General features: G+C 68.8%; 35 protein-coding genes and 3 pseudogenes. 10 read left to right on the top strand and 28 right to left on the bottom strand.

Annotated features, from left to right (window positions below; genetic code table 11):
- Positions 1–156 precede the first annotated feature (156 nt).
- Both ABT300_RS44510 and ABT300_RS16785 read right to left on the bottom strand, forming a co-directional pair.
- A pseudogene (locus tag ABT300_RS44510) lies at positions 157–1,524 on the bottom strand (ABC transporter substrate-binding protein).
- A gap of 137 nt (positions 1,525–1,661) precedes the next feature.
- Positions 1,662–2,777, bottom strand: a complete 1,116-nt coding sequence (locus ABT300_RS16785) for an enolase C-terminal domain-like protein (RefSeq protein WP_351675940.1) — start codon at positions 2,775–2,777, stop codon at positions 1,662–1,664.
- A 127-nt stretch (positions 2,778–2,904) separates the two neighbouring features.
- Between ABT300_RS16785 and ABT300_RS16780 the strand changes: the two genes are divergently transcribed.
- Complete coding sequence (locus tag ABT300_RS16780) at positions 2,905–3,669, top strand: FadR/GntR family transcriptional regulator (RefSeq protein WP_123761361.1); 765 nt, start codon at positions 2,905–2,907, stop codon at positions 3,667–3,669.
- Positions 3,670–3,896: 227 nt separating this feature from the next.
- Positions 3,897–7,055: a DUF1349 domain-containing protein gene (locus ABT300_RS16775; RefSeq protein ID WP_351675936.1), complete on the top strand. Its 3,159-nt coding sequence runs from the start codon at positions 3,897–3,899 to the stop codon at positions 7,053–7,055.
- Positions 7,056–7,542: 487 nt separating this feature from the next.
- Here ABT300_RS16775 and ABT300_RS16770 read toward each other — a convergent pair whose 3' ends face one another.
- The 6 genes from ABT300_RS16770 to ABT300_RS16745 all read right to left on the bottom strand — a co-directional run bounded on the left by ABT300_RS16770 (position 7,543) and on the right by ABT300_RS16745 (position 12,092).
- Positions 7,543–7,857: a hypothetical protein gene (locus tag ABT300_RS16770; RefSeq protein ID WP_351675933.1), complete on the bottom strand. Its 315-nt coding sequence runs from the start codon at positions 7,855–7,857 to the stop codon at positions 7,543–7,545.
- A 191-nt stretch (positions 7,858–8,048) separates the two neighbouring features.
- The gene (locus tag ABT300_RS16765) at positions 8,049–9,434 is read right to left on the bottom strand and encodes an aldehyde dehydrogenase family protein (RefSeq protein WP_351675930.1); all 1,386 of its coding nucleotides are present in this window, start codon (positions 9,432–9,434) and stop codon (positions 8,049–8,051) included.
- Positions 9,431–9,865 carry a cupin domain-containing protein gene (locus tag ABT300_RS16760; RefSeq protein WP_351675927.1) on the bottom strand — a complete coding sequence of 145 codons (435 nt, stop codon included), beginning with the start codon at positions 9,863–9,865 and terminating at the stop codon, positions 9,431–9,433. The genes ABT300_RS16765 and ABT300_RS16760 overlap by 4 nt, the downstream gene beginning before the upstream one ends.
- A 21-nt stretch (positions 9,866–9,886) precedes the next feature.
- Positions 9,887–10,189, bottom strand: coding sequence for a putative quinol monooxygenase (locus ABT300_RS16755; RefSeq protein ID WP_351675925.1), 303 nt, complete (start codon positions 10,187–10,189; stop codon positions 9,887–9,889).
- On the bottom strand, positions 10,186–11,256 hold the full coding sequence (locus tag ABT300_RS16750; protein WP_351675923.1) for an Ldh family oxidoreductase: 1,071 nt from the start codon (positions 11,254–11,256) through the stop codon (positions 10,186–10,188). The genes ABT300_RS16755 and ABT300_RS16750 overlap by 4 nt, the downstream gene beginning before the upstream one ends.
- Positions 11,257–11,363: 107 nt before the next feature.
- The gene (locus ABT300_RS16745) at positions 11,364–12,092 is read right to left on the bottom strand and encodes a GntR family transcriptional regulator (protein WP_133928815.1); all 729 of its coding nucleotides are present in this window, start codon (positions 12,090–12,092) and stop codon (positions 11,364–11,366) included.
- A gap of 80 nt (positions 12,093–12,172) precedes the next feature.
- Here ABT300_RS16745 and ABT300_RS16740 point away from each other — a divergent pair.
- A pseudogene (locus tag ABT300_RS16740) lies at positions 12,173–12,562 on the top strand (MBL fold metallo-hydrolase); the annotation flags it as partial.
- An 86-nt stretch (positions 12,563–12,648) separates the two neighbouring features.
- Here the strand turns inward: ABT300_RS16740 and ABT300_RS16735 are convergent.
- Together ABT300_RS16735 and ABT300_RS16730 are read right to left on the bottom strand one after the other, a co-directional pair.
- A pseudogene (locus tag ABT300_RS16735) lies at positions 12,649–12,878 on the bottom strand (helix-turn-helix domain-containing protein); the annotation flags it as partial.
- Positions 12,879–12,928: 50 nt separating this feature from the next.
- Positions 12,929–13,147, bottom strand: a complete 219-nt coding sequence (locus ABT300_RS16730; protein ID WP_351675921.1) for a hypothetical protein — start codon at positions 13,145–13,147, stop codon at positions 12,929–12,931.
- A 368-nt stretch (positions 13,148–13,515) separates the two neighbouring features.
- Here ABT300_RS16730 and ABT300_RS16725 point away from each other — a divergent pair, with 368 nt between their 5' ends.
- The gene (locus ABT300_RS16725; protein WP_351675919.1) at positions 13,516–14,697 is read left to right on the top strand and encodes a hypothetical protein; all 1,182 of its coding nucleotides are present in this window, start codon (positions 13,516–13,518) and stop codon (positions 14,695–14,697) included.
- A gap of 601 nt (positions 14,698–15,298) precedes the next feature.
- On the opposite strand, the gene ABT300_RS16720 is transcribed toward ABT300_RS16725, so the two are convergent.
- From ABT300_RS16720 to ABT300_RS16710, 3 genes are read right to left on the bottom strand one after another with little or no spacing between them, the layout of a single operon-like run.
- Positions 15,299–16,066: a hypothetical protein gene (locus ABT300_RS16720; protein WP_351675917.1), complete on the bottom strand. Its 768-nt coding sequence runs from the start codon at positions 16,064–16,066 to the stop codon at positions 15,299–15,301.
- A gap of 3 nt (positions 16,067–16,069) precedes the next feature.
- Positions 16,070–18,160 carry a hypothetical protein gene (locus tag ABT300_RS16715; RefSeq protein ID WP_351675915.1) on the bottom strand — a complete coding sequence of 697 codons (2,091 nt, stop codon included), beginning with the start codon at positions 18,158–18,160 and terminating at the stop codon, positions 16,070–16,072.
- Positions 18,157–18,600: a hypothetical protein gene (locus ABT300_RS16710; RefSeq protein WP_351675913.1), complete on the bottom strand. Its 444-nt coding sequence runs from the start codon at positions 18,598–18,600 to the stop codon at positions 18,157–18,159. The genes ABT300_RS16715 and ABT300_RS16710 overlap by 4 nt, the downstream gene beginning before the upstream one ends.
- A 518-nt stretch (positions 18,601–19,118) precedes the next feature.
- Between ABT300_RS16710 and ABT300_RS16705 the strand changes: the two genes are divergently transcribed.
- Positions 19,119–21,026 carry an AAA family ATPase gene (locus ABT300_RS16705; RefSeq protein WP_351675911.1) on the top strand — a complete coding sequence of 636 codons (1,908 nt, stop codon included), beginning with the start codon at positions 19,119–19,121 and terminating at the stop codon, positions 21,024–21,026.
- Between the two features lie 278 nt (positions 21,027–21,304).
- Positions 21,305–22,315 (top strand): hypothetical protein, encoded by a 1,011-nt coding sequence (locus ABT300_RS16700; protein WP_133928807.1) that lies wholly within the window; start codon positions 21,305–21,307, stop codon positions 22,313–22,315.
- Positions 22,316–22,407: 92 nt separating this feature from the next.
- Here the strand turns inward: ABT300_RS16700 and ABT300_RS16695 are convergent, their stop codons facing one another.
- From ABT300_RS16695 to ABT300_RS16635, 13 genes are all read right to left on the bottom strand, one after another.
- Positions 22,408–24,951: a S8 family peptidase gene (locus tag ABT300_RS16695; RefSeq protein ID WP_351675908.1), complete on the bottom strand. Its 2,544-nt coding sequence runs from the start codon at positions 24,949–24,951 to the stop codon at positions 22,408–22,410.
- A 97-nt stretch (positions 24,952–25,048) separates the two neighbouring features.
- Positions 25,049–26,035, bottom strand: a complete 987-nt coding sequence (locus ABT300_RS16690; RefSeq protein ID WP_351675906.1) for an AAA family ATPase — start codon at positions 26,033–26,035, stop codon at positions 25,049–25,051.
- A gap of 115 nt (positions 26,036–26,150) precedes the next feature.
- Positions 26,151–26,699, bottom strand: coding sequence for an SLOG family protein (locus ABT300_RS16685; RefSeq protein ID WP_351675904.1), 549 nt, complete (start codon positions 26,697–26,699; stop codon positions 26,151–26,153).
- Positions 26,686–27,408: a hypothetical protein gene (locus tag ABT300_RS16680; RefSeq protein ID WP_351675902.1), complete on the bottom strand. Its 723-nt coding sequence runs from the start codon at positions 27,406–27,408 to the stop codon at positions 26,686–26,688. Before ABT300_RS16680 ends, ABT300_RS16685 begins: the two co-directional genes overlap by 14 nt.
- A 12-nt stretch (positions 27,409–27,420) precedes the next feature.
- The gene (locus ABT300_RS16675; protein ID WP_133928803.1) at positions 27,421–27,879 is read right to left on the bottom strand and encodes a hypothetical protein; all 459 of its coding nucleotides are present in this window, start codon (positions 27,877–27,879) and stop codon (positions 27,421–27,423) included.
- A 509-nt stretch (positions 27,880–28,388) separates the two neighbouring features.
- Positions 28,389–31,583 (bottom strand): RICIN domain-containing protein, encoded by a 3,195-nt coding sequence (locus tag ABT300_RS16670; RefSeq protein WP_351675899.1) that lies wholly within the window; start codon positions 31,581–31,583, stop codon positions 28,389–28,391.
- Between the two features lie 87 nt (positions 31,584–31,670).
- A complete protein-coding gene (locus tag ABT300_RS16665) occupies positions 31,671–33,434 on the bottom strand; it encodes an amylo-alpha-1,6-glucosidase (protein ID WP_351675897.1) in 1,764 nt (587 codons plus the stop codon).
- A gap of 134 nt (positions 33,435–33,568) precedes the next feature.
- Positions 33,569–34,411 carry a carbohydrate ABC transporter permease gene (locus ABT300_RS16660; RefSeq protein WP_351675895.1) on the bottom strand — a complete coding sequence of 281 codons (843 nt, stop codon included), beginning with the start codon at positions 34,409–34,411 and terminating at the stop codon, positions 33,569–33,571.
- Entirely contained in the window at positions 34,408–35,391 is a 984-nt protein-coding gene (locus ABT300_RS16655; protein WP_351675893.1) for a carbohydrate ABC transporter permease, read from the bottom strand. The genes ABT300_RS16660 and ABT300_RS16655 overlap by 4 nt, the downstream gene beginning before the upstream one ends.
- A gap of 19 nt (positions 35,392–35,410) precedes the next feature.
- A complete protein-coding gene (locus ABT300_RS16650) occupies positions 35,411–36,655 on the bottom strand; it encodes a sugar ABC transporter substrate-binding protein (protein WP_351675891.1) in 1,245 nt (414 codons plus the stop codon).
- 271 nt (positions 36,656–36,926) lie between these two features.
- A complete protein-coding gene (locus ABT300_RS16645; protein WP_351675889.1) occupies positions 36,927–37,997 on the bottom strand; it encodes a LacI family DNA-binding transcriptional regulator in 1,071 nt (356 codons plus the stop codon).
- Positions 37,998–38,553: 556 nt separating this feature from the next.
- Positions 38,554–40,185: an IclR family transcriptional regulator domain-containing protein gene (locus ABT300_RS16640; protein ID WP_351675887.1), complete on the bottom strand. Its 1,632-nt coding sequence runs from the start codon at positions 40,183–40,185 to the stop codon at positions 38,554–38,556.
- 196 nt (positions 40,186–40,381) lie between these two features.
- Positions 40,382–41,695 (bottom strand): M6 family metalloprotease domain-containing protein, encoded by a 1,314-nt coding sequence (locus tag ABT300_RS16635; protein ID WP_351675885.1) that lies wholly within the window; start codon positions 41,693–41,695, stop codon positions 40,382–40,384.
- Positions 41,696–42,091: 396 nt separating this feature from the next.
- On the opposite strand from ABT300_RS16635, the gene ABT300_RS16630 reads away from it, so the two are divergent.
- Both ABT300_RS16630 and ABT300_RS16625 read left to right on the top strand, forming a co-directional pair.
- Entirely contained in the window at positions 42,092–42,766 is a 675-nt protein-coding gene (locus ABT300_RS16630) for a TetR/AcrR family transcriptional regulator (protein ID WP_351675883.1), read from the top strand.
- Between the two features lie 155 nt (positions 42,767–42,921).
- A complete protein-coding gene (locus ABT300_RS16625; RefSeq protein WP_351675881.1) occupies positions 42,922–44,469 on the top strand; it encodes an MFS transporter in 1,548 nt (515 codons plus the stop codon).
- Positions 44,470–44,563: 94 nt separating this feature from the next.
- Here the strand turns inward: ABT300_RS16625 and ABT300_RS16620 are convergent, their stop codons facing one another.
- On the bottom strand, positions 44,564–45,079 hold the full coding sequence (locus tag ABT300_RS16620; protein WP_351675949.1) for a MarR family winged helix-turn-helix transcriptional regulator: 516 nt from the start codon (positions 45,077–45,079) through the stop codon (positions 44,564–44,566).
- A 146-nt stretch (positions 45,080–45,225) separates the two neighbouring features.
- Here ABT300_RS16620 and ABT300_RS16615 point away from each other — a divergent pair, with 146 nt between their 5' ends.
- The gene (locus tag ABT300_RS16615) at positions 45,226–46,035 is read left to right on the top strand and encodes a dioxygenase family protein (protein WP_351675879.1); all 810 of its coding nucleotides are present in this window, start codon (positions 45,226–45,228) and stop codon (positions 46,033–46,035) included.
- Positions 46,036–46,105: 70 nt separating this feature from the next.
- On the opposite strand, the gene ABT300_RS16610 is transcribed toward ABT300_RS16615, so the two are convergent.
- A complete protein-coding gene (locus ABT300_RS16610) occupies positions 46,106–46,645 on the bottom strand; it encodes a GNAT family N-acetyltransferase (protein WP_351675877.1) in 540 nt (179 codons plus the stop codon).
- A 188-nt stretch (positions 46,646–46,833) separates the two neighbouring features.
- Between ABT300_RS16610 and ABT300_RS16605 the strand changes: the two genes are divergently transcribed.
- Complete coding sequence (locus ABT300_RS16605; protein ID WP_266721121.1) at positions 46,834–47,832, top strand: sigma-70 family RNA polymerase sigma factor; 999 nt, start codon at positions 46,834–46,836, stop codon at positions 47,830–47,832.
- The last annotated feature ends 148 nt before the right edge of the window (positions 47,833–47,980 follow it).

Genomic DNA, 47,980 nt, shown 5'->3' with positions numbered 1-47,980 from the left:
CCCCACAAAAAACACCCCCCCCCCCCAACACGTTTTTTTTTTTTGGTTGACTGTTTTACAGCGGTGTGCTCCCCCCTCCGGGGGGGGGGGGCCCGCGCGGCCGCCGCGGCGGCCGCTCCGCTCCGTTGCGAGGTGGGTGGTCATCGGTCCGCTTCGCTAGTTGACGGTGTATCCGAGGGACTTGGCCTTGTCGGTGATGGCCGTCTGCCAGGTGCCCAGGGTGTCGGTGAGGGTCTTGCCCGAGTTCAGGGCCGGGACCACGGTGGAGGAGTAGATCGCTTCCTGGCTGTACTGGGTGGCGGACCAGCCGGGCCAGATGAGTTCCGCCGCCTCCTGGAAGACCGGGCTGACGTCCTGGGCGAAGTAGCCGGTCTTCTTCTGGCCGGCGAGCCAGGCGACGGCTGCCTCCTTGTACGCGGGGTAGGTGCCCGCGGTGGCCTGGTACTCGTTGGAGGTCGTCATCCAGGTGACCAGGTCGGCGGACGCCTTGAGGTTCTTGCTGTGGGAGGAGACGAACCACAGCCCGCCGCCGACATTGCCGGTGTAGTTCTTGGCGTCGCCCTGGAACTTCAGCGGCGACGCGGCGGCGATCTGCCCCTTGGGGATCTTGAAGGTGGAGTTGAAGAGCACCTGCCCGTACCAGGAGGGGCCGGGGAGCAGAAGGACCTTGCTCGCCTCCTTCTTGATGAAGCCGGCGCTGAAGACGGTGTCCTTGGACACCGAGCCCTTGGCGATCAGCCCGTCGAGCAGCTTCGCCATCCGGGTGCACTTGGCGTCCTGTAGGTCGACCTTGACCTTGTTGGCGTTGGTCACGGTGCTGGCGGGGCACTGGCTGGCCTAGAAGTACACCTCGGGGCTCCAGGCGTCCCCGGCGGTTCCGACCAGGTAACCGGGGTGCTCCTTGGCGACCTTCTTGCCGAGGGCCTCGTACTCCTCCCAGGTGGTCGGGACGGAGTAGCCGAACTTGTCCAGGAGCTTCTTGTTGTACCAGAGCACGTTCTGGGCGAGGTCGTTGCGCAGGCAGTAGGTGGCGCCGTTGGCCTTGCAGGGGTTCAGCGCGCCGTCTGCGAAGCCGTCCAGGGTGGACTGCGGGATCAGGCCCTTGTCGACGGGTGCGGCGAAGGGGGTCTTGCCCTGGGTGGTCCAGCTGCCGTCGTTGACGTTGGCGCTGAAGGCGACGTCCGGCCAGCCGCTGCCGCTGCGGTCGAACAGCCGGACCTTGGTCTGCAGGTCGTTGGCGCCGTTGGCGTCCCCGCTGTACGTGACGATCTTGATCTTCACGTCCGGGTGGGCCTTCTGATAGGCCTGCACGCCGGGGACTCGGGCGGCGTCCGCCCAGACCGTGATCGGGCTGCCCGCCTCCTGCTTCACCGGCTTGAAGACCGCAGGGGAGGAGGACGCCCCGGCGGATGTGGGGTCCGCGCTGCCGCAGGCGGCGAGCGCGAGAAGGGAGACGGCGCCCAGGGCCGCTCCGGCAACGCGTCTGACCTGACGGCGGGAGGTGACGGGAACGTCGCTGTTCATGACTGACCTCATGTCTGGGTTCTGCGGAGATCCGCGGGATGTCGGCGCAAGCACCGGAGAGGGGAGGCGTGGAGGGATCAGGTACCGAAGGCGTGGAGGGTCGGGTACGGCGTGATCGTGGGAGAGGGGCGGGCTGATCAGGCCTTCGGCGGCGCGAAAGTTTCCTTGTCGACAAACCGCTGGAGGACGGGAGGGTAGTCCAGGCCGGCGGGCAGCGCCACGCCGGGCCCGGTGGGGGCGTGGACGAGTCCTTGGGCGTCGATGCCGCTCTCGCGGCTGATGGGATTGCCCATGACCAGGGACTCGTAGTAGGTGGTGTTCGAGATGGCCATGCACAGGTGCCGGTTGGGGATCTCCGGTCCGTGCACCTCGGCGCGCAGCCGGTAGGCGTCGGCGAGGTGGGCGGTGCGCATGGCGCCGGTGAAGCCGCCACGCAGTTGGGTGGAGGCTCGGACGCCGAAGGTGGCGGCGCCGGCCTGGATGAAGTCGGCCGAGTTCATGTGGGCCCCGTCGGAGGTCTCGGCCACCAGCAGGGGCACCGCAACCGCGTCGGCGAGGCGCTTGTACGCGGTGATGCTGAACTCCCGGATCGGCTCCTCGTACCAGAGGTAATCCGCGTCGGACAAGGCGTGCCCGAGGTAGATCGCGTCGGGGAGGTCGAATCCTGCGGACCCGTCGAACATCAGGGGAATCGCGTCCCCCACGTGTTCCCGTAGGGCCACCGACAGCCGGGCGTCGCGGCGTGCGTCGCCCCAGGCGTGAAGCTTGATGGCGGGGTATCCGAGTTCCAGGGCCTGGTCGGCGATGTCCAGGTACTCCTCCACCGAGGAGTAGGTGACGGTCGAGGCGTAGGCGGGGATCGAGGTGCGGAAACCGCCCAGCACCTGCCAGGTGGGCCGGTCCGCGAGCCGGCCGGCCAGGTCCCACAGTGCGGTGTCGACGAGGCCGAGCAGATACAGGGGCAGCTCCTCAGTGCGGTCCAGCTCCCATATGCGGTGCCACAGCCATTCCCGCTGCAGCGGGTCCTGGCCCACGAGCTCCTTGCGCAGGAAGCGGTCCAGCAGGTCCGCCAGGATGACGGCGCTGCCCCGACGGGGGGCCATGGCGATGCCCTCGACTCCTTCGTCGGTGCAGATGCGCAGCACGGCAGCCTCGCCGTCCGGCGGGCTGCCCTGCAACCCGTCACGCCAGACGAACGGCGGACTGGCGCCCGGAACCCGGACCGGATAGCTCTCCACGTCGGCAATGCGCACGGTCGTTACCCCTTGCAATGGCAGCTGCTGCTGCGAAATTTTCGTGTAACGTAAGTCGTCATACGAATGCTGTCAAGGTGTTCGGAGCAGTAGACTCTGCGATCGTCCACACCGGCGAGGGGGCCCCATGGCGAAGAGCGGTCGAAACGGCGTCGAGGATCCGGCGGCCCTGAAGCCCTGGCCCAAGCGACCTGCGCGGCTGGCCCACGCGGTGGTGGAGTCCCTTACCGACAGCATCGTCTCGGGTGCCATCCCGTCGGGCTCCACCTTGCCGGTCGAACCCGAACTGTGCGAGACGTTCGGCGTCAGCCGCATCACGATCCGTGAGGCGGTCAAGTCGCTGGAGGCCAAGGGGTTGGTTCGGGCCCGGCAGGGTTCCGGCACCACGGTCACCCAGTCCGAGGAGTGGAATCTCCTGGATCCCGTCGTGCTGGCGGCCACCGTCCAGCACGACGACGAACTCGTCGTGCTGGACCACCTTGTCGGCGTGCGTTCGGTCCTTGAGGCGCAGATGGCGGCCCAGGCCGCCGAACTCGCCACCGATGACGATCTCCGGGAGGTGGAAGGGCTGCTCGACCGCCTCGAAGACGAAATCGCCACTCCCGCCCGGTTCGTCGAGAGCGATGTGCTCTTCCATGACCGGATCATGCAGGCGTCCCGGAACAGGCTGGGCCGTTCCATCATCCGGACCGTGCACACCCAGGCCCGCAGTACGTTCCTGTACACCGGCACTCCCGACGGCCGCGCGTGCGAACAGGCGAACGCCGAGCACAGCCGGATCGTCGAGCGGCTCCTGGCCCGCGACCCCGTGGGTGCAGCGCAGGCCATGACGGCCCACATCGAAGCGGCCTGGAGCCGCCGCCGTGTCCCGCACTCCGGTGGCACCGGCTGAACGCACCCCGCACCTTTGCGTGCCCCGGAACCCGCCCCCGAGCCGTCAGGCCGGGGGCGGGTTTCTTTTGTGCTGCAGATCTATTTCTGCGGCACATATTGACAGCATACGTATGACGACTAACGTTACGTCGCCGTATCACCTCCGCAATCACCGCAGGGCTGTGTCCTCCTGAGGGGGATGACGCAGCCCTGCGCGTGCCCTCTTGCACCACCGGAAGGTCTCAGATGCGCCCAACCCGCTCCCGTCGCACACTGAGTGACCGGCTCAGACCATGTCTGGCCGCACTCGCGCTCCTCACCGCCTCTGCCGGGGCCGTCGTCGCGCAGGCGGTGCCCGCGTCCGCCGCCACGGCCGCGACGCTCCATGTGTCCCCCAACGGCACCGGCACCGCCTGCTCGACCAGCCAGCCGTGCTCCCTCACCCAGGCCCAGACCAACGTCCGGGCCATGAACAACTCCATGACGGGCGACATCGTCGTGGAGGTCGCTGACGGCACGTACCGGCTGACGGCCCCCCTCACCTTCACCTCGGCGGACTCCGGCACCGGCGGTTACTCGGTGATCTGGAAGGCCGCGCTGGGCGCCCGTCCGGTCATCACCGGCGCGCAGCGGGCCACGGGCTGGACGCTGCACGACTCGGCGAAGAACATCTGGCAGGCCGACGTCGGCACCGGGTTCGACACCCGGCAGCTGTACGTCGACGGCGTCCTGGCGACCAGGGCCCGCTCCTCGATCAGCCGCGCCGACCTGACCGCGACCACCAGCGGCTACACCTTCACCAACACCGCGCTGAACTACCTCAACAGCCTTGCGAATCCCGGTCGTGCGGAGATCCACGGCATCGGATCCTTCACCGACCGCTATTCCCCGGTGTCCGGCATCAGCAACGGCACCATCACCATGGATCAGCCGGCCTGGGACGACAACACCTTCGGCTACGACACCCTGACCAAGCCCTTCCGGTCGGCATCGCTCTACATCGAGAACGCCTACGAACTCCTCGACACGGCCGGCGAGTGGTACCTCGACACGAGCTCCGGCACCCTGTACTACAAGCCGCTCGCGGGACAGAGCATGAGCACCGCGGACGTCGAGGTGCCGAAGCTGCAGTCGCTCATCGACGTCGGGGGAAGCTATGCCTCTCCCGCCACGCACATCACGTTCTCGGGGCTCCAGTTCTCGGGCACCAGCTGGCTGGGCCCCAGCAGTGACGGCTACGCCAGCCAGCAGACCGGCGCGTACCTCAAAGGTACGTGGGACCGTCCGTCGGACGCGCTGACCTCCTGCCAGGGCGGCTGTCCGCTCTTCGAAGCGACCCGCCCCCACTGGGACCAGATGCCGGCCGCCGTCCAGGTCTCGGCCGCCGACCACATCACCTTCACCGGCAACCGGTTCACCCAGCTCGGGCAGGTGGGCCTCGGCATCGGCCAGGACGCCAACGCCCACGCCAGCGGGGTCGGCCTCGGTGCCGACACCGTCACCGCCACCGGCAACGTCTTCACCCAGGACGCGGGCGGAGGCATCGTCGTCGGCGGGCTCCAGGCGGACGCGCATCACCCCAGTGACAGCCGGATGACCAACAAGAACATCACCCTGAGCAACAACGTCATTCACGACGTGGCGCTCGACTACCGGGACATGTCGGCCATCCTGGCCACCTACGTCAACGGCGCGACCATCTCGCACAACGAGGTGTACAACCTGCCCTACTCGGGGCTGACCATCGGTTACGGCTGGGGCACCAACGACCCGGGCGGCAGCCAGGACTACGTGAACCGCGGTCTGTACGACTACCAGCCCGTCTACACGACCCCCACCACCGCCGCGAACAACCACATCACCGACAACTACCTCCATGACGTCATGCAGCAGATGAACGACGGCGGCTGCATGTACACCCTCTCGGCGTCACCCGGCAGCACCTTCGAACGCAACTACTGCCACACCAACAACAACTACTACGGCTTCTACCACGACGAGGGATCCAGGAACTTCACGGACACCAACAACGTCTTCCGCAACGTGGGCCGGTGGTCCCAGCAGAACGGCTCCTCCACCAACAACACCGGTGCCCTCACCTTCCAGGACAACTGGTCGACCACGTCCTCGACCAACGTCTTCAACGGACAACGCGGTGATGTGGTGAGCGGCACGGTGGTCGTCTCCGACGGCAACTGGCCCTCCGGCGCCCGCACGGTCATGGACAACGCGGGCATCCAGCCCCAGTACCGGCCCTTGACCACGGACCCTGTCACGGCCCCTTACAGCGGCTATTCCTCCACTCCCGCCCTGACCGGCCAGAGCGGCGGTCGCTTCACCGTCACCGATGCGGGAGCCGACATCTGGGGTGCCGGCGGCCAGCACGACGACGCCTACGGCACCGCCTACCTGGCGAACTCCGCTGTAGCCGGCACCTCGGTGACCGCGCGGGTCGACAACGTCGACAACACCAACGGCTGGGCCAAGGCGGGCGTCGTCCTGCGCAACAGCCTCACCGGCAACGGCTCCTCTCCGGGATACGCGGTCGCCACGGCGACCCCGAGCCACGGCGTGTGCTTCCAGTGGGACTCCACCGCGGACGGCTACCTGGACCAGATGTCGTGCACGTCCTCGACGGTCAAGGCGCCGGTGCGGGTGCGGCTCACCCGCACGGCCACCCAGGTGTCCGCCTTCTATTCCACCGACGGATCCGCCTTCACCCAGATCGGCTCGGCGGTCACCCTGCCGTCCATGGCCGCCACTCAGGACGCCGGTGTCATCCACAGCGCCCACAGCACCACCGTCGGCAGTGCGACCTTCAGCAACCTGCGGATCGTCACCTCCCCGTTCAAGGCCTACGGCTCCATCCCGGCCGCGGTGGGCCAGAGCCAGGGAGTGACCTCCCTGACCAACGCGGGTATCGACACCTGGGCCTCGAGCACGCAACACGACGACGACTACTCCGCGGCCTACCAGTCCGGCGTGGCGGGAACGTCGTCGACCGTCACCGTCCATGTCGACAGCCAGGACAACACCAATATCTGGGGCAAGGCCGGCCTGATGCTGCGCAACGACATCACCGGCACCGGCTCCTCCACGGGATACCTCGTCCTCGCCGCCACGCCGAGCAAGGGCGTCGCCATGTCGTGGGACTCCAACAGTGACAGCTATCTCGACGCCGCCACCACGAAGACCGGCACCGGCACCGTCGCCCCGGTCTGGCTCCGCCTGGTCAGGAGCGGCGACTCGGTCACCGGCTCCTACTCCGCCAACGGGACCAGCTGGACCACGGTGGGTACGGCGACGCTGACCGGTGCCAACAGCACCGAGGACGCGGGCGTGTTCTTCAACGCTCACACCGGAGCACCCGGCACCGCGAAGTTCAGCCAGTTCTTCGTGAGCTGACGAAGCAGTTCCGGTAACGGTCTCCGGGTTGTGGTGGGGGTTTCCGCACCACAACCCGGAGATCCGTCATGCCCGCGCCGAACTCCGCGCAGCAACGAAACCTCAACGCCCGCGGCAACGGAGGCAGAGGGCCGCCGACCACATCGATGCCGACGTGCTCGCGTTGGGGCAGCTGCCGACGCTGGAGCTGTGCCACCGCCACGCGCGAGGGCCGAGGACCGTATCCACGCTGCCCAAGCCACCGGCCTGCGCCGCATCCGCCACTTTGCCAGGCACTGGCCATGGGCAGGCCTGATCACCAAGGCTCTGCAACAGCTCGGCAGCACTGCCAAGTCCCGGCTGAACGGCCACATCCTGGTGAGCAGCTCCACGGCCTTAAGCAGTGGAAACCTGTGCCCATCCGACGCGACAGACGCGCCACCAGCCTGCCCCGTGCAGAAATGTCCGCCCCGAACAACCCGAAAGGCCGTCAGCAAGTTGATGGCCCTCACACGAGATCGAGGCTAGCGCGACTCATGCCATTGCTTCGCGCCGCGGGAAACCTTGCGTGAGTACTGAAGGGGACGACCTCGCGGAGCTCCACTACTGCGCCCAGGCGAGTGCGTTGGCTGCGGCCGAGGAGATAGGCGAAGACCAAGATGGCGATGGTCCCAGCGGCGATCGCTGGGATCATCGGCACAAGGATGTCGATCGGTGAGACCTTCAGGGCCGCTGCCTCACGAGCGGTGGAGCCGCCCAACAGCACGGTGTTGAGTACGCCGTTGGCGGTGGCGGTCACACAGGTCAGGACGACGGGGCTCATGTCGAGACGGAGGTAGACCGGCAGGAGGGCGGAGGTGACAATGATGAGCGTTGTCGAGCCGTCGCCGTCGGCCCACCATCCGCAGGATGGCTCTGACGAGCGAGTCGAGGCGACCGACGTCGATCATGATGCCGAAGAACGTGATGGCGGAGAATAGCAGGACTGCGGTGGGCGCGACGTCCTCGATCGACTCAGGCGGTGACCCAGTAGGTGCGCGTGTTGGTGAACTCGCGGATGCCGGCGGCAGCCAGTTCGCGGCCGTAGCCGCTGCGTTTGGTACCGCCGAAGGGCAGGCGCGGGTCTGAGGCGACGATCGCGTTGACGAAGGCCGCCCCGCTGGTGATCCTGTGGGCGAGGGCGACGCCCCGGCCGGGGTTGGATGTCCAGATACTCAGGCCGAGTCCGTACGCAGTGGCGTTCGCGAGACGTACGGCGTCCTCGTCGTCCCGGGCGACGGTGATCGCGGCGAGCGGGCCGAAGGTCTCCTCGTCGAAGGCGGCTATGCCCGGGCCGGTGTCCGCCAGGACGGTGGGCTGGTAGAAGTAGCCGTCTCGGGGGAGCGCTTTGCCTCCGGTCAGCAGGCGGGCGCCGGCGGCGACGGACTTCTCGACCTGCCGCTGGATCGCCGCCCGCAGGTCATTGCGGGCGAGCGGGCCGACCTGGGTGTCCCGTTCGCGCGGGTCGCCGACCCGCAGGGCTTCGACGCCCGCCACGAACGCGGCGGTGAAGGCGTCCACAACGGAGGCGGCGATGATGAACCGCTTCGCGCACACGCAACTCTGACCAGAGTTGGTGAAACGCGCCTTCACCGCGGCCGCTGCGGCCGCTTCGACGTCGGCGTCGTCCAGGACCACGAAGGCATCCGAACCGCCCAGTTCCAGTACGGACTTCTTCGCCGCGCGCCCTGCCGCCGAGCCGACGGCCGCGCCTGCCCGGTTGCTCCCGGTCAGGGTGACGGCGGCGACGCGGTCGTCCTCGATGAGCCGGGAGGTGACCTCCGGCACGGCGCCGTCGGCGATCACCAGTGTGGTCACCAGATGCTCGGGGAAACCGGCCTCGACGAAGAGGTCCTGCAGGGCGAGCGCGCTGCCGGTGACGTTGGAGGCGTGCTTGAGCAGGATTCCGTTGCCCGCGACCAGGGATGGGACGGCGAAGCGCATGACCTGCCAGATGGGGAAGTTCCACGGCATGACGGCCAGGACCAGACCGATCGGCTCGTGGGCGACCCAGGCTTCGGCTCCGTCGATGTCCACGCGTTCGTCGGCGAGGATTCCCGGGCCGTGCTCGGCGTAGTACTCGGCGGTCAGTGCGGACTTGCTCACTTCGCCCTCTGCCTCGCCGACCGGCTTGCCCATCTCGGTGACGGCCAGATGGGCCAGGGCTTCCTTGTGTTCAGCAAGGACGTGGGCCAAGTGACCGACGCGGGTGGCCCGTTCGGAAGCGGGGACGCGGGCCCAGGCGCGGGCGGCGGCATGAGCACGCTCTACAGCCGCCTCGATCCTTACGGTGTCCCAGGCTTCGTACTCGGCGAGCGGTTGTCCTGTGGCGGGGTTGGTGGTGCGGATGGTGGCGCTCATGAGGTGGGGGCTCCTCCCTTGTCGTGCTGGGAGAGGTGCTCGAAGGTCTCGCCGGTGGCGGTGATGGTGCGGGTGACGTCCCGGCCGCCGTAGACCCAGTAGATCCGCATGACGCCCTCGCCGCGGTTGAAGAACCGGTGCGGGATCCCGGCGGGCACCCAGGTCGCCTGGCCGGCCTCCAGATCGAAGAACTCTCCGTCGATCTCCGCGGTCGCCTCACCTTCGAGGATCAGGACCGACTCCTCGACGTTGTGGCTGTGCAGGGGCAGACCGGTGCCGGGCTGGAACACGGTCTGGCCGGTGGTGATGACGGCTTTCTGTGAGTTCCACTTGCCGACGTAGGGGACGGTGGCCACTCCGCCACCACGGTCGAAGCGTTCGACCTCGTCGGGATGGATGAGCAGGTTCGGCGGGGTGGGCTTGGCGCACATGCGGCGGCTCCGATCGAGAGGTCAGGAGTGGTGGAACAGGCGACGGGAGAGCGTGTTGACCTGGCTGCCGGGGACGATGTACTTCGCCGCGGCCTCCCGCCAGACCTGGAAGTGGGGTGCGGCTCGGTGTGCCTCGACGGCGGCCTCGTCGTCGTAGATCTCGTGGAAGACGAAGTGGTGGTCGTCGGCCAGGTCGCACACGACGTCGAAGTAGCGGCAGCCGGGCTCGTCGGTGAAGGAGCGCTCGGCGTTCGCCTCGATGGCCTCGAGGAAGGCGTCACGGCAGCCGGGGACGACCTGGAGGGACACGGTCAGCGCGATCATGCGGACAGCTCCTGCGGAGTGACGGGACGGGGCAGGGGTACGGCGGTGGCTTCGGCGATGCGGCCGAGGGAGAACCAGGTGTCGTCGGCGAGGGTGATGCCCTCGCTGCGCAGGCGCTCGGCGGTGCGGGCCTCCGGCTCGCCGGGGACGAAGATCTCGGCCGTGCCCGGGGCGGCGGGGGTGGACTTGGTCTCCTCGATCAGGTTCTCCATCCGCTGTTCGAACTCGGCCGGGTCGGCCATCGCCGCGATGTCGATGCAGATCAGCAGGTGGCCGACGCCGCTGCGGCCGCTGGGGCGGTAGGGACCGACGACCGCCGAGCCGAAGGCACTGCCGGTGAGCACGCCTGCCAGCACGTCGAACATGAAGGAGATGGCGTAGCCCTTGTGTCCGGCCATCGGCAGGATCAGGCCCTCGATGGCGCGGCGCGGGTCGGTGGTGGGCACGCCGTCCGCGTCGGCTGCCCAGCCGTCGGGGATGGGCTCGCCGCGTTCCTTGGCGTGGTAGATCTTGCCCCGCGCGACGGCGGTGTTGGCGATGTCCATCACGACGGTGCCGTAGCGGCCGCCCGGGGCGGCGATCGACCACGGGTTGGTGCCGATGCGCTTCTCCCGACCGCCCCAAGGGGCCATTGCCGGACTGGCGTTGGTGGCCAGCAGTGCCACACAGCCCCGCTCGGCGGCCTTGCGGGTGAAGTACGCGGCCGTTCCGAAGTGACCGGAGTTGCGGACCCCGACCGCGCTGATCCCGTGCCGGCGGGCGCGCTCCACACCCCAGGTCACCGCACGGTCGGTGAGCACCTGGCCGAGACCGTGACACCCGTCCACGACCACGACGGCGCCGCTGTCGGTCACGACCTCGGGAGCGGCGACGGCGGTGGTCGCGCCACTTGCGAGACGACCGAGGTACCAGGGCAGGCGCAGCATCCCGTGGGACGGATGGCCCCACAGCTCGGCGGTCATCAAGGTGTCCGCGAGCAGCCGGGCGTCCGCGGGCGGAACGCCGTGGGCTTCGGTGGCGGCGGCGGCGAATCGGAGCAGGTCGGCGGCGCCGACGGTTTGCGGCATGAGACGGCCCCTCGTAACGAGGAATGATGTATCCAGTCCTGTATACAGGATGGCTCATGCGGAAGCCACCAGCACGGTTGACCGCCGGATCGAGACGCGCAGGGGGGCTACTGGCGGTCGACATCCAGGTGGACGTTGGTGCCGAGCGCGAAATCCTGGCCGGTCAGGCTGTCGATGAGCGCCTGGAGGGTCTGCGCGAGATGGTGCCGGGCGGCCGCTTCCGCCGCCTGTGCGTCGCCCTGCACGATCGCCTTCAGCATCGCGCGGTGCTCCTCCAGCGACGTGAGCATGCGGCGCTGGCCGCTGTGCGAGAGATGCCTCAGCCGTACGGTCTCGCTGCGCAGGTCACCGATCGTGCGGGCGAGATAGGGATTGCGGCAGGCGGCGATGACGGCCTGGTCGAAGCCCTCGGTCACCTCGTAGAAATCCTGGTAGGACCGCGTCTGCGCGGCGGCGTCCAGCGCACGGAAGGACTCGTCGAACTCCTCCAGCCGCTCCAGCAGTTCACGGAACGGCACCAGCACGCGCCCATCGGCCGCCCCCGCCGTCGCGACCGATGCGGCCGCACGAGGCTCCAGCAGCATCCGGAACTCGAACAGGGCCCGCACCCCACCCAGCGAGATCGCGGCCACCCGGGCCACCTCGCCCGGCACGAAATCGACCAGCCCTTCCCGGGCCAGTCTCCGGATCGCCTCCCGCACCGGCGTCCGCGAGGCACTCAGTTCCTCGCCCAGCTGGACCTCGCTCAGCTTGGCCCCCGGCCGCAGCCGCAGCGATTCGATGTCACTCTTCAGCCGCTCGTAGACCGCCTCGCTCTTACCGGTTGCCCGAGCCACGGAACTCCTCGTCGATCCTGCCGCACACATCTGTGTATACAGACTAGCGGGGTCATCCCCTCAGGGGTTGACCACTAGCCGGCGCCCCCGTCCTCGTCCACCTGGACGACCGGCTGCTGTGGAAGCACACCCACCCCGACCACAACCCCGGCGGTTACCTCTCCGACAACCAACGCATCCCCGTCGCGGGCACGGAACTGCGGGTGCTGCACACCCCTGGGCACACGCCCGGGGCCATCTGCCTGTACCTGCCCTCGCTCAACACCGTCTTCACGGGCGACACGCTGTTTGCGGGGGGTCCAGGAGCGACCGGTCGGTCGTACTCGGACTTCCCGACCATCATCCGCTCGATCCGGGACCGCCTCCTTGTGCTGCCACCGGCCACGGAAGCGCGCACCGGGCACGGACAGGCCACCACCATCGGCGCGGAAGCGCCCCACCTCGCCGACTGGATTACCCGAGGTCCCTGAGTGGCGGCGCTCAGCGAGGATGCCCTGCCCGTGGGGGCCGTGAGTCTCGGTGATCCGCGCACCGCGCGGGCTAGCACTGGTTGCCGCAGCAGGGCAAAGTCCGCGTCGGCCTCGCGCAGGACTTCCAGCAAGCCCGGCGCGCGTTCGGCGAGCAAGTCATGACCTGGCTGGTGTAGGCGTGGGCGGTGGACTCGCTGGTCCCGAACCCAGCAGCGATATTCACGAGGGTGGTGTGTTCGCGCAGGTACACCAGTGCCACCATCGCGCACTGGGAGGGGCGGAGCTTGCAGCGCCGGCCGCCCTCACGGGTGACGACGCGGCTCTACTTCCCCTCCATGAGGAACTGCCCGCGCTCCCGTACGATGGTCACCATCTCGGCGGGTTACGGCGCCAGCGCGAACGGCTTCTCGCACAGCACCCCGCGCTCAGGAACAGCAGGGTGTGCTCATGGCGGACGCTGTTGGGAGGGGCCACGTGCACGAGGCCGACGGTGGCGAGTTGCTCGAAGCAGACGTATCGGCGCCCGGTGGGCACCCCGTACTTGTCGCCGAACTCCTCAGCCTTTTCCGGTCTGCGCGAGGCCACGGCGACGAGGTAGACGTCCGGGCAATCGGCCCAGCCCGTGGGCGAACTTGCACGCGATCGAGCCGGTTCCCACGATGACCCAGCGGATGGGGTCGGGGCGCGACCCTCCGCATCCTGCTGCCGCCGGTCACGGGTGTGCATCCAACGTGGGTTCGCGCGTTGTGGCGTGTGGATGCCCAACAGGCCCACCAGAGCGGGAAGATGTCGGTGACCTTCATGTGCCGCCGGGAAAATGTGCGGCACCCGCACTGGTCTGCTGGAAACATGGTCGCCTGCGAGCACGACGCCGGTCAGCGGGACCAGGTGATGCCCGTCTCGCCCACCGCGCGCGTCACACATCGCGTGGCACGGAGAACGAGGAGACGCCGATGTCCGAGGCCGCCGACTCACCGAACCTTCATATGGCCACCCCCTCGGTCTATCTCGATCTGTGGGTGTGGATCCGTCTGGCACGCGCGGCGAAAGGAACACCGCAGGAGGCATCCGACACGAACCTGCTCGTAGCCGTTCGAGACGCCTCCGCGGCAGGTGTCCTCTTCCCGCTCTCGGCCACCCACTACATGGAGGTCGGCAAGATCACCGACCCGCGCCAGCGGGCGGAAGTGGCCCGGGTCATGGCCTCCATCTCGCACTGTCGCACCATGCGTTCACGCCGTGTCCTGCTCAGGCATCAGATGCTGCACGCCATGCACGTGAGCTTCGGCCGACCTACGTTCCGGCCCCGCTCGCCGCGAGTGCTCGGCATCGGGGCTGCCTGGGCGCTCGTCGGTGAACGCGCCCCGCTGATCCTCCGTGGCCCCTCCGGCAAGGTCGACATGGACACGGTCCCGGAGCTGCGGGATCTGCTGCGCAAGGCCAACCAGTACGCCGAGTTCCAACTGCTCGCGGGGCCGAGGGACGAGGAGATCGAGAACCTGCGTCGGCTGGGATACCGGCCCGAAGCCATGCGCAAAGTCACCCGGAGCAGACTCGAGTGGGAGGAGATGTATGCCGAGATGCTGGCCGACGACCCGGTCAGCCGGCATGAACTGCGCGTACGAGTTCAGGCACGCGAACTCCTCCACGAGCACTACGAACTGCTCCGGGAACTACTCGACGAGTACCACATCGACCTTCACCGGGAGATCGGACTTGACAAGGCCCGCCCGAGGTCCGGCCGCCCCCGCATGACTGCGTTCGCCGACCGGATGCCGTCGGTGCGCATCGCCGTGGACCTGAAAGCCGAGCTCTTCAGCAATCAGACCAAGACCTGGACGATGAACGCCCTGTACGACGTGGACGCGTTGGGGATCGCGGTGCCGTATTGCCACGTCGTCGTCCCGGACCGCGAAATGGCGAATCTGCTGTCACGGTCCAAGGCCGGTCCGCGCAACGGCACGCGCATCGTCATGCGACTGCGGGACCTGCCCGCCGAACTGGCCGACCTCCAGGCTCAGGTGCACGCCGCCGGCGGTGACCCGTGGGACCGCGACTGGATCGGTCCGGGAGAGGACTTCTGCACCGCCATTGAGGATCTGCGCGCACTCGCGCCGCATCGCCCTGCTGCATGATCGACGGAGTCCCGCGGTTCGGAACCGGAGCAGAAGCGGATGCATCCGGCACGCTGACGGGTATCGGCGGTCAGATCACGGCGGGCCAGTAATGCGTGCAGGTCACGGCGCTGATCGTCGCTCAGCTCGACGCGCAGGCTCCTCGGCATGACGTCCTCCCCGCAGGACGCCTACCCAACGCAACCAACTTCACCGGACTCGCTTAGGCCGACGGCGGCTACACCAGGCAGTCTCGGCGCGAGGTGCCTGGTGTAGCTACGAAGAGGCTCGAGTCCGGTTCGGACCCGGACATGAACTGGTGTCGGACATGTCCCGAAGTCACCGCTCGCCGTCGGATGGTCGGGCCGTGTGAGGAGGCAGGCAGCTGCGGGGCGCTGGGGCGCCGGGTGAGCGGTGACCGTACTCCAGGTAAGGCCTTTCCTCGGGGTGCCGGTCCACACGTGTACGCCGCCAAGCGACATCGAAGGAGAGGGCCCCGTCGCTGGCCTGCACCAGGCGCCACGCATGCCAACTGGTCCGCGGCGACAGCAGCCACCGCAGTACAAGCGTGGTCACAGGCATCTCGTCGTCCCGTAGGCTGGACGAGGAGCCCTAGCGCCGGTCACGCGTCACCCGCCAAGACGGATGGCGCGTGCCCGTTCAGCAACGCCTGTGCCTTCAAGGCGTGTTGAGGGCGTTGGGCGCTCTCCATGCCCGCGGCCAGCAGCGTGTAGAGCATGCGTTTCTGACTGGGCTCGGGGAAGCTGGCCAGGAATTCACGCAGTACCTCAAGCGTCTGATGCTCGACCGTCCGCTCGTGCTCGGGCCGGAACCGGGCGAAGGCCTCCGCCACCTTGCTCGCGTCGCTGAGAACGGTGGAGAGCTTGGACCAGTCGGCGTCGTCCCGCTCGACCCATCGCACCAACAGGGCGACCGGATCGGCGAGTTCGGAGGCGACTGCTTCGGCCGCCTGTCGGCGCAGGATGTCGGCCACGGCCTGCTGTCGCTGCGCGGACAGCAGAGCGCTGACGGCGGCCTGGTCATCGGGCGGCAGATCGAGCGCGAGCGAGGCCCGGAACTCGATGGCCGGATCTGTGGACAACGAGCGCTTGGCTCGCAGGTGTTCCCCGACGACATCCCGCGCGGTGGCGAGATCCGCCGGATCGCATGCTACGGCGACATCGGCCGCCGCCCTCCTGAGGACAGCACGCACAGCCGCTGCGAGCTCTTCGCTCGCGGCCGGATACGGCGGCTCGGTGAGGATAGTGGCCGTGATGCGGGCGGCGAAGCCGATCCCAGGACGCGAACTGCGCAGCCTGACCTCGAAGTCGGTCAGGCCGTGCCGCACTGCCCTGCGCATGCGGCGGCGCGACCAGGCTGAGGTGGCCACGGATCAGGACTCCACAGGCGTGGACTCGTAGTTGAGGCGCGCTACCGACAAGGCTGCGGGCAGCCTGAGGTCCTTGCGCAGCTCGATCACGGCCTCGTCGTTGACCACGCCAGGTTCGCCGAAGATGAGCGCCGAGATCGGCGTGGAGTACAGGTGCTGTACGACGATCTCGTTGAGGATTTCTGTCACAAGCTCGCGCGACACCTCCGTCGTCTGCCGGAAGTGCGCCCACGCGGTCAACAGCTCCCGGCACTCCGCGTCGACCCGGTCGTCGGCCAGCGCCACGTTCCAGCCCTGGACGAGCGCCTCTTTGACGTCCTCCTTCTGCTCCGCGGCCGCCAGCATGACCTGCAGAACGTACGGATCGACGCGGGGGTCCAGTAGTGAGAGGAAGGCCCGGTGGCCGGCCAGGTGCTTCTTCTCGGTGGCCCACTTGATCACGGTGTTCCACACGCGGGGCAGTTGGCCCTCGCGGGCGGCGATGTCGCGCAGCGCCCGCTGTGCCACGAGTACGGCGCCGTCGGAGTCGGGCCGGTCGAGGATGTGCCGCAGGCGGACGAGGGCCTGGCGCGGGTAGTGGTCGGCGAAGTCGCCCTGGCAGACCAGAGCGACAACGGTCGCCACGGCTTCTGAGGTCTCTTGCGCCGAGTCCAGCAGCAGGGAACGGACCTCGGCGCCCAAGGTGTCCGCCTCGGCGGCGACCGTGAGGACGCGAGCGATCAGCTGCAAGTGCTCGGGGCTGCTGTCGCCGTTGTCGATCCAGGCGTGGATCTGCTTGATGACGCGGATGTCGTTCTCCGCGACGGCCAGCTCGACCAGTAGGTCGCCGATGGGGGCGAGTCGATCGGCCCCGGGCCCCTTGGGCGACGTGATGGTGTCGAGCCATGCCAGCAACGGCGGGTGGATGTCGGCGCGTTGCTGCCAAAGGTGGAGCAGGACGGCACGAGCGTAGCCGCGCTGGTGGTCGAGGGTGACGGTCCGCCCAGTGACCTTCGCTCCCAGGGCCTTGAGCCGGGTGGTCAGATCGGGCCCGGTCAGGATCGTCCGAACGCTGGTCTCCCGCGGCTCGTCCAGGAGCATCCTGGATCCGTCCTGGATGGTCAGCGCGTCCTTGTTGTTCAGGAACAAGGTGGAGACGAGCAGAGCGCGGTCCTCCGGCTTGTCCTCCGTCTCGGCGAAGACCTTCTGGACGTCGGACCACCATTCCTGGAAGGCGCTGAGCGCCGCCTTCAGCCCCTCTGTGGAGTTCACGGCGGAGGCGAGCTTGTCGGCCAGGCGCGCGCCATCCGCAGGACGGCTGTCATCGGTCAGCAGATGTGCGGCCTCGCCGACCAGACCTGTCCCGGAGGAAGCCGTGTTCAGCCAGCGCAGCCGGTCCGGCCGGTGATGCACGTACTCCAGGTGCGTCCGTGCCACTCGTTGGGCGCAGGGCTTCGTCGTTGCGCGGACGACGCCCCGGGCCAGGGTCCCGGAGGCGGCTTCGGGCCACCCGTGCTCGTCGGCGATCACGACCAAGTACGAGCCCACATAGAGCAGCTCCTCGGCGTAACTCACCAGCTGCTCCGCGAAGTTGCCCACGTTGCGCCAGGAACTGATCTCCGCGGCCACGTCCAGCAGGTATCCCGTGCCCGGCTCGTCGGGCAGCACGGAGATGTCCGGGGAGCGGGGCTTCTCCCAGTCGGGCCGGATCTCCCGAAGGGCCAACGGCCTGCCGGAAGCGGCCTGTTCCTTCTGGGAGATCTCCCACAGGGCCTTGATCCCGGCGGTGCGTTTGCCGTAGCCGGCCGGTCCGACGACGACGGCCAGCCGGGGCCCACCGCCAGTCAGACGATCGATGGCCTCTCCCGCCGTCCGCACCTCCTCGTCCCGCGAACTCAGTCCCACCCACGCAAGGCGTACGACGTCGAGCTCCGCCTGTGGAATCCCGGTCACCGGCAGCTGCGGCTTGCTCGTCATGGTGACGGAGCCGGCGGCCACGATGATCTTCGAGTTGTGGTTGTTGCCGACGTCCACCCGCAGTTCGGGCGTAGGTATGGGGACCGGTGGAGCGGGAGGCAGGGGCGGAACGGCGTCGGGAGCGCTCTCCTCGCTCACCGGCCTCCCTCCGGCGTCCCGTAGTGGAAGCCGCCCGAGGCGTTGATGGCACCGCCGGCGATGACGACCTGGCTGTTGGTGTTGTGGTGCACGCTCGTCCGCGCGCCTGAACCCTCATCGGCCTCTTGAACCTTGGCAGCCAGCTCCTGAAGATCTTGCGCCGCGTCCGGATGCCGCTGGAGGAAGGCCGCCAACTGGATCAACAGGTCACCGCGCAGCCGCTCCTCCACCGCTCCGCGTTCACTTTCAGGGCTGTCGACGAGCTGCTGCCGTGCCGTGTCGATCAGTCGCAGTACCTGCCCGGCGCCCTGCTCACCGTCGCGACGAAGGATTCGGGCCACCGCACCCCGCACCGAGTCCCAGGTGCTCCTGACCATCTCGGTGACGAGAGCGGCAGCTCCCACACTCGCGACCTGCATGATGTCCAACGCGTCCCCCATGGTCGTTCCCCTGCCCAGTGAGGTGCGCAGGGGTCGGTGGCATATTCGACACATCAGGGTGGATGTCGGCGTGGATATCGGCAATCGAAAGTATTTGCCATATACCGGAATGAGTAATTATCAAGCGCTCGAATCTGGCCGATTCGGATCCCGGGTGCGAGACGCCGGGCCCGGCAATCCTTCGTAAGGCCCAGGATGGGCGGCAGTTCATGCTTCAGCTACGGCGTAACTTGGCCAAAGCGCCACTTTAGGTGATTGTCCGGAACCGAGTAGAAAGCACTGGTGTGAGTGATGTGAATCCGGTATGCGCACGGTGACGGAGAGGCGGGCCGGGCCCCGGCGGTCCGGGACAGGTGAGCAGGCCCTCGCTGGCGGGTCGGGGGATGATGCGCGCAGAGTTCTCGGCCGCATCGGCGGATCTTGGCCTTGAGCTCGACAAGTAGAGCGGAACGGTGTGGTTGATCGCGAATATGGCAAATGGCTCGAAGTGGGCGGGCAGGTAGGGGCAGACTGGTTGCATGCAGCTCACTCAGGTGCGAAGTCGCCTCTTTCGTAACATCGTTGACAGCGGCAATGTCGATATCGCGCCGGATGTCACCGCACTGGTCGGCAAGAACGAGAGCGGAAAGACGGCACTGCTGTCGGCGATCTATCGCTTCCACCCTGTGTATCCGCAGGACTCCTTCACCTTGGGGCAGGACTATCCGCGATGGAGGAAGGTCCCCGACACTCGCTCAGGAGAGATCAAGAACGCCAAGCCGATCACCTGCACGTTCACCCTTGACGATGAAGACCTGAAAGCTGTCACCGACGTGCTTGGCCCCGGTGTGATCAAGGGGCGCTCGTACTCACGATCCATTCCTTACGAGGGAACCCACACGGTCATCCTGCAGGTCGACGAAGCCGTGGCTCTGGACAACCTGTACGCCGACGAAGAAGTGTCCCCGGCATTGCGTAGCGTCCTCGGAACGCGGAGCCTGGCCGCTGCCCTCGAGCAAGCCGACGGCCTGGCCGCCGCGGAAGACTCGGACTACACCGCGGCGGACGTCGATCTCTTCACCAGGGCGGCGCGCCAGCGGCTGGGCGACAGTGCGAGTGCCTGGCAGCGGGCCGTACGCATCCTGCGCGGCCGCGAGCCGAAGTTCTTCTACTTCAGCGACTACCAGAACCTTCCCGGTCGGATCGCCCTGACGGAACTCAATGGCCAAGAAGAGCCTGGCGCCTCAGAGATGCAGACCGCCCGGGCACTTTTGGAACTCGCCAGCACGACTGCCGGAGCGATGTCGGCGGAAGATTTCGAGGAACGCAAAGCCGAGCTCGAAGCGGTAAGCAACGACCTCACGCGACAGGTCTTCGAGTACTGGAAGCAGAACCCGGATTTGTCGGTCGAGATCGACCTGGACAAGACCACAGTCCAGCACCCGAACGGGCAGCATGCCGTCGCCAGCCATCTCGACATCCGCGTCAAGGACCGGCGACACGGGTTCACCAACAACTTCTCCGCCCGCTCGACTGGATTCCAATGGTTCTTCAGTTTCCTTGCTGCCTTCTCCCAGTTCGAGACCTACCCGCACGGCGTGGTCGTCCTGCTGGACGAACCCGGCCTGAGCCTGCACGGCCGCGCTCAGGCAGACTTCCTGCGTTTCATCAACGAGCGCCTCGCCCCCAACGCCCAGGTCATCTACACGACCCACTCACCGTTCATGGTCGAAACGGCTCGGCTCGATCGCGTACGCATTGTCGAAGACCGCGGGCCGGACACCGGGGCTGTTGTTACTCAGGAAGTCCTCGCCGTCACCGACGACTCGCTCTTCCCGCTCCAGGCCGCTCTCGGCTACGACATCGCCCAGAACCTTTTCGTGGGCCCCGACAACCTCCTGGTTGAAGGAACCAGTGACTACACGTACCTCACTCTGGTCAGCGACTTCCTCAAAGAGGCTGGCCGTACGCACCTCGATGAACGCTGGCGTATCTTGCCCGCCGGCGGCGCCACGAACATCCCTGCCTTCGTCGCTCTCATCGGCACCAACCTCCAGGCGACGGTCCTCATCGACAGCACACCGGCCGGAGTCGCCAAGCTCAAGACCCTGACCAACAAAGGCCTGCTGTCCCCCAAACGGCTCTTGCTCACGGACGCCTTCTGCGACGGCGTCAAGGACAGCGACATCGAAGATCTGTTCTCCCCGGGCGACTACCTCAAGCTGTACAACGCTGCCTTCGGTACCAAGCTCAAGGTTGGTGACCTCAACGGCACCGATCGCATCATCGCGCGCCTTACCCGCGCGACCGGGGCCCCGTTCACCGAACATGGTCGACCGGCCGACGCTCTCCTGCGTAAGCGGGACACTTTGCTACCTGGGCTTTCCGAGACGACCTTGAGTCGTTTCGAGCAACTCTTCACCGCTGTCAACAACACGCTCGCCTGACCCAGGATGGGCATTCAGCCAGGCCTTGGAGGACCCGTCATAACCTCCCCGGGGTCTGGCTGGGAGCCGCCTCGTTCAACAACACCGAGACCGTGACATCCCGCGGGGCTGCTGCCGCTCGTCCAGGACCAGGCGCTTGCCGCGCAGGCTTCGCGGCCGCGGTAGGTAACTGCGCCGCCGTCGATGTAGTTGTGCAATCAGGCCAGTCCGCGCAGTCGCGTCTCCAGGCCATGACTAACGCGGTGTGTACGTGGCGTGCCGTTGTCTAGAGTTCTGCTGTGGCATCAAGCGATTACATTCTCAGTCTCGTCCGCACGGCGCTGGACGAGTTCGATGAACGGCCTCTGGAGGTCTCCGTCCGGCGTGCTGTACGCATCGCCAACCTTGCGGGCGACACCAAGTACGCGATGCGCCTTGCCATGGAGCTCAAGCCTCTGACCGGTGATCGCCAGACAAACGCTGAGACATCTCGCATGCTCATGGCGGACCCCTCGGCATGGAGTTCCCTCGAAGGCCCTCATGAAGAGGCCATGCGGCAGTACATCATCGACCGCACGATCAGAGATGACTCGGGCAATGTCACGGACCGCATCGACTCCCACTCACTGACAGAGCTGCAGTTCTGGGAAGAAGAGTTTGAAGAGCTGAGGCAGAGCGGAGAACGACTGGACTACAAGGATGCACTGAGGACCCGGAGCCGTACGAAGCGGATCATGGAGCGGACACGGCATCTGACCTTTGCGCTGCTGTGCTCCTGGGAGCGTCGCTTCGGTTACACCAGCATCAACGAGTCCATCTTCGGCAGGTACCGAGCCAAGGTGGATACCCTCCTGGCCGACGGAGCGACGGAACTGCTCCAGCAGTTCAACGCCGTCTACCGGCGGTTGCAGGAAGCGGCCGAGGCCTCCCCTACCCAGCCCGTGGCGGAAGAATTGTCGCAGGCCATCACAACGTGCCGTCGCATCCTCAAGGCAGTCGTCGACCATGTGCTCCCACCACGGGACCAGCCGTCAGCCTCGGGCCACAGCCTCGATGACGCCCACCACCGAAACCGCCTGTTCGAGTTCACCAAGCAAACGATCGAAAGCAAGTCGACCAACAAGCTGACCGACGTCATGATCGCCGGTCTCTACGACCGGTTCGTAGCCGTGGACACGATGACCAACAAGGGTGTCCATGCGGCAGTGGCTTTCGAGATGGCCAATCTGTGCGCGCTGAACACCTACATCATCTGCGGTGAAATCATCAGCCTGCATGACCTCAGGGCGGAGGCCTCGGATACGAGCTGACTTCGAATCCCATCCGGTGTCGAGCGTTGCTCGGGAAATGGGGAGGGTGAGCATTCGCGGGAGAAATTCTCGGAGCCGCTGGCATGGGCCGCCTACCAGCCGATCTCCGTCTGTATTGGAAGGCTCGTGCCAGTCTCGTTGCGTACTGCCGGTGCGCCGAGGATCGGGATGTCGAGTTGGTTGGCGATCGGCGTGTACAGGTCGGTCTCGACTTTCGGGGTCTCCAGCGACACCAGGAGCGCGTACCGCACCGGGCGGCCAACTCGGTCGGTGCGGTTGTGGTTCTTCCACCAGCCGCCGGAGGGATGGACGGCCAGGACGCCGCAGTCGGCCAGTTCCGCCGCCGAGCCGTGCCAGACATCGGTGTGAAGCGATCCCTGATTACGGTTCTGGGGCCCGACCAGCCAGTTCTCGTCCCCTTCGAAGGCCTTGGCGTGGGCAGGGGCGTCGCTTTCGGCCTCGGCCTGCGCAGTGATGCGCCGCTCGAATCCGTCCACCGACTCGCCGGGCGCCCTGATCGCGAAGCGGAGCCGGTGGGAGGCGTAGCTGTATCTGCCCCGCATCCCGAGGCGTCCCGGGTTCGGCTCGACGAAGTACGACAGTGTCACCCGGAGCGCGACGGTGACGGCGCCCAGCTCCCGCAACTGCTCCAGCGGCCAGGGCAGTTCGTGAAAGTGCAATTCGGCCAGGCGCACGCCGCCACCGCTGGCTCTCTGGAACGGCACCAGTTGGCTCTGCACGATGAGGGTGACGGCGTTGGCGGCGCTCGACAACACCCGTTCCGCGTTCGGCACACCCCAGCCGTAGCGGCGGATGACCTGCTCCATGAGCTTCTTCTTGCCCAGCCTGGGTCGCCCGGTCTTCGTGTACAGACCGTTGCCCATCATCGCGGGGGTCCAGCGGGCCTCGTGCACCAGCAGTCCTCGTACGGCTTCAGGAGACAGGCTGGGGTAAGCGGCGTGGGCCAGAGCAGCGAGATGGGCGGCCTGGGCGGTGGCGGAGCTGGTCGCGTTCGCGGAGGAGACCAGTCGGGAGGCGTCCTTGCCAGTCGTGGTCACGCTGACCACGGCGTGCTGGTCTAGCAAGGTCTCGCCGGGGTCGACCAGAAGGTTGCCGCCCTCCATGACGATGTCGGGCTTGACCACGGGCGTTCCTGTCAGGGCGACCGATGTTCTGCTGAAGGGCGATAGCTGACCGGATGCTGCCAGTGGCCAGAAGCCCGCGAAGGACGGGTCCTCGGGTACACCAGTGAGCTCGGTGAAGGCTCCGACGGTGAGGATGTTGTGGGCCTGTGCGGGTTCCTCGATCCGCGAGAGGTCGCACATCGTCAGGTGATCCAGGCGGCCCTGCGGGGTGCGAATCTGATGTGGTTCCAGGTCCCGGACGTTGCCAGCACTGACCACGATCAGCCGTGAGGCGTCCGGATCGGGAGCGCCGAGCAGCTCGATGCGGTCGTCGTGTGCCACTACGTCCGTTCCTGCGGCGAGTGCGTCGAGGGCGGCGGACCACAGGGTCGGGGTGCCGTCGACACCGTTCTTGCCGTCCCGGGACTGGTCGGTGACCGCCATGGAGAACACGCGGGCCCGCGGTGGGCCCGCACTCAGGGCTTCGATCTCGGCCTTCGCCACGGCGTTCGCCGTCACCTCGGCGTAGGTACGCGGGTGCGCAGGATGATCTGTCACCCCGTCCAGGATCTTTACGGACTCCAGCCCATGCGTCAGTACGACTGGATCCGAGCTCTCCAACGGACCGGCGAGATCTCCATAGAGCGCGATGCCCGCCATCTCAGTGCCGTGTCCGTGCCGGTCTGCCGCGGTGTGCCGTGGCAGAGCACTGTGGGCCCGTCCGTGCAGGGACGTCTTCAGGAGGGGGTGCTCCTGGTTCACTCCTGTGTCCAGGACACAGACCACGGGCGCGTCGGGCGTGGCCGCCTCGATGCGTTCGGCGAGGTTGTTCACCAAGTCGTGCTGGAGGGAGCGGTCTGCGGAGTGCAGTTCCCGGGCGAAGGTGGGCCGGCGGATTTCCACAGGGGTGGCATTGGTCCCCATGAGGGCCTGCAGGTCCTCGCCGGAGGCGTGCACATGGGCGACGAGTCGCTCACCGACGGCCAAAGCCACCTCAGTCACCGGCCATTGGTGCTCCGAGGCCAGCTCCCGCAACGTCTCGACGGGATCCGATTCAACGATCTGCCGGTCGAACCACAGCTCCCACCAGCGGTTCTCCTCCAGCGATGGCAGAGGGGTGTCTTCCTGCCACAGATGCTGGAAGAGAGCGCGCTGGACCTTCTCCATGTTGGCGACCAGAGGCGCCTGCTTGGGGGCGTGGCTGTCGGTGTCCTCGGTGAACTGCTTGATACGGCGGGAAAAATCCCCGACCTTCTCGTAAGGGACCCAGACAAGCGCATCCTGGGGGCGCTGTGCGGTGCCTGGATGAACGCTCATCAGCGACAGGCCCGAGCTGTCGAGGGATTCCAGTTTGAGGCCGTGTCCGGCCGCGGCTTCGATGCGGACAGCGAAGCCGTCTGCTCGGTACGGCTCGGGGATCTCGCCGCGGGCGTCCACGGCCTCATCGCGGGCCCGCTCCAGGCCGCCGACCAGGCGAGACACATGGCCCTGCCGGTCGGCTGAGCGATCCATAAGCTCTGCGCCCCGCGCGGGCCGAGGCTGCTTCGGTCGCAGGGTGCGAGCAGGCCAGGGAACGAGCAGATGCGGAGTATGGGGATTCGAATTCGACTCAGGCATGGTGGAGCGCGTGCCGCTCACTCAGAGCGTCCAGCAACAGGCGATCGTCGATCACGTCAGCACCCCCCAGAATGGCCTTCTTGGCAGCGGACTCGGCAGCCTTCACGAGTTCCGCGTGGCTCAAGCCGACCACGCGCTCGGTTACAGAGGGCCACCGTACTGCGCTGGTATCCATTCCCGCGAGTCTCCTGCGCATCACTTCCACCGCCTGCTCCGGTGTGGGCGTCTCGTAGGGGATCACCAGATCGAAGCGCCTGAACAGAGCCCGGTCCAGGATCTCGTGGTGGTTGGTTGCCGCCACCACGAGGCTCTCCGAGGGGGCCTCGTCCAAGAACAGCAGGAAGGAGTTGAGGATGCGTCGTGCCTCGCCCACGTCATTGCCGGCAGCCCGCTGAGCGCCCAGCGCGTCGAACTCGTCGAACAGGTAGACCGCCCGGGTCTGCGCCACGGCATCGAAGACCAGACGGAGTTTCGATGCCGTCTCGCCCATGAAACGACTGATCAACGCGTCCAGTCGGATGGTGAACAGCGGCAGGGACAACTCGCCGGCCAGTGCGGCCGCAGTCATGCTCTTGCCGGTGCCCGGTGGACCGGAGTGCAGAATCCGATGGACGGGGGTGAACCCGAAGCGCTCCAGCCGAGCCCGCTGCCGTTGCTCGTGCAGGACCCGGTCCAACGAGGACCTCAGCTCCGGGGCGAGGGTCATGTCGTCGAGCCGGACATCCGGGTACCAAGCCGTTAGCAGACTGGACAGCTCACCCCGGGGCTGAACCACAGGCGTCGGACCGACCGCGCCGATGGTCTTCGCGCCCTTTCGTCGCATCGACTCGACGAGCTCTTGCAACTCCACCGCGAACTTGCCGTGTCCCTGACGTGCGGACTTGGCCGCCACCTGGAGGGCGATGCTGTAGAACCGGTCGTCGTCCGCCTCGGCGTGTGCCCGCACGAGGGCTTTGAGATGTTCGGCGCTGGCAGCCATCCGCGTAACACCTCCCCGAGCAACCGGTGCAACCTAGTAAACCTACTCCCACTGACAAGGCATCGTACGAGGATCTCGTCCCACGTACCCACTGAGCGAAACCGCCCGCGCCTTTCTATTCGGTCTCGATGGCATCGTTGTCAGCTTGTGCCGTGAGCCAGGTCCGCCGAGCCACATCGAGTTCGCTACGCACACGATCCCTACGCCGTCGGGGGAACTCGTGCGGCAGCAACCACCGTCCGACACCGGGATCTGGCCCGGTCACATGCCAGGCGGGAATCCCAGCCAGCAGACCGCGCAGGCACATGTCCGAAGTGCCGCCGGTCCCAGGGTCCAGGCGGGTGTGGAAGGCGATGATCAACCGCGGGTGCTCCTGCAACAGCATCCGAGTGTTCCGCTCGGGCCCGGCCGATCGCCACGCTTTTGGCCGTGCCTGTCGCTCGGCCTGCCAGTCCACCGGGTGACAGCGGTGGTGATCGCCGTTGAGTCCGCTCCGCTCGCACCAGAGGTGTGCTGCTTGATCTGCACCCGATGCAGCGCCCTCGATCACTACGAGCCGGTCACCGTAGCGCGCTGCTAGTCGGTCCAACACCGCGGCGACCGTGCCGGGCCAGGCCCACCGCCGGTCGCCGCACACCAGCACGCGGGGATCAGCCAGTTCCACGCGACTCCCCGTCTTCTCCGGCCTCGTCGTCGGCCGGCCCTTCCTCGACCGCTTCGTCGTGCGGCATAAAGGACGAGGAGTCGGTCTTCCGCTCCTGGCATTCTGCAATCGCGAACGCGTTCTCGAGTCCCCTCAATTCTCGCTCGCCGATCAGCGAGGCGATGGGCCCGGTGATGTCGGTGAATACGATACGCGTTCCGGAATTGGAGATCCTTCGCACGAGGTCTCCGAGGGACGTCGGCAGTCGCGAAACGGGGACGCGATCCGCGTAGCTCAGCGGTGAATCCAGCCAGGCGCACGTGTGGAGCATATAATTCAGCGCACACGCCTGACTGGCTGCTTCAGTGGCACGGTCACGAGCCAATGCATCTTTGATCGCCTGGCTCAAGAACTCATCCGTGCTCTTTCCTGACGCCTTGGCCCAGGCGCGGATTCTTCTCTTCACCCCGGGCGCGAACGGGATGCTCATCCGCAGCATTCCGTCCGGCCCTGGGAAGAGGGTGCACAGCACGTCAATGGGAAGGGAGTCCTGGAGTCGCTTCCATACCTTTCTGATGGCAAGCTCCTCGTCTCGCGCCGACACTAGAACGGCGATGCTTTTTCCATCGCGTGACGAGGCCATTGGCATTCCGCTGATCCGTCGCGCGGCCTTCAGCTCGACTCCGCGTACGGTCCGAGTCAGGATGATCTCAATTGCGTGCAGAGGCATGGGGACTCCAGGTCAGTAGAGCGAAATTGGGCCGTCGGGAAGCCAACCTTCCACATATCCAAATACCAGAAGGGCCACGCCTTCGGGTGAGACATCGCGGTGGCGAGTTCTCAGCTCGCTGATTTTCCAACGGGTGTGTGATGGAGACATCGTCAGGAACGAATCTGACTCTTCCGCGCTGATCCTTACGATGAAAACGTGGGAAACCGTGCGCTGGTCGTGCTCCCAGCATTCCGGCTCTCGCGTTTCGTGAACTCCATAGACGGATCCGAAACGCGGGTTCGAGATGCGAAATCGGTCGGCCAGGTACTGAGCGGCCCCGTCCTTGAAATCGGCGTCGCGGGTGAGGAGTGTCTGCGGGACTGTCCAGCCGGCGCAGCATCCGCCGCACAGCATCAGGCGGTCCTGGTCGTCCAGGAGGAGCAGGAGGACTCGGTGGTCGGCGACTGACGGGGCGTGGGAGGTTGCCATGCGGTCAGGCTGCCGCTTAGCTACTCAAGTAGCAATCGCGATGCCGCCCCATGGGTGACAGGTTCACTCGGGCAGTGCCAGATGCGCGATGCGCGCCGTGGCCTGCCTGCCTGCACCGCCAGCGTGCACAGGTTGCACCAAATTCAGGCGTTGCACCGCACCCTGCGCACACGACATGAGCTGCGAAAACGCTGCACAGGCGTTTGGGATTCGGGGCTGCCGCGTTTCGGGGGGTCGCACGCCACCAGGCCTGACCTGCGGCGACGGAATTTCCCACACATCCCACGAAGGCCGGGGCTTGTGGGGTCTCTCGAAGGTTCGGGAGGGGTACAAGCCCGCTGGTCAGACCCGGTGTGACGCGTTCTGCTCCGTTGGCTGAGCAGGCGGCGCGCGTACCGGGGGCCGACCAGGGACAGCCTAGCGGATGTGGTCCGCCGAGCGGCGTCGGTATAGGGGACGGTCCGTGCCGGGGCCTCCCGCCGGGTCGGGCCGGCGGGAGGCGCTGGGGGTCAGGACTTGCCGAGGAGGCGCCAGATCTGGTTCTTCTTGGTGGTCAGCGTGCTGCCGGTGTCGCAGGTCCACTGGTGGATCTTCGCGCCCGGGGCGGTGGAGACGGTGCTGACGTCGACGCACTTGCCGCTGTGCACGGCGACGAGCTGGTAGTCGTGGCTGTTGCCGAGCGCGGTGACCGGCCTGAGCGTGAAGCGCTGGTTGGCGCCGTTGAGGCAGGTCCACTGCTGGACGGCGGCGCCGTCGGCCGTGGAGAGGGCGGAGACGTCCAGGCACTTGCCGCTGGAGTGGTTGACGACGGTGTAGGTGTCGGCGGCCCCGGAGACGGGGTGGAAGTCGAAGATCTGTTCCTGTCCGGCGCCGCAGGTGTTCTGCTGGTACTGGGTGCCGTTGGCGGTGGACTGGCCGGGGTTTTCCAGGCACAGCTGGCTGTGCTGGGCGACCGCCGTGGAGGAGAAGCCGGTGGCGGCGCCGATGTGGAGGCTCTGCGGCGCGAAGGAGATCTCGTCCAGGTGGGGCGCGGAGCTGGAGCGCATCGGCTGGCCGATGTCGCTTCCGCCGCCGGAGTAGACCACGCCGATGGTCGTGCCGTCGTAGTCGTAGAGCTGGGAGGCGGTGAACTTCACCGTGTTGGCGCCCTTGGCCAGGGTCACGGGGACGGTGTGGGCGGCGAACTGGTTCCAGTGCAGGGTGCTGGCGAAGTTGACTCGGGTGGCGGCGCCGCCGTTGACGCTGACGTCGGCGTGCTCGGCGTACAGGTCGGGGTTGTAGTGGTTGGAGGGCAGTTCCTCGGCGTTGGCGTAGCGCATGGTCATGGCGTAGACGCCGGCCGTGGGCGCGTTGACGTTGAGCGTGAGGGAGTTGGCCGGGCCGTTGCCGATGCCGGTGACGACTCCTCCGTCGGCCTGGGTGTAGGTGGTGTCCGTGGCCGCGGTGCCGGTCAGGGCGCCGTTCTCGGCCTGGTAGGTGACGACGTTGCCGGTGGTGACCGGGTCGGCGGCGCTGAACGGGGTGACGGTGAGGTCGTCCAGGGTCAGGGTGCCGCCGGCGCCGGTGACCTGGACCTTGTTGATGCCGGCGGTCAGGTGGACCCGGTTGGCGGCGGTGGACCAGGCGCCGGTCGTCGCGCCGGAGAGGGTCTGGTCGTCGACCGTCCTGCCGTTGACGGTGAGGTCGGCCTGGCCGGTGCCCCGGTAGCGGGCGGACAGGTCCGCGTATCCGTCCTGCGCGGAGTAGACCCAGAACGTCGCCGACTTGCCGGAGGTGAGGTTGACCGCGCCCGCGCCGGACTGGCCCTGGGCGGTGTAGGCGGCGGTGGCGCTGTCGGAGAGGGCGGCCTGCTCGGCCTCGTAGAGCGTGGCGCCCTGGACGGCGGCGTCCTTGTACCGCAGGTCGATCTTGTCGATGATGGCGTCGCCGACGGTCGTCGCGCCGTTGTCGCCGGTGGTGGCGAGGGTGATGGTGTGGCTGCCCGCGGTGAGGTGGACGGTGGCGTCGTCGTGACCCCAGACCACCCACTGGAAGCCGACCGGTATGTCGATCCTGGTCGAGGCGCCGCCGTCGACCCGCGCGTACACGTTCGTCGGGCCCTTGACGTCGGCGTCCTTGGCGTAGCTGTTGCCGAACACCGACAGGTCGTAGTCGCCGGTGGTGGGCACGGAGACGGGGAAGGAGATCACCGTGGTCGAGCCGGTGCGCAGACCGCCGACGTCCTTGGTGCCGGAGGTGGCGAACTTGCCGACGTCGCCGGTGGTGCCCTCGGTGTTGATGTTGTAGCCGCTGCCGCTGAGCGTGGCGTTCTCGGCCTCGTACGTGCCCGTCCACGTGCTGTCGGAGGCGGTGGCGCTGCCGGCGCCGCCCGGGGAGACGATCACCTGGTACGCCGACATGCGGTCGAGGGCGATGGGGACGGTGATCGAGCCGTCGGATCCCACGGCGACATCGGCGTCGGAGAGCCGGGTCGGGGTGGCCGCCGCGCCGATGTAGCCGCTGTAGCGGTCCTGGAACACGCTGACGTGCACGGTGCTGCCGAAGACGGCGGGGTCGATGTTCTTGATGACCGTGTCGGAGTCACCGCTGGTGCCGCCGCCGGCGAGGACGACCCGGGCCTGCTTCTTGGCGGTGTCCAGACTCGCCAGACCCTGGAGGGTGTACGCGGCGTCGGCCCCGGTGCTGGTGACCTTGACGGTGTTGCCGCCCTTCATGGAGCTGTACCAGTTGTACAGCCACCACTGGGCGTTGGGGGTGTTCTGGGCGGCGGCGGAGTCGCCGAGGTTGCCGTTGATGTTCCAGTACGGCAGGTTGCCGTCGACCTTCTCGCCCTCGATGGCCGAGATCCACTGGACCATCTGGCCGGGGTCGGTCAGGTGGTAGCGGTGGGCGTACTCGTTGAGGTTGACGGGGATCGGGGAGGTGATCCCTGCGGCGGTCTCCACCGCCCGGTAGGCGTCGACGGTGCTGCGGACTCCGGCCGGGCTGCCCAGGGTGTGCCAGGTCACCACGTCGGGCAGGCAGTTGTTGGCCTTGCAGTAGGTGAGGAATCCCTTGAGGGAGGAGTCGCTGTAGCCGGCGCTGTTGGGCCCCGCCAGCCGCGCCTGGGGCCAGAGGCCCTTGATGAAGTCGTAGGTCTGGCGCCACTCGGCGTTGAAGTTGGCGAGCGCCGTCGCGTTGGTGCGCATGCCGTTGAACCAGCCGATGTCGGGCTCGTTGTAGGGCACGAAGACGATGTGGCTCGCGTACGGGCTGGCCTTCGCCTGCTCGACCTGGGTCCGCATGGTGTCCTGGTAGGCCGCGTAACTGGCGCGCTCGTAGTTGGCCCGGTACACGTCCGTCATGTAGATGAAGACGTCGCCGCCGCCGCTGTCGACGAAGGGCTTGGCGATCTCCAGGGCGTCCGAGCCGGGATGCTGCTGGCCGTCCTGGTACTTGGTGTTGGTGGTCTGCAGCCCCATCCCCTCGATGAGGTTGTTCGTCGGCACGTCCGGCCCGTACAGGCCGTACAGCGCTCCGGAGGCGCCGCCGCGGAAGGCTCCGGTGGTGGCGCCGAGGTCGACGGTGAGGGTGGGGGTGGCCGCGGAGGCCGGCGTCGCCGTCACGGTGGTGACGCCGGCCACGACGGTCAGCGGGAGCAGCGTCCTGGTGATGCCGTGGAGGAGGCGTCTCTTGGCCGAGCGCCGTTGCCCGAGTCTTGGCATGTGCTTACGTCCCTTCAGGGATGGGGCTGGTTGTCGCTGTGCCGGCCCCCGTGCCGGACGTGTGGGTGGGTGGATGTCGCCCGCGGGTCAGGCGACGGTGGTGACGGCCGCGCCGGCTTGCGCGCCGCGGCGTTCGTGGTCGCGGGCGAGGAGGAGGTAGCTGCTGGCGGTCCAGGTGTAGGCGCGGTCGCGCAGTCCCTCGCCGGTCAGGGCGTCGAAGTTCTCGGCGAAGCCCGAGGTCTCGCACAGGGCGCGGAAGCGGGCGCTGATCTCGTCCGCGAGGCGGATGTGCCCGGCGCGGCGCAGGCCGTCCTCGACGAGGACGGTGGCGGGGGCCCAGATGGGGCCGCGCCAGTAGCCGTCGGGCTCGTAGTGGGGTGAGTCGGGATGTTCGGTGGCCAGGCCGAACGCGGTGAGGTGGGCCTCGATCCGGTCGGCCAGCCGGTCGCGGACCGGTTCCGGCAGGCGGTCGCCGAGGACGATCGGCATCAGGTCGAGCAGGCTGGCGCTGGGGGTGCGGGCTCCGCCGTGGGCCGGGCGGCTCAGGAACCGTTCGCCGTCCCACAGTTCGTCGAGCAGGGCCGTCTGGAGGGCGTCGGCGGTGGCGGCGCGGCGGTGCGCGTCGTCGGAGAAGCCCAGTTCGTCGGCCAGCCGGGACAGTTCGTCGAGTTGGAGGATCAGCAGGGCGGTGAGGTCGGCGGTGACGGCGAGACGTCCGGGGTCGAAGGCGGTGGCGTTGTCCCAGCCGCTGTCGTTGCCGTGCTGGTAGTGCGGCAGGGCGGCGCCGGGGGCGCGCCGCGCGGTGAGCCAGAAGTCGCTCCAGCGGGTCAGCCGGTCGTACGCCTCGGTCAGCTGCGCCCGGGTGAGCGGCTCGGGCAGACGTCGGCGCAGATGGCCGAAGGCCCAGCCGTGGATGGGCGGTTTGACGAAGTTGTAGAGGACCTCGGAGTGGGTGACGGAGTCGGGGAGCGCGCCGCCGTCGTCCTGGTGGTCGAAGGGGAGGGAGAACTGGTCCCAGGCGAGTTCGGGACAACCGGGAGCCAGGGCAAGGGCGTTGAAGCAGTGGTCCCAGCTCCACACCTTGTCCATCCAGTGCTTGGACATCAGCACGGCGGGCCGGGTGACCAGGCCGGCGGGGAGCACGGTCGCCGACCACACCACGTAGGCGGCGAGCTCGGCGGCCGGGGTGGCCTGTGAGCGCCAGGGTGCGACGGTGTCGGCGAAGTCGGCGAACAGCTCCCCGGCCGCACCCCGGACCTCGGCGAACGTCGCCGGGGAGCGGAAGGGCGCTCGTGCGGCGTCGAATTCCTCGACCGCGACCTCCCACGAGCCGTCGGCCCCGGCGGCGACCGTGAGGCCGCGGTCGGCGGCGCCCAGCGCCTGGGAGCCGCTGACGGCGGCGACCGTGCCGGACAGCACGGTGATCCGGTAGCGGCGGCCGGTCTCGTAGGAGGTGAACACGTGCGCGTCGGTCACCGGGTCGCGGTAGAAGTAGGTCCCGCCGAACGGGGTCAGGGCCTGTGCTGCCGCGGTGACGCGCAGGTGCACTCCCTCGCCGCGCACGCGCAGGGTGTCCGGCGACTCGTAGGCGAGGTCCACGCGCCCGGCCTCGGCGGTCCAGCCGAGCAGGCCCGGTGTCGCCTCGACGGAGGTCTCCGCGCGCTCGCCCGTCGCCGCGTCGAGGGGGACGAGGCGCAGGACGGCGTGCATGCCGTTCTGGTGCGAGACGAGGTGCAGGTCCTCGGCGCGCGTCCGCTCCGACAGCACGGGGGAGACGCAGAACCAGGAGCCGTGCGTGCTGAAGGGGATGTCTTGGACGGAGAAGGCCGGGTCGGCCGGTGCGGCGGTCATGGAGGCGGCACTCATTTCTTGTGCGGGGGCGGTCGGCGGTTCGCGTCCGCCGGACGGGGCGACGGCGCTCGCGCGGCGGCTCGTGGGGGGAGCGGGGAGCCGGGCGGTGCGGGGCGGCGCGCGGGGAGCCGGGGTCAGTCCTTGACGGCGCCGGCGGTCACGCCTGCGGCGACGTAGCGCTGGGCCAGGACGAGGATGACCGCGGCCGGCAGAGAGGCCACGACGGCGGTGGCCATGATGGCGTTCCACTGCTGGTTGTTGTTGCCGATGTAGTGGTAGATGCCGAGGGTGATCGGCTCGTGGGCGCCGCCGTTGACGAGGGTGCTCGCGAAGACGAAGTCGGACCAGGACCACAGGAAGGCGAACAGGGACACGGTGACGACGGAGTTGCGGCTCATCGGCAGGACGATCGCCCAGAAGGTGCGCAGCGGTCCGGCTCCGTCCGTCTTCGCGGCCTGCAGCAGTTCGCCGGGGATGCCGGACATGAACGCGGTGAAGATGAGGACGGCGAACGGGACGGCCAGCGTCGAGTCGGCGACGATCAGGCCGGGCACGGACTGGAGCAGGCCGAGCTGCAGGTAGATGGCGTAGAAGCCCATCGCCATGATGATGCCGGGGATCATCTGGGCGGCCAGCAGGACGAAGCCCAGGATTCCGCGGCCGCGCGGGCGTAGTTTGGCCAGCGCGTATCCGGCGGGCGCGGCCAGCGCCACGGTCAGGGCCACCGTCCCGAGGCCGATGACGAGGCTGGTGCCGAGGTAGGGCAGTTGCTGGTCGACGACGGCCCGGTAGCCCTCGAGGGTGGCGTGGGCGGGGAACAGGTCCGGCGGGCTCTTGCGCATGTCCTGGTCGGGGGTGAAGGACACGTTGAGCATCCAGTAGACCGGGAACAGCATGACCGCGGTCAGCAGGACGCCGACGGTCGTCTTCACCCAGGTGCGGCGGCGACGGCCCGGGACCGTCCGTGCGTGCGTCATGACAGTGCCTGCTTTCGCTGGACCCGGACATGGATCAGGCCGAAGACCAGGGCGGCGACGACCAGCAGGTTGCCGACGGCCGCTCCGGGGCCGAAGGCGGGCAGCAGGTTGCCGAAGCCGAGCTGGTAGGACCAGGTGGCGAAGGTGGTGGACGAGTCGGCCGGGCCGCCCTTGGTCATGATCCAGATGATGTCGAAGACCTTGAGCGTGTAGACGAGGCCCAGCAGCAGGGTGATCGCGGACACCGGACGCAGCAGGGGGAAGGTGATGCGCCAGAAGCGCTGCCAGGCGTTGGCTCCGTCGAGCGCGGCCGCCTCGTACAGGCCGGCGGGGATGGACTGCAGACCGCTGTAGAGCACGACCAGGTTGAAGGGGACGCCGATCCAGACGTTCGCGATGATCACCGACACCAGCGACCAGGACGGCGAGGTCAGCCAGTTCACGGAACCGATGCCGACGGCGTGCAGGGCGGCGTTGACGATGCCGGAGTCGCTGTTGAGCATCCACGACCAGGTCGACGCCGACACGATGAGCGGCAGCAGCCACGGCACCAGGAACAGCGCACGCAGGGTGGCGGAGAGCCGGAAGTGCTGGTTGAAGAAGACGGCGAGCCCCAGGCCGATCGCGTACTGGAAGACCAGGCACACGGCCGTGAACATCGCCGTGTGCAGCAGCGCGGGAGCGAACGTCGGGTCGTCGAAGACGGCCCGGTAGTTGGCCAGGCCCGTGAACGGCGCGTCGCCCCGGACGAAGGAGCGCACGGTGTAGTGGCGCAGGCTCAGATCGATGTTGCGGTAGAGCGGATAGGCGTAGAAGAGGACGAGGTAGAGGGTCACCGGGGTCAGGAACGCCCAGGCGGCCCACTGCGGGGAGGCGGGACGGCGCCGGGCGGGGGTGCGGGCCGGGGGCGGGGCGGCGGTCGCCGCCCCGTTCCGGTCGCGTACCGGCGGGCGGTCCGGCGACGCTGTCGTGTGTCTCATGGGTTGACCGGCGTCCTGGTCACTCGGCGGCGGACTGGGCTGCGGTCAGGGCGTCCTTCGGCGACGCGGACCCGCTGAGCGAGGACTGCACGGCCTTCCACAACTGCTCGGAGATCTTGGGGTACTTGGTGCCCAGGTCGTCACTGGTGCGTCCCTTGGCGGCGTGCACCGCGTCGACCCAGGGCTTGAGTCCCGGCTCGGCCGCGACCTGCTGGCCCTGGACCTCGGCGGTGGGAGCCACGTAGGACAGCGTCGTGTCGGTGGCGAGCAGGTTCTGGCTGCTGCTCAGGCAGGACACCAGCTTCTGCGTGGTGGCGTAGCGGCCGGTGTCGTCCTGCACCGGGACGGTGACGAACTCACCGCCCGTAGGAGCCGCGGCGTCGCCCCCGGTGGCGGCGGGCACGGGGATGACGCCGTAGTCGAAGCCGGCCTTCGCGGCGTTGGCGAGCTGCCAGGTGCCGTTCTCCGCGAACGCGTAGTCGCCCGTCGCGAACTCCTGCCAGCTGGTCGTCTGGGTGTTGTTGATCACCGAGTTGGGGGCGTAGCCCTTGTCCAGCCAGTTCTTCCACAGCGACAGCGCGGAGACCGCCTGGTCGGAGTCGAGCGCGGTCAGCTGGGCTCCGGAGCCCCAGTACCAGGGCAGGAACTGGAAGCTGCCCTCCTCCGTGCCGATCGCGGAGAACGTGATGCCCTTCTTGCCCGCTCCCTTGACCTTGGCGAGCGCCGCCGTCAGCGACTTCCAGTCCTTGACGGAGGAGATGTCCACGCCCGCCGTCTTGAGGACCGCCTTGTTGTAGTACAGGGCGAGGGTGTTGGCGCCGATGGGGGCGCCGTAGGTCTTCCCGCCCGACTGGCCGGCCGCGAGCAGGTTGTGGTCGACCTTCGAGACGTCCAGCTTGTTGTCGTCGGTGGAGGTGAGCACGCCCGCTTCCGCCAGGGTGGACACCACCGGGTTGTCGACGATGAGGACGTCCGCGGAGTTGCCCTGCTGCGCCGCGAGCAGCGCCTTGTTGGTGAGGTCGCCGGTGTCGAACGCGGTTCGCTTGATCTTCACGCCGGCCTTGGCGCCGCAGCCGTCCAGCAGCTTCGCCCACGCCGACGTCTTGTCGAACTGGGGGTAGGGGTCCCAGATGGTGAACGTGCCGCCGTCCGAGGCGTTCGTGGACGTGCCGCTCCCTGCGGAGGAGCATGCGGCGGCCCCGGCGGTGACGGCGACGACGGTCAGGACTGCGGCGGCGAGACGCCGTCCGGCGGATCTGTTCATGGCGAGTCCTCCATGGATTTCGGCACGGGTGTGCCCTGGGATCGGCACGGGTGTGCCCGGGGGATCGGCACAGACATGGGTGTGCCGTGGGATCGGCACAGACGTGGGTGTGCCGGGGGAGGGGTGATCGGGGGCCCGCGGTTCGCGGAACCGGGGCGGTGGATTGTGCGGTCGGTCGGTCCGTCAGCCGGCCGTTCGGCGGCCGTCCGGCGGTGTGCGGAGGGCGCCGGGAGGGGGCGCCCCCCGGGGAGGGCTACCCCCCGGGGGAGGGCTAGGGGTGAGTGGAGTCCGCGGGGTCCGCTCCCGGATCGGCGGGAGCGGCTCCGGCGGGGGTGGAGCCGGCGGGCGCGGTGCTGGCCCGCAGCGAGATCGGCGGGGTGAGGAGGTGGTGCCGGGCCGGTGAGTCGGGATGGTCGAGCCGCTCGACGAGCAGGTCGACGGCGAGGCGGCCCATCTGCTCCGCCGGCACGTCGGCGGCGGTGAGCTGCGGGGTCACCGTCTCCGCCCACCGGCCGGCCACGACCCCGGTGACGGAGAAGTCGCGCGGCACATGGCGGCCGGCCTGCGCCAGCCCCCGGTAGAGGCCGCCGAGCGCGGCTTCGTTCAGCGTGACGAGCGCCGTGGTGGCGGGATCGTCGTGCAGGATCCGCTCCAGGCAGGCGAGGCCCGAGGCGGGGTCGTCTCCGCAGCAGTACGTCCTGACGGTGAGGCCGCGTTCCGCGGCGGCCTTGGTGAACCCGTCGAGACCCCGGTGGGCCGATTCGTAGCCGGCCCGCAGCAGTTGCTCGGGCCGGTTGACGAAGGCGACCCTGCGATGGCCCAGGTCCGCGAGGTGGTGCACGCAGGCCGCCGCCAGCGCTGTGTGGTCCAGGCCCACCCACCAGCTGCCCTGCGGGTGCGCGGTGCGGCCGATGGCGACGGAGGGGAAGTCCAGCGCGGTGAGATGGTCGAGCCGGTCGTCCTGCAGCCGGATCTCCATCAGGATCGCGCCGTCGACCCGCCGTTCGCCCAGCAGCCGCTGGAACGAGCGGTCGCTGTCCATGCCGCTGGGCGAGAGCAGCACGTCGTAGTCGTAGGCCGCGGCGGCCTCCGTCACGCTGCCGATGAAGTCGAGCTGCATGCCGGTGTAGTGGTTGCCGGCGGGCGGGAAGACCAGGCCGATGGTGTTGGTCCGGCCGTTGGCCAGGGCTCGCGCACTCGCGTTGGGCTGGTAGCCCAGCTCGTCGATGACCCGCTGGATCTTGTCGCGGGTCTCCTCGGACACGGGGCGCTTCCCGCTGAGGGCGTACGACACGGTGCTCCGCGAGACACCGGCCCGCTTGGCGATCTCACCGATGTTCACGGGACTCCTTGCCGGGTTGATCGAACCGGTTCGACTGTTCCGGGGAACGACCTCGGCCGGGTGGCCGATCGTCGAACCGGTTCGCGTGAAGTGAAGGTAGGAGCAACCCGGACGGGTGTCAACGCTTCGCGCCGGATTTCTCGTAACGTCCCGGAAACGCCCGCGGAGCGTGGACGCCCCATGGACGCCCCGCCCGGACCGGTGGGCCGCGAGCCCGCGTGTCGTCGGGCCGGAGGCGGTGCGCGCGGGCGGAAAAGCCCTGTTCCCGGGTGGTGAAAGGCCCTGTAGGGGAGAGGGCGCGGCGTCGGGGCGGGCCTCTGCGCCGGCCCGGGGACGGCCCCGGGATCGCCCGCGGGGGCCGGCCCAGGGGGCGGCGGAGGGCGGTCGGGGGCGGCGTCAGTCTGGCGGGGGCGGCGCGGGGAGCCGTGCAAGGGGCGGCGTCCGGGGTGTTGTCGGCCCGCGCCGCCGGTGTTAATTTCATCGAACCGGTTCGATTACCTCGCGCGGGCGGCGAGCGGCGAGAGACACCGCCGAGCGGATCGGAAGAGAGGTTCTGTCAGGTCAGAGGGACGTGGGTGAAGCGGGCCGCCGTGTGGAGGTCGGCCTCGATGCGCGAGGCCGCCGACCGCAGGGCCGGGAGGACGTCCCGCACGCACTCCTCGGCCGTGCGGCGGGCGACATGGGTGGCCGCGTTCAGGGCGGCGACGGTGCGGCCCGCACGGTCGTGGATCGGGACGGCGATCGCTCGCACCCCCTGCTCGAGTTCCTCGTCCGCCAGGGCGTACGACGAGGCGGGGTCCCCGGGCGCCGCCAGCAGCACCCGGCCCAGGGACGTCGAGTGGGCGGGCAGCCGCGTGCCGACGCCGACGTCCACGCTCATGACGTGGCTCGCGGCGGCCCGGGCCGTGTACTGGATCTCCTCGCGGGACCCGGTCAGCACCGCCAGCGAGGTCGTCTCCCGGACGTCGTCCGCCAGCGCCGCCATGTGCGGAGCCGCGATCCGGGGCAGCGAGGTGCGGGAGAGCGGAGGGAAGCCGAGGGCGAGGACCCGGGGCGTGAGGGCGAAGGCGCGGGGGCCGGCCGCTGTCACCAGGCCCAGGTGCTGGTAGGTGATCAGCGCCCGGCGGGCCGTCGCCCGCGCGAGTCCCGTCGCCTTCGCGACCTCGGTGAGGGTGAGTTCGGCCCTGCCCTCGCCGAACGCCGTCAGGACGGTCAGCCCCCGGGCGAGGGACTCGATGAACTCGCGGCCCAGTTCCTGCTTGGACGCCCCCGTCCAGACGGCCAGCCCCGCGGGCGGCGGGCCGGACTCCGCGGCCGGCGCCCGGCGCAGCTCGTCCTCCATCGCCGCGACGGCCGTGCGCAGCCGGGGGAGCAGGGCGGCGCGCAGATCCGCCGCCGTGTGCCGGCTCGTGTGGCTGACGACGCTCGCCACGCACGCGATCCGCGCGGTGCGCGGGTCGCGGACCGGGACGGACACGGCGACCAGGCCCGCTTCGATCAGCTGGTCGTCCAGGGCGCAGTCCTCGTCCGCCGCCAGGGCCGTCCTGCGGGCGAAGCCGAAGCCGTCGTCGTCCGAGAGCGAGGGGGGCGGCGGGACGGCCGGGAAGGCCCCGTCGTGCGGGTCCGCCGTGCGGCGGGCGCGCCAGGACCGCCACTCCTCGTCGGTCCACGCGGTGGCGAACAGCGGTCCCGGCGCGGTGCGTTCGGCCGGCAGCAGGTCGCCGATGCGGAAGCTCAGGGACATCGCGCGGCGGCGGGTCGCCTGGTGGATGAAGCGGATGCCGTCGCCGTCGGCGACCGCCAGGGACACGGACTCGTCGAGTTCGTCGGCCAGGGCGTCCGCGGCGGACGACAGCAGCGCCGGCAGGCGCAGGGCGGCCAGATAGGCGTTGCCCAGTTCCATGACGCGGGGGGTCAGCACGGCGTTCCGGCCGTCGAGGCGGACGTATCCCATGCGGGCGAGGGTCGCCACGATCCGGTCGACCGTCGAACGCGCGAGGCCGGTGCCGCGCTCCAGGTCGCTCGGACTCGCCGTGCCGCCCGCGGCGGTCAGTCGCCTCAGCACGTCGACCCCGCGGATCAGCGGCGTGACGGCCTCCGCCGGAGCGGGCGCGGCGGCCTCCGGAGGCGGGCCGGGCGCGGCGGCCCCGGGCGGCGGGGCGGGTGCGGGCGTCCTGGTCGCGGGCATGCGGTGAATTCTCCGATACGGGCGGTACGGGGGTGCGGCGCCGGCACGGGGACCGGCGCCGCGCACTGCGGGGGTCGGCGGGGCGGTGTGCCTGCTGCCCTGCGGCTGCCGCCCTACGATAGCCCGGGGCCCTCCCCGCACCGGCTCGAGCCGCCGCCGCGGGCCTGTCGTCCGAGCCCGGCCGGGTGGGCCGTGCCTACCGGCGGGTCACCCGCACCCGGTATCCGTCCGGGGAGTCCGCCTTCGTGACGTCGATCCGGATGCCCCTCTTCGGGTCCTTGAAGGTCTCGCCCGGGGCGAAGGGGGCGTCGGAGAGCTCGGCGTGGACGTTGGGGCTGCGGGTGCAGCCGCCGCTGTCGGGGCGGGAGTCGTAGACGGTCACCGGGCCCATGCCGGTGTCGACGTCGGCGTCCACCTTGTAGACGAGGACGCCCGGGCGGCACACCGCCTCGTCGTTCCCGCCGCGTGCGCGCATCTCGACGGCGTAGCCGGTGCGGGCGCCGAGCGGGACGAAGACGAGTTTCGGGCCGCCCGCGCGCGCGAGGGGCGTCAGCGGGTACTCCGTCGTGCCCGGCGTCGCCGCGCAGGCGATCTGGGAGGCGTCCAGCCAGCCGAGCTTCCACTTGTGCCAGCCGAGCAGGTCGTTGTTGGCCCCCCAGTCCTCGCTCATGATGTCCCAGTGGCCGACGGCGCCGCCGCCCTCCTGGGTGTAGAGGTCGGGCAGGCCGAAGACATGCCCGTTCTCATGGGGCAGGACCCGGTAGCCGGTCCGGTCGTAGGAGCCGGAGCCGTCGTCCTGGCGGGAGTACACGAACGAGGCGTTCGCCACCGACACCCCGTCGGCGACCGGCGCCTCCGCGTTCCCGGCGAACGTCACCGACAGGACCGTGTCCAGCGCGGAGGGGCCCGCGTTCGGGGTGATCAGCACGTTCAGGAGGTCGTAGTGGCGGAAGTCGACCTCCGGGTCGGCGGCGCCCACGATGTCCTGGACGAGTTCGCGATAGCCGGGCTCGAACGGCGCGCCGCGCTCTATGCCGTACGCGTGGAACGACTTGGGCATGCGCAGCCAGTGCCGGACGGGCGTCTCGGCGCGGTAGTCGAGACGCCCGTAGGAAGCCGTGCGGAACCACTGCTCCGTCTGCGGGAAGAACTCGCGGTAGCGGCTCAGCGCGCTGCCCCGGCCGGGCGCGTCGGAGAAGTCGATCATCAGGGTGAGGGCGCGGACGACGCCGGTGGAGCGGGCGTAGCCGCCTGCGGTGGGCAGGCCTTCGGACATCTGGACGGACGCGCGCCCACTGATCATGCAGGGGGCGAGGGCGGCGGTGCGGGCCACGGTGAGGGGGCCGGCGCCGGCCGTCGTCGAGTTGGGGACGGGGGCGAGGTGACCGCTGCCGGCGGACGAGCTGAGGGCGAGCGTCAGGACGGTGACGGAGGCGAGGGCGGCGGCGCGGCGCGTGCGTATCGGACGGCGGCGCGGGTCCCGGGCAGTGCGCGCGGACTGCGGCTGCATGCGGGGGCCTTTCGCTCCGGCAGCCACCGGTCGCCGGCTGCGTCCTGATCACCTCCTGATCACCCTCTTGCAGGGCGCATGCGGGCGCGCGCTGGAGGAGACCGATCGTGGGTTACCGGCCGGTACGAGGCCCGGCGAGGGGTCGGCGCGGGGGCGGTGCGGGGGCCGGTACAAGGGCGGTGCGAGGCCGATGCGGGGCTGGCGCGAGGGCGGTGCGGAAGGCGGTGGCAGGGATGCGGAGCGGGGCCGACCGAGTTGTGGCCCAGGTCACATCGAAAACTTCCAGGTCCGGGAAATAACCGGGGACGCCGTCCCCGTTTAGCTAGGTGTCCGAGTGAAACGGGGACTGGTTCCCCGGATCGCAGCAACAGACGTCCGTGACGCACCGTGCGTCACATGAACCTCAGACAGGAGTACGCCGTGCAGACCGCGACCGCGATCCCCGCAGAGCGCAAGGCGACCCGGCCTCGCGCCGACGCCCTGCGCAACCGGGAGCGGATCGTCTCCGCCGCCCGCGAGATGTTCACCGAGTTCGGCCCCGACGTGCCGCTCGACGAGATCGCCCGCCGGGCCGGCGTGGGCAACGCCACGGTGTACCGCAACTTCCCCGACCGGGACGCGCTGGTCCGCGAGGTCGTCTGCTCGGTGCTGGACCGCACGGTCCGGGCCGGACAGACCGCCCTCGCCGAGACGGGCGACGCGTTCGAGGCGCTGGAGCGCTTCGTGCACGTCTCCGCCGACGAGCGGATCAGCGCGCTGTGCCCGATGATCTCCAGCACCTTCGACGAGCACCACCCCGACCTCGAGGCCGCCCGCGAACGGTGTGAGCGGATCATCGAGGAGGTCATGGACCGCGCGAGGGCGGCCGGGCAGCTCAGGCCCGACGTCGGCGTGGGGGACGTGATGATCGCGGTGGCGCAGCTCAGCCGGCCCCCGGCCGGCACGGCCTGCCCGAGCGCGGACCGCTTCCTCCACCGTCATCTGCAGCTGTTCCTGGACGGACTGCGGGCTCCCGCGCCCTCCGTGCTGCCGGGGGAGGCCGTGACCATGGAGGACCTGCGCCGCCCGTGATCGACCGCATGTGACCGACCGTCCGTGACCGACCGTCCGTGATCGATCTTCCGGGACCGACCGTCCGGGATCGTCGTTCTCCTTCCACCCCTGTACTTCAGTCCTTCCGTTTTCTTCCGTTTTTTCCGTCACGAAGTCCCGAAGCGGGTATTCCCATGTCTGAAACAGCCCAGAAGGCCTCGGCCCCGGTCCCCGGCAAGGGGGGCGGGCCGGACGCCAACCGCTGGAAAGCGCTGGCCTTCATCGCTCTCGCCCAGCTGATGGTCGTCCTCGACGCGACCATCGTGAACATCGCGATGCCCTCCGCCCAGCAGGACCTCGGCATCTCCGACGGCAACCGGCAGTGGATCGTCACCGCCTACGCCCTCGCCTTCGGCGGTCTGCTGCTGTTCGGCGGCCGCATAGCCGACCTGTGGGGGCGCAAGCGCGCCTTCGTCGTCGGCCTCGGCGGTTTCGCCGCCGCCTCCGCGCTCGGCGGCGCCGCCGTCAACGAGGCGATGATGTTCGGCGCCCGCGCGCTCCAGGGCGCGTTCGGCGCGCTGCTCGCGCCCGCCGCGCTCTCCCTGCTCGCGGTGATGTTCACCGACGCGAAGGAGCGCGCCAAGGCGTTCGGCATCTACGGTGCGATCGCCGGCGGCGGCGGCGCCGTCGGCCTGATCCTCGGCGGCTTCCTCACCGAGTACCTGGACTGGCGCTGGACGTTCTTCGTGAACATCCCGTTCGCGATCGTCGCCGCGGCCGGCGCGTACTTCGTCATCCGTGAGCCGGAGGGCGGCCGCAACCGTTCGCCGCTCGACATCCCGGGCGTCGTCCTTTCCACCCTCGGTCTGGTCTCCCTGGTCTACGGCTTCACCCGCGCCGAGTCGGAGGGCTGGAGCGACTCCCTGACCATCGGCATGTTCGTCGCCGCGGCCGTCCTGCTGGCCGCCTTCGTGATCGTCGAGGCGAAGGTCAAGGCCCCGCTGCTGCCGCTGCGCGTGATCACCGAGCGCAACCGCGGCGGTGTCTACCTCTCCCTCGGTCTCGCGATCATCGCGATGTTCGGCCTGTTCCTCTTCCTGACCTACTACCTGCAGATCGTGAAGGGCTACTCGCCGGTCAAGACCGGTTTCGCCTTCCTCCCGATGATCGCGGGCATGATCACCGGCTCCACCCAGATCGGCACCCGTCTGATGACGAGGGTCCCCCCGCGTCTGCTCATGGGTCCGGGCTTCCTGGTCGCCGCGGTCGGCATGCTGTTCCTGACCCGTCTGCAGATCGACACCTCGTACGCGGCGGTGCTGCTGCCGGCGATGCTGCTGCTCGGCCTCGGCATGGGTACGGCGTTCATGCCGGCCATGTCCATGGCCACGCTGGGCGTCGAGCCGCGGGACGCCGGCGTCGCCTCCGCGATGGTCAACACCTCGCAGCAGGTGGGCGGCGCGATCGGCACCGCCCTGCTGAACACCATCGCCGCGTCCGCGACGACCTCGTACATCAAGGACCACATCGCCGGCGCCGGCTCCAAGCCCCAGCAGCAGCTGGTCCAGCTGGAGGGCATGGTGCACGGTTACACCAGCGCCATCTGGTTCGCCGTCGGCATCCTGGTGGCGGCCGCCGCGATCGCCATGACCCTCATCAACGCCGGCAAGCCGGACATGGGCCCGGTCGCGGGCTCGGGGTCGAAGGACGCCGAGGAGGCCGTCCCGGTGATGGTCCACTGACCCGCCCGTGGCGCCGGCCCGCCCGGCCGGCTGACCCGCCCACGGGTACGGCGGAGCCGGGCAGGTCCGCCGGTCCAGCGGGGCCAGGGCTGGTCTAGCGGAGCCAGGGCAGGTCCGCACCCGCTTCGTTGGGCTGAAGTCCCTCGGCGATGATCTGCATGATCTCGCCGAGGGACTTCTGCTGTTCCGGGGAGAGCCGGTCGAACAGGGCGTTGCGCACGACGGCGACATGGCCCGGCGCGGCGCGCCTGAGCATGTCCAGACCCTCGTCGGTCAGCACGGCGAACTGGCCGCGCTTGTCGGAGGGGCAGTCCTCGCGGCGCACCCAGCCGTTCTTCTCCAGACGTGCGATGGCGTGGGAGAGGCGGGAGCGGGTGATCTTGGCGTGCTTGGCCAGTTCGGTCATCCGCAGCCGTCGGTGGGTGCACTCGGCGAGCTTGACCAGGAGGCCGTAGTAAACGTGGGGCATGCCCGCATCACGTTGCAGCTGCCGGTCCATGTGGTCCTCGAGGAGGGTGGTGGCGTGCACGTAGGAGCGCCAGACGAGCTGCTCCTCTGCGGTGAGCCAGCGCGGCTGCGGCTCGTCGGCGGATGTGGGTGCCTTCTTCATGTACTCCACTGTAAACGTCAGCTCCTTGAAATTTAAATCATTTAGGAATATGCTCATGGCTGTTGACGTTTTAGATTTCAATCAACCATCGGGATCGACGTCGTCCGGGAACCGGCTCGGTCCGACCCCGGGAAGGAGCAGCTGCCATGTCCGCCGCAACTCAGGAGCCCGCCCTCCCCCGGGAACGCATGCCCGCGCTCTACCTCAGTCACGGCGCCCCGCCGCTCGCGGACGACCCGGTCTGGCCCGACGAGCTCGCCGCGTGGTCGGCGGACCTGCCCCGCCCCAAGGCGATCCTGATGGTCTCCGCCCACTGGGAGGAGGCCCCGCTCGCCCTCGGCGCCGTCGACCCCGTCCCCCTCGTCTACGACTTCTGGGGCTTCCCCGAGCACTACTACCAGGTGAAGTACGACGCCCCCGGCGCGCCCGCGCTCGCCGAGAGCGTGCGCAAGCTGCTGCGCGCCCCCGGCATCCCCGTACAGGACATCCCCGACCGCGGCCTCGACCACGGCGCCTACGTCCCGCTCGTCGAGATGTTCCCGGCCGCCGACATCCCGGTCCTGCAGATCTCCATGCCCACGCTCGACCCCGTGAAGCTGATGGACATCGGCCGCAAGCTCGCACCGCTGCGCGACGAGGGCGTCCTGATCGTCGGCTCAGGGTTCTTCACCCACAACCTGGCCGCGCTGCGGCACCCCGGCGGGGGCGTGCCCACCTGGTCCTCGGAGTTCGACGACTGGGGCCGGCGCGCGCTGGAGACGCGTGACTGGGACGGTCTGCTCGACTTCCTCCACAAGGCCCCGGCCGGCCGGTACGCCCATCCGCGCACCGAGCACTTCGCCCCGCTGTTCGTGACCATGGGCGCCGCGGAGGTGACCGGCGAGCTGGACGCGCAGAAGTCCGTGATCGACGGGTTCTGGATGGGCCTCGCGAAGCGGTCGGTGCAGTTCGGCTGACCCGTGCGCCCGCACCGGCCGCGAGGGGACGGCTCCGCCGGCGCTCAGAGGTCCCGCTCAGAGGTCCCGCTCATAGGTCCTTCTCGTACCAGGCCACGTCCCAGTAGCGGCCGAACTTGCGGCCCACCTCCCGGTAGGTGCCGACGTGCCGGAAACCGAAGCGTTCGTGCAGCCGCGCGGACGCTTCGTTGGGCTGTGCGATGCCCGCGTACGCCCGGTGCAGGTCCTCGTCGGCGAGCGCTTCGAAGAGCGCCTTGTAGAGCAGCGTGCCGATGCCGCGCCGGCCGGCGTCGGGAGCGACGTAGACCGTCACCTCCACCGAGGTGGCGTAGGCCCCTTTGGGCCGGTACGGACTGGATGTCGCGTAACCCAGGATCGCCTGTGGGACGCCGTGGATGTCCTGTGAGTCCGTTTCCGTGGCAACCAACAGGCGGTACGGCCCGTCTTCAGGGTGGGAGAGCAGCCAAGGACGTCGCTCTTCCGGACTGAAGACCGCGGTGTCGAATGTGATGGGCGTCTCACGTACGTAGTGGTTGTAGAGGCTGGTGAGGGCTTCGAGGTCATCCTCGATTCCCGGCCTGACCTGCACCTCTGTACGTTCCGACGACATCGGCCCTCCTCGCGTGGTCGGACAGGGTACTGCAAGATCATCAAATTCGGGGTGCGGGTTGGGAATTCTGTCCTGATTCCAGTCGTTGTTTCCATCAGATGCCGGGCACCCGAGGAGAGTCGCAAGTTCCGAGAGTGACCGGGCGTCTGAAGGGCCACCCGCCGAACCTCCATCGCAAGGGAGCACGCATGGCAACCCGTGCCGTCGCCCGCCGCAAGTCCGCCACCGGCGAGACGAGCAGCGCGGCCCGCAGTGTTCGCGCCCATGGCGGCGAGATCGCCGACCGCGACCTGGTCGGCATGTACCTCGACGAGATCGCGCGCACACCCCTGCTCGACGCCGCGAAGGAAGTCGAGCTGTCCCAGATCATCGAGGCCGGCGTGTTCGCGCAGCAGGTCCTCGACGGTGAGGAGGAGTCCAGGGCGGACGCCTCCCGCGAGGAGCTCGAGGCCCTGGTCGCGGACAGCGAGCGGGCCAAGGACGTCTTCATCCGTTCCAACCTCCGGCTGGTGGTCGCGGTCGCCCGCCGTTACCCCCGAAGCGGTCTCCCCCTCCTCGACCTCATCCAGGAGGGCAACGCGGGCCTGGTGCGCGCGGTCGAGAAGTTCGACTACCGCAAGGGCTTCAAGTTCTCCACGTACGCGACCTGGTGGATCCGTCAGGCCATCACCCGCTCGATAGCGGACCAGTCGCGCACGATCCGGCTGCCCGTGCACCTGGTGGAGGAGCTCGGCCGGATCCGCCGCGTACAGCGCGAGTTCAACCGTGAGAACGGCCGGGATCCGGAGCCCGCGGAGATCGCCGCCGAGCTCGGCTCGACGCCGGAGCGCGTGACCGACGTCCTGGACTGGGCCCGTGACCCGGTCTCGCTGAACATGTCGGTCGACGACCAGGGCGAGACGCAGTTCGGCGACCTGCTGGAGGACACCTCCGCGGTCTCGCCCGAGCAGTCCGTCCTCACCCTGCTGCGCAGCGAGGAGCTGGACGGCCTGATCGACCGTCTCGACCCGCGCACCGCCTCCATCATCAAGATGCGTTACGGCATCGACGACGGCCGGGAGCGCACCCTGACCGAGGTCGGCAAGGAGCACGGCCTGACGAGGGAGCGCATCCGCCAGATCGAGAAGCACGCCCTGCTGGAACTGAAGAAGCTGGCCCGCGACACGGGCTTCGAGGCGGCGGCGTAGCAGGCCGGATCCCCACGGATCCGGCAGGCACGGCAGGGGTGGCCGGCGTCGACGACGCGGACACCCCGCCGTGCGCCGACGCCGGAAACTGCCGCCCGCGCGGGAAGTCGACGGCCGGCGCCGGGCGTTGCGGCGAGGCCGCTCGGCC

This window comes from Streptomyces sp. NPDC001027 (assembly GCF_040299045.1).
In the GTDB taxonomy this organism is placed as follows: Bacteria; Actinomycetota; Actinomycetes; order Streptomycetales; family Streptomycetaceae; genus Streptomyces.
The sequence above is the reverse complement of the archived record's forward strand: the minus strand, read 5'-3'. Positions and strand labels throughout refer to the sequence as shown.

What these genes read in the sequence shown, in the direction of transcription:
- ABT300_RS16725 (WP_351675919.1), top strand. Translation starts at nt 13,516, where the DNA reads ATGTCCGAGGCCGCCGACTCACCGAACCTTCATATGGCCACCCCCTCG.
- ABT300_RS16675 (WP_133928803.1), bottom strand. Translation starts at nt 27,879, where the DNA reads ATGGCAACCTCCCACGCCCCGTCAGTCGCCGACCACCGAGTCCTCCTG.
- ABT300_RS16660 (WP_351675895.1), bottom strand. Translation starts at nt 34,411, where the DNA reads ATGACGCACGCACGGACGGTCCCGGGCCGTCGCCGCCGCACCTGGGTG.
- ABT300_RS16650 (WP_351675891.1), bottom strand. Translation starts at nt 36,655, where the DNA reads ATGAACAGATCCGCCGGACGGCGTCTCGCCGCCGCAGTCCTGACCGTC.
- ABT300_RS16665 (WP_351675897.1), bottom strand. Translation starts at nt 33,434, where the DNA reads ATGACCGCCGCACCGGCCGACCCGGCCTTCTCCGTCCAAGACATCCCC.
- ABT300_RS16750 (WP_351675923.1), bottom strand. Translation starts at nt 11,256, where the DNA reads ATGCCGCAAACCGTCGGCGCCGCCGACCTGCTCCGATTCGCCGCCGCC.
- ABT300_RS16780 (WP_123761361.1), top strand. Translation starts at nt 2,905, where the DNA reads ATGGCGAAGAGCGGTCGAAACGGCGTCGAGGATCCGGCGGCCCTGAAG.
- ABT300_RS16615 (WP_351675879.1), top strand. Translation starts at nt 45,226, where the DNA reads ATGTCCGCCGCAACTCAGGAGCCCGCCCTCCCCCGGGAACGCATGCCC.
- ABT300_RS16610 (WP_351675877.1), bottom strand. Translation starts at nt 46,645, where the DNA reads ATGTCGTCGGAACGTACAGAGGTGCAGGTCAGGCCGGGAATCGAGGAT.
- ABT300_RS16630 (WP_351675883.1), top strand. Translation starts at nt 42,092, where the DNA reads ATGAACCTCAGACAGGAGTACGCCGTGCAGACCGCGACCGCGATCCCC.
- ABT300_RS16775 (WP_351675936.1), top strand. Translation starts at nt 3,897, where the DNA reads ATGCGCCCAACCCGCTCCCGTCGCACACTGAGTGACCGGCTCAGACCA.
- ABT300_RS16710 (WP_351675913.1), bottom strand. Translation starts at nt 18,600, where the DNA reads ATGGGGGACGCGTTGGACATCATGCAGGTCGCGAGTGTGGGAGCTGCC.
- ABT300_RS16695 (WP_351675908.1), bottom strand. Translation starts at nt 24,951, where the DNA reads ATGGATCGCTCAGCCGACCGGCAGGGCCATGTGTCTCGCCTGGTCGGC.
- ABT300_RS16705 (WP_351675911.1), top strand. Translation starts at nt 19,119, where the DNA reads ATGCAGCTCACTCAGGTGCGAAGTCGCCTCTTTCGTAACATCGTTGAC.
- ABT300_RS16620 (WP_351675949.1), bottom strand. Translation starts at nt 45,079, where the DNA reads ATGAAGAAGGCACCCACATCCGCCGACGAGCCGCAGCCGCGCTGGCTC.
- ABT300_RS16680 (WP_351675902.1), bottom strand. Translation starts at nt 27,408, where the DNA reads ATGCCTCTGCACGCAATTGAGATCATCCTGACTCGGACCGTACGCGGA.
- ABT300_RS16760 (WP_351675927.1), bottom strand. Translation starts at nt 9,865, where the DNA reads ATGTGCGCCAAGCCCACCCCGCCGAACCTGCTCATCCATCCCGACGAG.
- ABT300_RS16625 (WP_351675881.1), top strand. Translation starts at nt 42,922, where the DNA reads ATGTCTGAAACAGCCCAGAAGGCCTCGGCCCCGGTCCCCGGCAAGGGG.
- ABT300_RS16670 (WP_351675899.1), bottom strand. Translation starts at nt 31,583, where the DNA reads ATGCCAAGACTCGGGCAACGGCGCTCGGCCAAGAGACGCCTCCTCCAC.
- ABT300_RS16640 (WP_351675887.1), bottom strand. Translation starts at nt 40,185, where the DNA reads ATGCCCGCGACCAGGACGCCCGCACCCGCCCCGCCGCCCGGGGCCGCC.
- ABT300_RS16765 (WP_351675930.1), bottom strand. Translation starts at nt 9,434, where the DNA reads ATGAGCGCCACCATCCGCACCACCAACCCCGCCACAGGACAACCGCTC.
- ABT300_RS16770 (WP_351675933.1), bottom strand. Translation starts at nt 7,857, where the DNA reads ATGAGCCCCGTCGTCCTGACCTGTGTGACCGCCACCGCCAACGGCGTA.
- ABT300_RS16605 (WP_266721121.1), top strand. Translation starts at nt 46,834, where the DNA reads ATGGCAACCCGTGCCGTCGCCCGCCGCAAGTCCGCCACCGGCGAGACG.
- ABT300_RS16755 (WP_351675925.1), bottom strand. Translation starts at nt 10,189, where the DNA reads ATGATCGCGCTGACCGTGTCCCTCCAGGTCGTCCCCGGCTGCCGTGAC.
- ABT300_RS16690 (WP_351675906.1), bottom strand. Translation starts at nt 26,035, where the DNA reads ATGGCTGCCAGCGCCGAACATCTCAAAGCCCTCGTGCGGGCACACGCC.
- ABT300_RS16635 (WP_351675885.1), bottom strand. Translation starts at nt 41,695, where the DNA reads ATGCAGCCGCAGTCCGCGCGCACTGCCCGGGACCCGCGCCGCCGTCCG.
- ABT300_RS16655 (WP_351675893.1), bottom strand. Translation starts at nt 35,391, where the DNA reads ATGAGACACACGACAGCGTCGCCGGACCGCCCGCCGGTACGCGACCGG.